We start from the raw sequence: 57,671 nt of genomic DNA, 5'->3' as shown, positions 1-57,671 counted from the left end.
TACCATTAGTTTTTACGCTGCTTTTTTCTAGTGCTTTTATCATTTATTACAACAAAGAACTTGGTAATCTCTCCATCCGTCCAGCTATTTCTCAAAATATGAATCAAGTCGAAGTAACGCTTAACACAAAGTTACCGGATGAGGCCGAGAAAGTGTCTCTTTATCACAGCAGTGAAATTCACAACATGGAATATGCCAAACGAGTTTCCTCTTTAATGAAGGATTATTTTGAATTACATCAGAAAGATAGCATATCTATTGATGGATACAACCGAGTTTGGAGTTTTGTTGACAACGCAGGGGAAGAATATACATTTAATTATGACGTGAATAGTGGTACATGGTCGCTGTCATCTACTATCGAAACAAGCACTCCTGTAGAGCCGGATGATTTAGTCAAACAAGGAGAAGAGTATGGCAGCTGGTTGTTTCAGAATGGCTTATTGCCTCAGAAAGCGATATTCAGCACACAAAATGGAGACACGGTTCGATGGGATATCGGAAAAACAGTAACAGATATCGCAAAGGGTGACAGCGATTATGATACTGGACTAATTATGATTGTCCCATCAGCAGAACCTATGATTCCGCAGAATTTATTTTATTTTATGAATAAAAATATTTATGTACGAGTGGTTGATATTATCAGTCCGGCTGAGGCATACGAAGAAATTCTCAAGGGGAACTTTTCGATCTATAACAACTTAAAAAAAGGGGACGAACTAAATGTAGACAAGTATGAACTGACTTACACCTACGATTCGAAGGGCTATTATCAGCCAGTTTATCAATTCGAAGGAGAGGTCAATGGAGTGAATTGGAATGCTTTGATCCCAGCAGTAATGAATTGATTTCAGCTTCTACGTGCCTTGATGAAGCATGGACAGCAGCTCCGGCTTCAATGAAGATATGGAATTGATAAAGGTTGTACTATCATCGTAATGACCTGTGTAAATAATGAAGGGCAAGATGCATCTGCTGCGTGTAGATGCGTCTTTTTTGTGCCAAAATGCTTCAATTTGGAGGTGGTGAGAAAAAAATATGAATTTACTTGAAAAAAAAGTATTGCATATAAGTTTAGTCGGAATTATATTAATGGTATAAGGTCTAGACCATATACAGATCGGAGTGTTTAGATGTCCAGTACGTTTTCATTTCGTTTTGAGAAAGTATCCACTAAAAAGGTTAGTGAATTCATTAGGGAACAACTGGAAGAAGCCATTATTCTAAAAGAATTAATGAGTGAAGAACAGCTTCCAGCCGAACGAGATCTGGCAGAGATTTTTAACGTAAGCCGCATTACCGTTCGTGAGGCACTCTCTTCACTGGAAGAGAAAGGCTTGATTGAGAAAAGGGTGGGTGCCAAAGGTGGAACATTTGTACTGCCTCTGACAACCAATTCGCATAAGCGCACGAGAGAGGAAATTAAACGGGATTGGTCACAGATGCTGAAGGTGTTTGAATTTCGAACTATCATCGAGCCAGAGGGAGCTTTTCTCGCTGCTGAGCGGATCACCGCAGGCGAACTGGAGCTGCTTGAGAATTACATGGAACAAAGTATAGAGCCAGACTGCACAAGGGAGTGGTTCAGGGCGCTGGATGTAAAATTTCATCTGACCATCGCCAAGGCTTCGGGGAATCCATACTGCGAGAGAGCCGTCAGACAGATCCGGACCAAAATTAATCCGGCGCTCGACTTGATGCCTTATGATGACCGGATACGTACCGTCAACCACGGTGTACATATGGAGATTCTTGAAGCATTGAAAGCCCATGATAGCATCAAGTCCAAGGAGACGATGAAAAGACATATCGAATTCTCGGCGGATGCAATCTATGCCCGTTTGGTTTCTGAATCGGACGAAAATGAAGGGAATGACAGCAAATGAATCGTTCAGAACTAATACAGCTTGCTCAGCCACTACAAGCCCAGTTAAGTGCTTGGCGCAGAGATTTACATCAGCATCCTGAAATCGGCTATGAGGAACATCGCACATCCGCTATCGTAGCCGAGCATCTGGAAAGCCTGGGACTCGAAGTTACACGCAATGTCGGAAAGACCGGGGTTACAGGCCTGCTTCGCGGAGAAACCGATGGACCAACCTTTGCCTTGCGCGCAGACATGGATGCTCTGCCCATCCAGGATCAGAAAGCGGTGGAATACCGCTCACAAGTGGAAGGCAAAGCACATCTGTGTGGACATGACGCTCACACCTCCATCCTGATGGGAACCGCCCAACTGCTTACTGGTCTTGGAAGACCGAAATCAGGCAACATCAAATTTATTTTCCAGCCAGCAGAAGAGGGACTTGCAGGGGCAAGAGCCATGATCCAGGACGGTGTTCTGGAGAATCCGAAGGTTGATGCCATCGCAGGATTACACATGACACCTGGACAGGACACGGGAACCTTGGGTGTAAGTCAAGGCGTTGCGTTTGCATCAGCTGATCCCTTGATTATCAAGGTGTTTGGCAAGGGTGGCCACGCAGCTCGTCCGCATGAGGGCATTGACGCGATTGCGGTATCCGCTCAGGTCATCACCGCCTTGCAAAATATCGTCAGTCGGATGGTCGATCCACTTGAACCGGCAGTAGTCACGATTGGCAAAATCACGGGAGGTTATATGGGAACAGCCATCGCCCCCGAAGTGGAGATGATCGGTACGGTTCGTACACTCTCACCTGCCATTCGTGAGCGGATGCCAGCTTTGATCGAGCAGGTTGTTAAAGGGGTCTGTGATTCATTCGGAGCTGGATGCGAAGTTGTCTACGGCGATGGATACCCTGTTGTCGTGAATGATCTCGGCATGGTTGACCTGCTAACAGAGACTTGTGATCAGGTTAATGCGGAGAAGGGATGGACTTATATCAAACCCTCCACAGGGGGCGAGGATTTCGCGTTTTATTGTGAACAGGTTCCGGGTGTGTTTTTCAGACTAGGATCTGGGAATGATGAGGAACGTACTCGCTATCCACTCCACCATCCCATGTTTGATCTCGATGAGACAGCGATGCCTTATGGTGTGGGCATGTTGTCTGCAGTAGCACTTGAATTTTTGGCACGGAATACATCTTCTGAGGGGGAGCAATGACAATGAAAAAAAGACAATGGACAGGCTTGTGGATCACGTTACTGGCAATCGTAATGGTTCTAAGCGCATGCGGAGGAAAAACGACAAGCACGAATGATAGTTCTGCAACAGAAGGAACGGGCAGTGGAAGCGCAAGTACAACACTGACCGTTGCTGCAGCAACAGATATTGAGAGTTTCGATCCGCACAACAATAACAACACATCCAGTGAAGCGGTTCTGGTCAACGTTTTTGATTATCTGATCAAAAATGACAGTGAACAGAAAAAAGTTGCGGGACTTGCGAAATCATGGGACCAGGTCGATGATACAACATGGAGATTTAAGTTGCGTGAAGGTGTTACCTTCCACAATGGTGATCCATTCACTTCAGCAGATGTAAAATACACGCTGGAGCGCGTAGCCAAGGACGAGACACTGAAACAAAACAGTTATTTCAAAAATATCGTAGAAGTTAAAGTGGTGGATGACTATACCGTAGACATCATCACGGATGGTCCAGATCCGTTGCTCCTGAATCGTTTGTCCAAAATGGGAGCTGGCATTCTGCCGGCAAAATATATTGCGGATAAAGGATTCGATGCTTTCCTGAAACAACCGGTAGGCACAGGCCCTTACAAGTTCAGTAAATGGACCAAAGATGATCGTGTGGAACTGGTGAAAAACGAGAACTACTTCGACGGTGAACCCAAATGGAATGAAGTGGTATTCCGCGTTATTCCTGAAGCCTCCACACGTGTATCCGAATTGCTTGCTGGTGGTGTAGATGTGGCGTCTTCCATTCCGTCCACTGACATTGCACGGATCGAAGGCGAAGCAGATAAGAAGATTGTCAAAGCGCCAATCCAACGTGTGCTTCAGTTGATCTTCCGTCAGACAGAAGGCAGCATCACAGCTGATCCGAAAGTACGTGAAGCGATTGACCTGGCTATCGACAAACAAGGGATCGTGGACAGCATTGCCGGCGGAGCAGGTATCGTAACCCGCACATCCGTAACACCAGGCAACTTCGGTGCTGATCCTTCATTGTACAAAACATCACTTTATGATCAAGAAAAAGCCAAACAGTTGCTGCAAGAAGCTGGCTATGCGGAAGGTGAAGCCGAGATGACCATCTCCGTTTCCGCACAGTACAAAGAACAGGCTGAAGTTGTTGCAGCAATGCTGGAACAAGCCGGATTCAAAATCAACTTGGATGTCCTTGAAGCAAGTGCATTCAGTGAACGTTACAGCTCCAAATCATTCAAAGAAATCTTCATGATTGGTATTGGTAACTCCTTGTTCGATGCTTCGAATAACTACAATCGTTATATGTTGGAAGAAGCAAAAGGCGAGTCGGATTACAACAATCCTGAAGTAGAAAAACTGCTTCAATCGGCATTGGTGAACATGGACCCTGCATCTCGTGAGAAAGAGTATCAGCAAGTACAACAGATCTTCTCTGAAGAACGCCCAGCCGTATATCTGTACCAAATGGAAGGTGTCTACGGAACAAATGCTAAAGTGAACTTCGCGCCGCGCAGTGACGAGATGTTCTATGCTGACGAGATTACACCTGTTGCACAGTAACATCGGGTATAACAACCGGTCATTGAAAAGATAGGCCGTGAACGGCAGGGACTGGATAACCATGTTCCTGCCGTTCTTTTTTAAAAGGGAGGTGAACAAGGAATGGGCAAATACGTACTTAAGTCATTACTGCAGATCATTCCGGTGCTGTTCATTGTTTCATTAATTGTATTCATTTTGGTTCGAGTCACCGGTGATCCGGTTGCGCTAATGTTGCCTGAAACGGCTACCGCTGAAGATCGTGCTGTCTTGACGCAGGCACTTGGTTTGGACCAGCCTTTATATACGCAATACGTGAAGTTTCTTGGCAGTGCGATTCAGGGAGACTTTGGTCAGTCTTTTCGCTACAATCAGCCTGCGCTAGCACTTGTGCTGGAGAGATTGCCTGCCAGCTTTGAACTGGCGGTAGCCGCCATGTTTTTTGCCGTACTTATGGCTGTGCCACTTGGAGTCATCTCAGCTGTCAAACGCAATACGTTTACCGATCTCATTATTTCAGGAATATCCGTTATTGGTAAGGCGATGCCAAACTTCTGGATGGGGATTATGCTTATCCTCTTGTTCTCCGTCATGCTGGGCGTATTGCCGGTATCCGGTCGCGGAGGATTGTCACATCTGATCTTGCCGGCCTTTACACTTGGTGTTGGACTGGCTGCGCAGATGACCCGACTGATTCGCTCCAGCATGCTGGAGATTCTCAACCAGGACTATATTCGAACAGCTCGCAGCAAGGGGCTTGGCCGAATGGTTGTCATTGTAAAACATGCATTTCGCAACGGATTGATTCCGGTCGTGACAATTATGAGTTTGCAGTTTACAAGTCTGATCGGGGGAACCTTGATTACGGAAACGGTATTCTCCTGGCCTGGACTGGGTCAGTTGCTGGTCGTTGCAGTCAACACACATGATATGGCGATTGTACAGGCAGCGGTGTTTGTCATTGCCGTTATCGTTGTAGTAACTAACATCTTGACGGACGTAGCATACAGGTTACTTGATCCGCGCATCAAATACGACTAGAAGGAGGTGCAATCATATGACAGGCAGCAATGAAATGCCAATTCCGGGTACAGAACAGGAACAAGACAATGGGCGTGCACCAACGGGATTTCGTTATATCTGGCAACAACTGATCATCAGCAAGACCGGAATGTTTGGTGCTGTGCTTGTGTTGTTGGTTGTGTTAATTGCCATAGGTGCACCTCTATTGACGAGTCATGATCCGGCAGCGGTGAATCCGCTCAACCGACTTAAACCACCGGCATGGCTTGAGGGTGGAACGGCCGAATATTGGCTGGGTACCGATAATCTTGGTAGAGATATGTGGAGTCGAATTGTATATGGTGCCCGAGTTTCCTTAATCGTGGGTATGGGTGCCGTGATTGTGTCAGGATTCATTGGCGCGATTCTGGGGCTGGTATCCGGATTCTACGGGAAATGGCTGGATGCAGTCATCATGCGTGTAGGTGATGCATTCATGGCGATTCCGACTATTCTGTTCATGCTTGTTGTGATGGCGATTGTTGGCCCGGGTATTACAACGCTGATCTTTGTCATCGGGGTGACGAACTGGGTTCCATTCACCCGTGTGGTAAGAAGTGAGGTTCTTAGTATCAAAGAGCGTGATTTTGTTCATGCGGCCAGATCGATTGGTGCCAAGAATGGAAGACTGATTCTGAAACACATTCTGCCGAATATCCTTTCATCCTTTATCGTCATCTGCGGTATGAATGTCGGCACAACGATTATTATGGAAGCTTCACTCAGTTTTCTGGGTCTGGGTATCAAACCACCCGATGTATCCTGGGGAGGGATGCTCAGTGATGGCAGACAATACGTTGCTACAAGCTGGTGGGTCGCTACATTCCCGGGACTAGCGATCACATTTACCGTACTCGGTGTTATTTTCCTTGGAGATTGGCTGCGTGATGTGCTTGATCCACGTACGGAGACAACCCATAAATAAACGGAGAAGGGAGCCATCATTATGAATCAAAGACCAATTATGCCGGAGGATCTGAATCACTATCGTTGGATCAGTCAGCCAGTGATCAGTCCGAAGGGACAAGTGGCTTATGTGGAACAGACCATAGATCAGGATAAAAACGAATATAACACGCAAATTCGAGGGATTTCGCTCGATGGTGATGAAGATATTGCACTTTCTGATGGAACAAAAGATTCCTCACCTGCTTGGTCGCCGGATGGCACACAGCTCACATTCATTCGCTCAGTGGATGGGGGCAAAGGATTATGGACGCTCCATTCAGATCAAAAAGAGCCGGTTATGCTGATATCTCCCGCACGTAAAATATTGAGTTATATCTGGTCGCCGAACGGGCAGTACATTGCGTTTACCAGTAAAGTGCAACCGGAGGACCAACAGAAGAAAGCAGACGTCCAACAGGAGTCTGTACCTGTACTGCGAGGTAAAGTCTTCGAGCGTACAACGCCGAAGGCGGAAGGGTCTGGCTGGTGGGATGGTCAATACAGCCAGTTGTTTGTATATGAGATCAAAAGCGGGGAGATCACGCAGGTGACTTCCGGGCTATGGAATATCAGTGCTCCAGCGTGGTCGCCAGATAGCAAGCAGCTTTCTTTCATTTCGAAGCAAGTAGAGGATGAGGAACTTGATGCAGATCTACTGTACTTTACGGATATATACAGCGTTCGATTGGGAGAGCGTGATCTCTTCAAAGTGACGGATTCCAGTCTGGCGATAAGCCAGTTCTCCTATTCGCCCGACGGGCAGCAACTGATCCTGATCGCCAGTGATCGTGAGTATGGAAGTGGGAGCCACAACAGCTTATACGCTGTCCCCGTTCATCGAGGTATACCCAGGCCAATCGCACCTCAAGTAGATATGCAGCTGGGTAACGCGGCGCTTGGTGATATGAAGTCAACAGGTGCGTCTCCTTCTCCAATCTCGGATGCCCATCATCCAGAACGTGGTGTATATGTACTCGGAACGCATAACGGGAAGGTGGACGTGTATCGCATTCAAGATGATGGGAATTATCAATCTGTGACGGGCGCTGGTGAAAAAGATGTGTATCAGTATACCTTAACACCAGATGGTTCATCGCTGGTAATCGCTGCGTTGACTGCTGAACATCCTGGCGAGTTATATCGCGTGGATATCGAAAGTGGTGAAATGTTCAGACTCACCCGGCGAAATGATGAATTTATGGCTGGATTAGCCGTAAATGCGCCAGTGCGTGTAGAGTTTAAGTCTTCCGATGGATGGCCGATTCAAGGTTGGTTAGCCACTCCGGCAATACGTGACACCAATGGGAAGTTGCCACTGATTTTGCAGATTCATGGTGGACCGCACGCGATGTATACGGGTACATACAGTCATGAGATGCAGACACTCGTTGCGCAAGGTTACGCTGTGCTGTGGATCAATCCTCGTGGAAGTATGGGATACGGTCAGGAGTTTGCCAGAGCTTGCCGTGGCGACTTTGCCGGAGGGGATTACCGGGATCTGATGGAAGCTGTTGATTATGCCCTGGCTACATACGATTTCCTTGATGCTTCACGTCTGGGTGTGGCAGGTGGCAGTTATGGCGGAGTGATGACCAACTGGATTGTAGCGCATACCCACCGTTTCAAGGCGGCTGTAACTCAGCGATGCATCTCCAACTGGTTGTCCATGTATGGAACGAGTGATATCGGAATTTCCTATGTTGAGGGAGTCATTGGGGGGAATCCGGCGGAAAACGCTGAATACCTGTGGTCTCTCTCACCACTAGCTCATGCACATCACATTGAGACGCCACTTCTGATCATGCATGGAGAGCAGGACTATCGGACACCGATTGCGCAAGCGGAGGAATTATATACTACGCTAAAACGATACGGCAAAAAGACCAAACTGATTCGTTACCCGGGTTCCAACCACAGTTTGCTGAAAAGCGGTAAACCTTCATTACGTATCGATAGCTTCGAACAGGTGAATGCCTGGTTCAATCAGTACCTCGGGAATGAGGAGGGCGAGCAATGAGTCGAACTCAGCTGTCCATTCCTGTAGGGCTTCTTGTAGAGAATGTTCTGACAAGTGGGGAATCAAAAGAAGTGATTATTGAATGTTTACAACGTCGAGACTATTCCCGGTTGTTGCCTTTGGTCAAGGAATCCGCGATGTATTTTGATGAAAGACTACAGACAGCTGCTGATATAGGAGACGATTGGGAAGAGGCGATACTTCACGGTTATGAGTTCAAGTTTTTGCATATTAACGGGTTGAAGCGATTGCTCGATTTCCGGTTTGACCGTAAGGTGGATCGGGATTACGTTCAAGATGAACTGTCACTGAAGCATATTCGTCTGACCACACAAGAGATTGAACTGCTACAATCGTTAATTGGCAGACAATGGATGGTGCAAGCAGAAGAAACAGAGGCAGCAGAAGAAGACAGAACAGAGAGTGAGTTATCCTCCCGCATTCCTGTTCGTATTCAATTGAAATTCCCATAGTATGACCAGCAGAAGCCGCGATGATCGCGGTTTTTTTGCTATGTACAGGTAGAAATGAGGACGGCTGAATTCAAAAGTTGAAACCGGACTCTGTATGATTTATATTTATATTAAATGATATTATAATCTATCAAAAAATGCAGGTATAAAGAGGAGGACATGGGATGTCCATTCAAAATGTTCTGGGGAAAATTCAAATATCGGATGATGTGATCTCCAAAATTGTCGGCAAGATCGCGAATACTACCAGTGAGATTTCCTCCATGTCGACAGGACTTGTAGAAGGCATCACCAAAAAGTGGAGCGGCAAAACTCTGCAAAATGGTATAGCTATCCGCAAGGTAGAATCAAGACTTGAGATAAACGTAAAGGTTGTCGTTTGTTATGGAACGAAAGTGCATGAAGTCTGCAGGGAATTGCAAAACAATGTGAGATTGCATGTGGAACAGCTGACTGGATTAACCATTGAAACGGTGAATGTGATCGTTGAGGGGTTATCATTCAACCAACCTGCTGCCAAGCTTTAATCCAATTTCAGCTACCTAGAGGAGTGACAGCGATGAATAAGATTTCCATAACAAAAGCCAGTCCACAATCATTAGTCGGCGGGCAACTAAATCAGATGGCACTTGAATATATGGCCTATTCGCTTGCAGGTACCAAGGATAAAGGCATTATAGAGAAAACATTTAACAAGTTATGGGGTTCAAATCAGAACCGATTCAGTCACCAGTACGCTTTTGAAGCTAAAATGGGTAAGCAAACGCTGGGCATGATCATGTGTTATCCGACTACTATAATGAACAAACTTGCTTTGCCAACGTTCTCCAAACTGTTTGAACTTCGTAAATGGAGCCTGATCAAGTATAATCTCCAACACTGGAAAGAGTTCTACTCCATGGTGACATTAAAAGAAGCGGAGAACGACGAGTACCACATCGGAACATTAGCTACCTTGCCTGAAAGCAGAGGGCTTGGTGTAGGGACACAGTTTATTCAATTTGCTGAGGAGCAAGCTGTAACACAAGGTCTGTCCAAATCTTCACTTACGGTTAAAAAGGAAAATCTACTAGCTATTAAACTCTACGAGCGTTTGGGATACCAGAGAGTAGGGGAAATCAATAAACCTTCGTTATCCCTGTACAGAATGTCCAAAAAACTGGTGTAATGTTTTCAGATACGAATAGAAAAAGCAGCTAACCGGAGAGTTTCACATATATAAGCCCACATTGGAACAGTTAAAAGTGTGAGCCGGAGGGGCGCTTTATGCGTCCCTTTTTTAGTTTTCAGATGTTTCTCATAAAAAAAGCAACTTGACTTTTGTGGGTTTTTAAGCAGGTACTTGACAGAGGTGTGGTATAGTATAAAAAGTTCTTTTAATGAAGAAGACGGAGAAATATACAATGTGGGGTGAAACCAGTGTATCAATATAAGGATCAGGAATATGAAGCAGTACATTTTGAGGGACGTGATCTGCGCTATGGAGAACTCATAAGCTGTGTTTTCAAACAGTGTACATTTATGAACGCTTCTATGGAAGAAATCGAAACGAGTAACTGTCGTTTTATCGAGTGTGACTTCAAAGGGGCTTCCATGAATGGTTCGATTCATACGGAATCAGCTTTTGAAAACTGCACCTTCGGTGGTGCGAATCTCTTTGCTTCCAAATTCAGCTCCTGCAAGATGACAGGCTCAGACTTTTCAGGTGCGCAAATGGATGGCATCACCCTAAGTCACGGCGATTGGTCCTACACCAATCTGAGACATACACGTTTGGGGAAACAGGATCTGCGAGGAATTCGTTTCTTTGAGGCTGACTTTACGGACACGGATTTCACCAAAGCGGATTTGAGAGACTGTGATCTTACCAGAGTTGTATTGAGCAGAGCCAAGCTGCAAGGGGCCGATCTTAGAGGGGCTAATCTGGAAGGAATCGATCTGAAATCATTGGATATCAAAGGCGTACGTTTGGATCGCGAACAAGCTGTTCTGTTTGTACGCTCGTATGGTGCGAAAGTAGATTGAGTTGAACATACACAGCAGTAAGCCGCCCTTGAGGCGGCTTTTTTGACGTTAAAGCTTTCCCAATTCGAAGCAAATTGGCAGGAATAAGAGATCTAAAGAAGAAGTAGTTAACATAAGTTTTAACTAAAAGGAGGTTATTATGACAGTCACATTAATTATTACTGTTGCTATTATTGTCTTTGGGCTTATAACAGGCACGATCACTACGATTATGGCATTTAGACTGCTACGTAACAATAAAGAGCAACATCACCTTCGCAAGAGCATTCTGATGGACGGAATTCCAGCAGAAGCAATAATTCATGATATTGTACAGACTTCATCCAGTATGGATGGAAGGCCTGGCGTGCGATTGGATTTGACTGTAACCCAAGTTGACGGCCGCACCTTCCCAACAATTGTAGAGACTCATATTCCAATCACACATATTCCTCACTTTCAGAAAGGAAATGTCATTAACGTAAGATACATTACGATGGGGAATGAACGAAAAGTTGAGGTACAGGATGCCTATGTTCCGTGAGGTGTGTAAGCCAGAAAACACAGTGGTTTATCGCCAGGTTTCTTTTATTGTATAAGCGAATCTAAATTCTGATTATGTTCAAATATTAAAGTGAGGGAATCCATGCCATGTTCTATGGTGAAATCCCGTCAGTTTACTTTTATATTTCACATAAAAAGGATGATATGCATGTCTTTAATCAACGTTACCAACCTGACCTTTGCCTATGAAGGCAGTTACGATAATATATTTGAAAATGTTAGTTTTCAGTTGGACTCCGATTGGAAATTGGGTTTTACCGGAAGGAACGGCAGGGGCAAAACGACATTCCTCAATCTGTTGCTCGGCAAATATGAATACAGCGGACATATCTCTGCGAATGTTAGCTTTGAATACTTTCCTTTCCAGGTAGAAAATATTGGAGCCATGACCGTTGATGTCATCGGCGAGATTCACCCTGAATATCTGCACTGGCAAGTTGTGCGCGAGCTTAACCTGTTAAAAGTGTCAGAAGATGTGTTGTATCGGCCTTTCGATACGTTATCAAACGGAGAACAAACAAAGGTAATGCTGGCTGCTTTGTTCCTGAAGGAGAATCGGTTTCTGCTCATTGATGAACCTACCAATCATCTTGATCTCCATGCAAGACAAATCGTCAGTAATTATCTTGGCAGCAAGCGTGGATTTATTTTGGTATCTCACGATCGATCCTTTCTGGATCACAGCGTGGATCACATCCTTTCCATCAATAAGAGTAACATCGAGATTCAGAAAGGCAATTTCTCCGCTTGGTGGGAAAATAAAAGAAGGCAAGATCAGTTTGAACTTGCGAGTAATGAGAAATTAATAAAGGATATATTGGGCACAAGGCTGCCAAGATGATGAAACGTTCCAAAAATATTGAACAAAGGCAGCAATCTGCGATTCAAGAGAAATCCAAACTTCTCAAAAACATCGAGAGTGCAGAACGTTTACAGATTCATCAGCTGGATTTTCACAAGCAGGAACTTGTTGAATTGGAACATGTGTCGATATCATACGGCTCCAATACGGTGTGTAAGAATGTCAGTATCACGGTTGAAAAAGGGGATCGTATTGCCCTGTACGGTAAAAATGGATCTGGCAAATCAAGCATTCTTAAACTGATCTGTGGTGAAGATATCCCTTATACAGGTCTTTTCCGTAAGGATCATCAGCTTAAAATCTCGTATGTGTCGCAGGACACGTCCGATCTCGGAGGGCATTTATCTGAGTATGCGGCCACACAGGGGGTTGATGAAAGCCTGTTTAAATCGATACTTCGAAAGTTGGATTTTTCCAGACTGCAATTGGAGAAAGATATCTCAACGTTTAGCGCAGGTCAAAAAAAGAAAGTGCTCATTGCTAAAAGTCTTAGTGAGAAAGCTCATCTGCATATTTGGGATGAACCACTCAACTTTGTAGATGTCATCTCACGTATGCAGATCGAAGACTTATTGCTGGAATACTCGCCAACCCTGCTTTTTGTAGAGCATGATCGTGAATTTTGTGCAAATATTGCAACGAGAATCATCGAACTATAAGTAACGTATGAGATAACCATGTTAAGAGCCGCCAAATGGCGGCTTTTAGTATTACTCGTGAGGAAGTATGCTATAATTTTATAATCTCATTCAATCATTTGATGGATGACTAGATCAATTGTAGACTAAACCGCCAAGAGGTGTAATACCAATGAAAAAGGAAATGAGTACAATCAAACAAACCAGGCTTCATTCCATTTTGGACGAGGCCACCAAATTGCTGATTGAAAAACCGAATGCTTCCATGAATGAAATTGCAGAATCTGCAAAAATCGGGATCGCTACGTTACATCGATACGTGGAAAGCCGCGAACAGCTTATGGTATATCTCGGATTACGCGCAATCGAGGTGGTCAGTGAGACCATGAAAGAAATCCAACTGGATGAGGAGCACTGTGAAAAGTACATACCTGAGCTGATCGAGGCGCTGATTCCATTAGGCGACAAAATTTATTTTCTGGCTCATGACACCACCATTAACTATAATCCCGAGATTGAGGGAGCAGATCTGAAACTGAGAGAACCTGTACTACACGCGGTCGGTCTGTTACAACAGAAAGGTTATTTCCGCTCCGATCTTGATAAAACCTGGATTGTCGATGTGCTGTATTCCATCATGTTCCTGACGTGGCAGCAGGTTGTAAGTGGTCATATCGCGAGAAAAGCAGCCCCTGCACTTGTGGTGGATACGTTTTATCATGGATTTAAGCAGAGGTGAAAATAGGGGTGAGACTAACTCAACAGCATCAGCTCGTTACTCAATGACCAAATGATTTCATAAAGTCGCTAATTTAGCGGCTTTTTTTGCTTGTTTACATGTATATAGACCTGTTCAAACAGCGATATTGAACTAATCTATTCTAGGTATCCGAGAATTTAGCAAAACCAACTATAAACAAAATGAACGATTACATAACATTATTTGTCTTATTAATGAAAACACGGCAAAGGGGGGGATAGAATGACTGACAGAGAAATTTTTGAATTGTACAAAGAGCAAGTTTATTACTTCTGTTATTATCTGATGAAAAATCAAGCAGATGCTGAGGACATTTGCCAAGAAGTATTTGTCAAAGTTATTTTGGCTGACAGAACTAAGGTAAGGAATATGAAATCATGGATATTGCGAATTGCTTCAAATGAGTGTCATAACGTTATGAGAAGACGGAAATCTGGATGGTTGAAAGAAGTTCGGCATTATTTGTTGTCCAAATCGCAGAGTTATAACCCTGTGGAAGAGGGTGTGTACCATAGGGAAACAAAAGAAGAACTACGAGGATTATATAGTGGGCTTCCTGACAAGATAAGGATGGTTGTTGTCCTTCGATTTATCAATGATTTGACTGTACCTGAGATCTCTAAAGTTATGAACATACCTGAAGGGACTGCAAAATCCAGATTAAACAAAGGATTAAAACTTCTCAATAAAATGGTTGAACCTCAACTAAAGGAGCTGAGTAATAATGAATCAGTATTCTAATAAGGAAAAAAATATATCCCATCCGGATTATGACTTGATGTGGACAACCATTGAAAAAGAAGCACACAAACGACGAGTCAATCTGAAATCTTCACAAAAGCCTGCTGGATATCGAGCTAAAGCAATTCCTATAAGCATCATGTTTACTTTTTTCTTACTTGTTGCTATTCCTGTATTCGCCAGTATGACGATTGATTGGGATCGAATCGGAGGCCGGGGCGTCGCAAGCGCAATAAATAATGGGATCGGTCAGCAATATGATCTTCAGTCCGCTAGTTCAGGTGTGACAATGAATTTAAGCGGTGTTGTAACAGATGGAGAAAAAATGAAAATGCTCATATCTTTGGACACATCAATCGATCTTTCTCCATATAGTGAATTTGCGACTGAGGAAAATACTATAATAGGAGAATCCGATGCGAGAGCGAACGTATATGGTTATTTGGGGCGCGATCCTGACAGTCAGAAACTCATTGGGATCTATGAAACAGCTGATACTTTAAAGGGCGGTACCAAAGAGTTTACATTCGAAGCAAAGAATCTTATTCTTTATCGGGATAGGGATATTTTTCTGAAATCTAATCAACATACTGGGAAATCAATGGTTACTGGCGTTTCACAGTTTCCGGCGATTCATATTGAATCGGTTAGACATGCAGATAATCAAACGGTCATCCGTTATAAAGTTGAGGTAGCATCATCAGATTTGGAAAGCGTCAATCCTCACTTGAGAGTTCATACCGGGGCCCAGGTTGTAGATGCTATTCCGACCATCTTGCCTAACAAAGAAAAAGGATTGTTGATTGAACAGGTATTTGATATATCGGAAGCGGATTGGGCGAATGCGAACCTTCATTTCAATTATGTTGAAGCAGCAAAACGATTGACAGGTACTTGGAAATTCGATTTTGTCGCAAATGGGAAAAAAGCAAGTGAGGCAATATATACGAAAAAACTGTATACCAATCCTGAATTCCAAGCAAAAACCGGTGTTACTTTAGATCAACTTGTGATTACTCCATTGAATCTTCAGATTTTAATTGATGAAGAAGGTTCATATACAGAAGGTATTGTTCAATATAAATCGATTCAGATGATTATAGATGATAAAACAATCACAGGGGTGCAAACCACGAAAGGGGGGCGTTCTGAAAATAATCAGCAATTGTTTGATTTTGAATCTCCTGAGTGGTATCAAAACTGGTCTGATGTTCCAATGAAACTCATCTTAAAAGATGCCATTGTTCAGAAACGAGATACAACTAAAAACTGGATTCATTTAAATGAACCCAAGAAACAAAAGCAATACACCAAACTCACTGTCGATGGACTTGAAATACAATTTTCTTATTATAGGGATGGGGAGAAATTAATTGTAGAGTCATATTCCAAAACGCCTAGTTTCAGAGGTATTAACCAAACAATGCTTCGGATCAATGGCAAAGAAGTCGTTCCTGAAATTAACCCCCAAGGGATGACACCTGCAAAAATTCATATAGATACCTACAAAGATATTCCATTTGATGGACATATTGAACTGAATCCGGGCATCTATAAATACAGCGATCCGGACAGAAATGTAGAGATTCAACTGTAGATAAAGTAATTCATAATTTGAGCTTGATGAACAATATAACACCTTCAGAGAGAATCCGTTACATGAGGAACGGAGACTCTTTGAGGGTGTTTTTTTGTGTTCACATCAGCGTTTCTCAGTGCGCAAGCTGCAAAGACTTGATTTTCTCACATATTCAAATATTAACAGCGTTCAGAATTTAAGATTTCCAGTTTACAAAAAATGATATAAATTTCTAGTAGATTCAAATCATTACCAAATAAAGACAAAATATTCAAGCAAGGGGGGCCGGACAGAAACACCAGCAATTGTGCAGTTCGAATCAGCTTATGTACTCATTCCATCAACCCAAATCAGGAGGGATTCCATGCTTTACACCATTATTGTGCCAGTCAACCAGGACTATAACATTTTGAACCTGTTCACAGATTCGTTGCTCCGGACGGTAAGTCCATCCACTCAGATTATTTTCATCAACGATGGTTCCGGCTCAGCAGTCTTTCAACATCTGGATAAACTGAAGCAAGAAGTAAGAGAAGGTGTGACCATCGAGATTCTTCAGCATGATTTTCCACTCGGTTGCGCCGTGTCGATTAATAGCGCACTGAGTCTTGCCAAGGGAGAGTACATTTTCTTCCTGGATTCTGACACCATTCTTCAACCGAACTGGCAACCGATGATGAAAGAGACACTGGATAGCGATATTACGATTGGCATGATTGGAGGGGTTCTGTTGTATCCGCAAACAGGAGGCGTGCAGCATTGCGGCATTGCTTTTGCGGACACCATCGGCCGACACCTGTTCCTGAACGCATCTCCTGATGATATCCCAAAAGAAACCTTCTCTGTTCAACTGGTGGTGTTCGCTATGTTTGGCATGAAGCGGGAGGTGTATGAGACCATCGGCAACCTCGATGAGAAGTTCTTTAACGGATACGAGGACTTTGATTATCAGATGCGGGCACGAGCTGCCGGATACGATACGGTCATCAACCCAAATATTCAAGCGTATCACTGGGAACGCAGCAGCGGTATTCACCGCAACTTCAATCGGAAGAACAATCTGGCACGCTTCTGGAAAAAGTGGGGCGGTCAAATCGAGGCTGATGTATGGCCATTCGTTTTCAGTCATCTGAAAGCACAGCTGGAAAGCCAAGAGGAATACCAGCATCTGCCGATTGTCGGGATTGACCTTGCCGAGGTTCGAAGTGATGCCGATACATTCTGGACCAAGCTGGAGGAAGCCGAATTTGCAAATGTAGCCGAAGTACGGGACTATTCAAACCGCTTTAATTCCAATGGGGCCATCTGGCTGCCACAGGTACTGGGCAAGGAACTGATTCATAGTGAGAACCGGTTACTGTTTTTGGTGGACAATTTCGCCCGTTTGCTGGAGAACCGCTACTGGATTGAGATGAGACATGCTCATCGAGCCAAGGATCTGATCATTGATCTGTATGGCAATGTGATCACGATGGATCGCATATACGATGGATGCTGGCCTGGAACCAAAGTTCGGTAATTCACTCACAACGAAAATAAACAGGGAGGTACTTAAGGTGAAAGAAAAAGAGAGCACGCTCGATCGTGCCGTAAGATTTACCCGGAATCTGGAGTGGTTGGAACAAGTCGAAAAGGTAATTCCGAGCGGATGCAGCACTTTAGCCAAAGCACCTGAACGTTTATTTCCCGGGCATACACCCGTATGTTGTGCAGAGGCTTACAAATCCCGATTTACAGATATCGACGGTAATGAATGGCTGGATTGCGAAATGGCCATGGGTACGGCGTCCTGGGGCCATGCGAGGCATGAAGTCCAATTAACCGTCATTCACCAGCTAAAAAAAGGGACAAGCTTTTCGGTTCCGGCCGACATCGAGCTTGAATGCGCCGAGTTGATTCTGGAGCGGTTCGAGGGTCGTTATCCGTCACTGCGCTTCACCAAGAGTGGGGCCGATGCAGTGAGTGGGGCCGTACGACTTGCCCGTGCCGCAAGTGGCAAAAGCAAGGTTATTGCGACGGCTTATCATGGGTGGCACGATTGGTCTGCCTACGGCTATTATGGTGGCCAGACGAAAGAACGGGGCATTCCAGTAGATATCGAGCGTTCAACAATCTGGGTCAACAAACCTACCGCGGAGCGAATTGAAGCTCAGATTACCTCATCTCCCGAGGATATCGCATGTATTGTTTTATGTCCCAACGAGTGGAAAAGGGACGCGCTCGAGGAAGTCGTAAACCTATGCCGGTCTCTGGACATCATTATCATATTTGATGAGGTCACTTCCGGTATTCGAATGGGAAAACAGGCTACAGCAGGAGAATATGACATCTGGCCTGATCTGCTCTGTATCTCCAAAGGTATGGCAAACGGTTTACCGCTCGCAGCGGTTTTGGGGCATGAGCACTTGATGTCTCTGTCGGGACAGGTCCGATTCAGTAATGCCCATTCCAGCGAAACAACAGCACTCGCGGCAGCCATTGCCTGTGAACGATTAATGAAAAATGCGAAAGTATGGCCGACCTGGCGTGAACCGGCAACCCGGATCATGGATCGTCTGGAATCTGAACTTGTGTTACTCGGATTGACGGATCAATTGGAAGTGAAGGGGACGTATGCAAGCTTCTGCATTCAATCCCTGGCTGAAGATAACTTCCAAACAGATCCTTTCCGCGAGTTCATGGTGAAGAGAATGGCTCACTTCGGCATCTTCACCAAAGGTTACTTTATTTTCTCGGATGCCCATACACGTGAAGAGTTGTTGTGGGTCGAGGAAGCGCTGCTGCAGATCCTGTCAGACTGGAAAGAGATTCAGAAGCAGGAACATCTTCATGCGATGCAACTTTCGAAAACGTTTGAAGCTTAATCCATAGATCATAATCAACAATCGACTAGGAGGAATTATTCAATGAAAGCACTCGTATATCAGGATCTCAAAAAGGTGACTTACCAGGAGATTGAGGAGCCAACCATTCAAAAGCCAAACCAGGTGAAAATTAAAATCTATGGTTCCGGCATCTGCGGGACAGATCTGAATATTGTCAAAGGCAAAGTGCCAGCAAATAAAGGAACGATCATTGGTCATGAAGGTGTAGGCACAGTGGTTGAGGTGGGCGACGACGTTCGTGGTTTCAAGATCGGTGATCGGGTATTGGTAGATCCCACGCAATCTTGCGGTACCTGCTCATACTGCCGTGAGGGTCTGTTCATCTACTGCGAGAATTTTGATGACTATCAAGTAGGGATGACGACACACGGAACCTTTGCTGAATATTTTGTCGGGGACGAAAAGTATATCTATGCCATCCCGGATTCCATGAGTTGGGAAACGGCCATGATGATCGAACCACTGGGATGTGTACTTCAGACGTTCATGAAAGCAGGGACTAAGCCAAGTGACTCCGTACTGGTCCTCGGTTCTGGTGCAATCGGTTCCCTGTGTCAGCTTGTTAGCAAACGATTGGCAAGGCTTACTGTAGGCACGGAAGTTGATCCATACCGCAAAGAGTTCGCTTCAGGGATCGCGGATCATGTGTTCTATCCTCAGGATCTGACACTGGATAAAGTATACGAGATCAATAATAACAAAAAGTTTGATATTGTAGTGGACGCGGTTGGTAACCAGCTTCATGTAGGGTTTGAGCTGATTGCCAAAGGCGGCAAGATTATTCCTATGGGATATGACGACAGCTATGAGGTGACGTTCAAATCAACAGCCGTCATTAATGATGGCATTAGTATCATTGGCGCGGTGGCTAATCACTCGATGATCAGTACGGCACTGAAATTTGCCCAAAGCATCCCGGAACTGGAACAGATGGTGACAGCCAAGGAACTGCTGAGTGATTATGAACAGGCCTTTAATGGAACGATTGGTTATGACATGCATACTGGAGAGAAGTTACCGATGAATTCGGTCAAAACAGCTCTTATCCTATAAGAGGTACTATAAGCATGTAGACATTAGCGGGTTTGCCGCTGCGAGAAGTTGGAATTCGCAGCGGTGAAAACCGCAGAAGGAAGGGATATCGATTGAAATTGCTTCAAGATTTGCCGAAGAATCCACGCTACTCCATTTTACTTGAACCGGTATGGGCCATTCCGGGCACGATCGTTCTCTTTTACGCTCCTTTATATATGAAGGAAGCCGGACTTTCGGACATAGAAATTGGTTTAATCAATTCGGTGAATCTTTATTTTGCCTTTATCTTTCAATTGTTTGCGGGTTCCATTACGAATAAGCTGGGCCGGAAACGAACAACACTGATCTTTGATCTGCTTGCCTGGAGTGTTCCCATGTTCATCTGGGCCTTCTCCCAGAACTTCTGGCTGTTCCTGATCGCTTATTTACTGAATGCAACATCCAAGTTTGTAACGGTCGCCTTTAACTGTCTGATCATAGAGGATGTGGAGGAACACAAACGATCCAAGGTATTTGCCATTCTCAACATGATTATTACAGGGGCTGGGGTACTCACGCCGATTGCCGGGGTGGTCATTGCTGATTATGGTATTGTGCCTACACTCGCCAGCATTTACTTTGTCGGGGGTATCCTGATGACCGCCATGTTCTTCATTCGTAACCGATACACGGATGAGACCGAGGTCGGCAAGGAACTTATGGGATTGCATAGTAAAACCCGCGTGCTTCAGAGCTTGGGTTCCAGTCTGCGCCTGTTTGGCAAATCGTTCTACAAACGAAGACTTTTTCCGATTATTCTGATCACGGTGTTATCCAATCTGATCTTGCAGCTGAATTTCTTCCAGGTCATTTTCTTCAAGGAACAGTTGAAGTTTGATGACCGTGTCATTTCGTTTATCCCAGTAGTGACTGCGGTAACCGTCATGCTGCTCTATCTGGTTATCATTCCGCGACTGAAACGGCGTTCGGAAGAAAAATACGTTGGTTTTTCCATCGTGCTTAGCACGGCCGGAGCCATTCTGTTTCTGTTGATCCCTGTGGGGAATATAGGGATGTTGTTTCTCACGCTAATCGTGCTCGCTGCGGGTAACTTCATTTTGCAGACGTACCGGGATTCCCTGCTGATGAACCGATTGGGTACGCATGAGAAAGCCGATATGTTCTCGGCTGTGCAGACCGTCATGACGCTTACAGCCATTCCATCCGGTTACCTGACGGGCCTGCTCTATCATCACAATCCAACACTGTTGTTCAGTGTCATTCTTGGTCTATATGTTGTACTCATGGTCATCATGTTCTTCCTGCCAGATCCGCAAAAGCACTCCCAAGTGCTGGAACCTTACAAAAATATGTAGAAAAAGGGGTTTACTGTATCTGGAGCGAATATGTAGTACAGAAAAAACTAGAACATATGAACTAAAACGTATTTAACTTGGGAGGCTGCTAACAAATGACTAACGTAATGACAACAGAAGCACGGAAGCAATGGAGCTGGATGAACGAGCCCGAAATCTGGTCCTATACGGATCAGGGAGGTGTGCTGGTTGAAGCGAAGGCGGACACCGACTTTTTCCAAGATCCAGCGGGCAAGCACATTCGTGCAACCGCACCATTTCTGTCCATGCCTGTGCCTGGCGATTTCGAAATCACAACCCAATTAACCGTTGATATGAAAAATCAATATGATTCCGGATGCCTGATGGTGATGGCGGATGATCGTAACTGGTGCAAAATTTGTTTTGAGTATGATGGAAAAGTGCCTACCATCGTGTCGGTGGTGACACGTGATGGTTCATCTGATGATTGCAATTCGGTTGAAGTCTCCGTACCTAATCCCTACCTGCGTATACGCAAAGTAGAGGACTGCATATCATTCTTTTATTCACCCGATGGGGATGAGTGGAAACTAATTCGTTATTTCGGCATGCCGATACAAGGGGAACTTCGAGCTGGATTAGTTGTTCAGTCGCCGACTGGAACGGGCTGTACGTGTCACTTTTTATCCGTGAACGTTACTCATCCGGACTTGACCGCACGTTTCTAATCCGCTCCCCTGGCCGATCACTGGAGGGAGAACAGGTTCATGGTAAAAGCATTTATCTTTGATTTTGATGGACTCATTGTTGATACAGAGACACCTTGGTATTATGCGTTTCGCGATATTTATGAAGAGCACGGAGTGGAACTTGGTCTGGAGCTATGGTCGAAAAATGTGGGGACATCCTTTGAGGAGTTTCATCCATTTCTGTATCTGGAGCAAGCGCTCCAAAAAAAGATAGATCATGATCATATCAAACTTCTCTCTGAACAGAAATACGAAGTCTATTTGGGACAGGCTGCCATTCTTCCAGGGGTGTATGAATTGCTTCAGTCTGCGAGGGAGAAGGGGATTCAGCTTGCGGTTGCTTCCAGCTCCACACGGGACTGGGTGCATGGTTACTTGCAGAAATTAGGCATTTTTGATTATTTCACAGTCGTTCATACATCCGAGGATGTGAAGCGAGTGAAACCGGACCCTGAACTGTACCTTCTTGCTCTCCAGAGTCTTGGGATCGAGGCTTCCGAAGCGATTGTGTTCGAAGACTCACCTAATGGCTTGAAGGCAGCCAATGCAGCAGGTATTCGGTGTATCATCGTACCTAACGAGGTAACGCGTGGTCTGGAATTCGCCATGCATGAACTGCGGTTATCCTCGCTGGCCGAGATTGATGTGGAGGCGCTCTAATCCAGATACTGCTTGCGTAGCTCGATAGGGGAGATCCCTTCGTATTTTTTGAACACTGACCCAAAGTAACTGGCACTGTTGAAACCAACGGCTTTGGCTATTTCATGAGCGGTCGTAGCGTTATTTTCGATGAGCATTTCCTTGGCTTTCAACAACCGATATCGCATCAGATACTCCAATGGAGTCATTTGAAATTCTTTTTTGAATATCCGATTGAGGTGCTGCTCGGTAACGTCCATCTGATCAGCTAACAAGGGGAGAGAAATATCCTGATGATAATTTTGTTTGATAAAAGTAATGAGTGCATCCAATCTTAATCGGGCATCAGAACGTTCGTAAGCACTATAGCGTTCACCTTCAATGGTTAATCTGACCAAAAGCATGTACAGTAATGCGGATACGTGCCAGATCTGATCCTTGTGCCGGGACTGCAGCGCCAACGTAATTTCACGCAACAGGATATGAAGCATTCCATCCGGCTTGAAGGCGCGCAGCTCCCCGATCTGCAAGGTATGCAAGAACCGTGGCAATAAATAGCCATTGAAAGACAGACAATCAAATCGTAATGAATCACTTAGATTGTGGTAACGGTAGGTTACTTCCGGGAACAAAATGAGAGCGGTCCCTTTTTTGATCGAAAATTCATGATTTTTTGCTGCGATTCGCCCTGTTCCTCCGATGCACTGTACAATGCTGTAATCCCGCGAATGGTCGCTCCAATTCATCAATTCATCAACGGTCAACTGGTTTTGCCCTGTAATCATGAGCGGCATATCGGTATCCAGCGGATTCCCCATACTAGGTTTCGGCATCGTCGTGTTATTCCTCTTTTCGTTAAAGGATCATGTGCGTAAGTGGCGTGGTTACAGCGTTAAAAGAAACCTAAAAAGAATTATATTACATAAATGGAATAATTTTAATTGAATGACGGGCAATATATAAAACGTTTTCATATAAATGCTTCAACAATTATTAATTGGATAAATGAGTATGAACTGTGGTCTGATCAGCCTCTATTTATGGATCTAAAAGTATGGACTGCCTTGCCAACAGAATGCGAAACGGTATACGCTATAAGGAATAAGTGATTAAAGAAAGGGATGCAAACATGAAGAAAGTCATCGTAGTCGGGTCGGGTATTCTGGGGGCATCAACAGCCTATCAATTAGCCAAGCGGGGCGCAGAGGTCATCATCGTAGATCGAAAAGATATAGGACAGGCGACGGATGCAGCTGCCGGTATCATCTGTCCATGGCTGTCACAGCGACGTAATCAGGACTGGTATCAGCTCGCCAAGGCAGGTGCGCGGTTCTATCCTGGGATCATAGCGGAGCTTGAGAGTGAAGGAGAAACGGAAACCGGTTATGCTCAAGTGGGCGCGCTTAGTATTCATACGGACGAGGATAAAATCAACAAGATGGAAGAACGGGCATATCTTCGCAAAGAGGATGCGCCGGAGATTGGCGACATTACACCTCTTGATGCCAAAGAAACCCGTGAACGTTTTCCATTGCTGGATGAACGTTATCAATCGGTACATATCAGTGGTGCTGCACGTATAGATGGAAGGGCGCTGCGCGATGCCTTGATCCGGTCTGCACAGCGGAATGGAGCGGAAGTGATCCATGGAGACGCCACGCTTCAATTCGAAGCGGATCGGGTCATTGGTGTGAGTGTTAATGATCAGAGTTTCCTGGCAGATGAAGTCGTTGTCTGTGCAGGTGCATGGGCTAACGAACTGCTGAAGCCACTCGGCATACACTCTAAAGTGCATTATCAAAAGGCACAAATTATGCATCTACATGTCACGGATGGGGAGGATACAGGCCGCTGGCCTGTGATCATGCCACCTTCTGATCAATATCTACTGGCCTTTGATCAACAGAAGATTGTGATTGGTGCCACTCATGAAAATGATGTGGAGGGTTATGATACAAGAGTCACTGCAGGAGGCATGCAGGAAGTTTTGAATAAAGGTCTGGAACTGGCACCGGGGCTAGCCAATAGCACATTCCAGGAAGTAAGAGTGGGGTTCCGTCCGTTCACACCTGGCTTTCTGCCAGTAATGGGGGCTGTCCCAGGCTGGCAAGGTCTGATTACCGCGAATGGACTTGGAGCCTCTGGACTGACCATGGGTCCTTTTATCGGGAGTCAACTGGCGAAACTAGCTCTCGGTATGGAACTGGATATCGATATTGAGCCTTATACTGTTGGCAAAGCAATGGATGAAATTGAAAGAGGTGAGTCATGACATATTCACAACGTGTATCCGATGGAGCGAACTCGTCCGATATCATATATCTGGAGCATCAGATCGGTACGACAAAAGAAAAACTGCGCATAGCTTTGGAGAAACAAGAAACATACAAACGCGAATTGTCGGAATTGAAGTCATCACTAATCAGGAATGTATCCGAAGACAATTCTGAAGAGCAAGTCTTAATGGAGAAGGCAAGCCAAACGAAGAACTTGATTGAAACCCTGTCTCAACAACTGGAGCAACTACAGGAAGCATTAGCGAAACTAGGCGATTGATCGGCTCGTATGGCTTATCTCACTGAGACATCGACAGAAATAATATACGATACGTATAAAACGAAAACCCCTTATATTAAGGGGTTTTTCTGATTTGGTTCAAATGGTTTATATCAATAAATGAACGAATGGTATAAAATGGAATCAGGTGCTGAACTGTCAATTCAGGTACCCATGTAACCAATCACGAAACTATGCTGAGAGGTGGATACCAAATGTATAAAGAAGTGATACGTGTTGAGGACATTACGGGGTTTCAGTCCAGATCTGAAGAGTTTTTCCCACTTCACTGGTTTCGAAAAATGCTGTCCGAGCATCCTGTGTACTATCACGAAGATACAGACACCTGGAATGTGTTCAGATACGATGATGTGAAGCAGGTCCTTAGTAATCATGAGTATTTTTCAGCCGAAGGAACCCGGACAACCATTGCGGTTGGAGCAAAGAACAATGAAGGCACACCTCCAGACAAATTAAACATATCAAGTATCGATCCTCCCCGTCATCAAAAAAGTCGTTCGTTGTTATCGGCTGCTTTTACACCGCGTAGTCTGAAAAACTGGGAGCCACGAATTCGCAACATTGCAGAGCAACTGGTAGCCGATATTGAGCCGAATACGACCATTGATATTGTTCAAGCGTTGGCTGCTCCGCTCCCTTCGATGGTTATGGCTGATCTGCTCGGCATCCCTCTCACAGACAGCCATCGCTTCAAGAACTGGGTAGATATTCTGTTTCAACCTACCAATCCGAAGACTGCTGAAGAGAGTGAACTGAAAAAACAAACTGCCGCTCAAGAGTATTATCAATTCCTGTATCCTATTGTGGTTCATAAACGGACTCATCCTGGTGAGGATATCATTACCGATCTGTTGAACGTGGATGTTGAGGGGGAGAAGTTCACGGAGGATGAGGTTGTTCGCACGACCATGCTTCTGCTTGGAGCCGGTATAGAGACAACGAGTCATATGGTTTCAAATATGTTCTATTCCTTCCTCTACGATGACCCGAGCTTGTATGGCCAACTCAGGCAGAACCCCGAATGGGTTCCGCTCGCAGTGGAAGAAATGCTTCGTTATCGGTTCCATAATGCCAAGCGGCATCGGACAGTAAAGCAGGATAATCAACTGCTCGGAGTGGATTTGAAAAAAGGAGATGTTGTCATCTCCTGGATGAGTGCAGCCAATATGGATGAGCAGATGTTTGAAGACCCCTTTGAGCTGAATATTCATCGTCGTAATAACAAAAGACATCTTACCTTTGGTAATGGCCCACACTTTTGTCTAGGGGCCCCGCTGGCAAGAATGGAACTCAGCATTGCCTTGACAGCATTTGTGGAGAAGATTGCTCGGATTGAACCAGTGGAGTCCTTTGATCTGGAGAATAATCTGGCCACGTCAGCTCCGGGGCAGTCGTTGACCCATCTGCCAGTGAAGATCGTTGGGTAGAAGAGAGGTTCATACGGAGGATACAAACGAAAAGCGGCAGATCAGACGTATACGTCTAGATCTGCCGCTTTGTTATGCAGGCAAGTATGAAGCTGGACACCTTAATTTGAATTCATAGAAACTTTTTGTCTTACCACCTGTTTGATTTCTTCCTCTTTCGCTTGTTTGGTGCGTTTGATAAAGAATGAAAGAACCAAGCCCACAACAGCGATACCGATGATAACAACATATGCATCATTGATACCCTGGATCATGGATTCTGTAGCAAGCTGTTTTTGACTGAGACCATTGGCTGCACCAGTCGCCATCATATCCTGTACGTGTGCTGTTGTACGGGAGGTCATGACACTTACGAGTAATGAAGTACCTACAGCGCCAGCCACTTGTCTGACGGTGTTGGAGATAGCTGTACCGTGTGCACCAAGTCTTGGTGGCAGTTGGTTAAGCCCCGCAGTCTGAATCGGCATCATGAGCAAAGCCATACCAATTCGGCGTCCGGTTGACATGAGTACCAGGTATCCATAACTGGTTGAGTCCGTTAAGTCGATGAAACCAATGGTGGTCACGATGGTGATCACCATCCCGATCACAGCGAGCCATTTCGCTCCAAATCGGTCAAACAATTTTCCGGCTACTGGCATCAGGAAGCCCATGACAAGGGCGCCCGGCAGTAGTAATAATCCGGACTCCAGCGCAGTGTAACCACGTGCGTTCTGGAGATACAGGGGAAGCAACATCATGTCAGCATACATGATCATTGTAATCGCGATACTAATGACCGTGGTCAAGGAGAACATGTTGTATTTGAATGCCCGCAGATCAAGCAGCGGAGTTTCAGAAGTGAGTTGACGCCATGTAAACAGGGCAAGAGCAACAATTCCTGCCGCAATGCAGATAAGAACTTCTGCACTTGACCATCCCAGACTTCCTGCTCTGCTGAAACCATAGAGCAATGCGCCAAATCCGATCGTGGAGAGCACCACACTGATTGTGTCGAACTTTGTGTTGACCCGTTCGGATACATTCTTCAGGTATACAAATGCAAAAGCAATGACAATAAGAGTTAATGGAATCATGCCGTAGAACATCGTTTGCCAAGAGTAGTTCTCGAGGATATAACCGGCAAGGGTAGGCCCGATTGCAGGGGCAAAAATGATGGCAAAACCAACCATACCCATCGCAGATCCTCGTTTTTCAGGGGCAAACAAGGTCAAAATAACGTGCATTAAGAGCGGCATGATAATGCCGGCACCCGCTGCCTGAATCATACGTCCTGTCAGCAATGTGCCAAAGTTATCTGCAAGAGCGGATACGATGGTACCAATCAGGAAAATAAACATGGAAGCTTGGAATAATTGCTTGGTTGAAAAGCGTTGCATGAAGTAGGCCGTGATGGGGATAAGCACCCCGTTCACCAGCATGTAACCTGTCGTTAACCATTGTGCTGTTGCGGCGGAGATGTTAAAATCACCCATCAGTTCCGGTGTAGCGACACTCATGATCGTTTGATTCAACGTTGCAAGGAAGGCTCCCAAAATCATGATAAACAGGATGGGGCCTTTCTTTACGGATAATTCTTCTTGTACTCTAGCCTGACTCAATCCTTTTCATCCTTTCAATCTACACGTGACTAAATTTACAACGTGTTGTATAGTTTACATTGTATTTATTGAATTATATACATATTCGGACAGATTACAATTTACGTTATGACGTGTTTTCGTCGTTTATTTTACAAATAAAATGAATTTGTTGTGTAAATCAAAAATAAACGACTGATCCTTTAAAATTGTAATGTTTAAAATTTGATAGGAGGGATACACGTGAAAGACGAGAAGAAATCAGCCGTGGACCCAAGAATATTGCGAACACGTCAGTTAATTCGAGGTGCATTTGTTGAATTGCTACAGGAAATGGATATTGAGAAGTTGTCAGTGAACAAAATTGCCGAACGAGCGACGATCAATCGGGTAACCTTCTACCTGCACTATCGTGATATTACGGATATGATGGAGAAGATGGCCGATGAAATGATCGAGAATATTGAACGGATCGTGGATGAATATGCCCCTCATTTTGAGAAACAAAGGACGGAAGAGGCTTGGCCTGTTCTGGTCAAGTTACTGGAACATTTTGCAGGGAACGCCTCGTTCTATCAGGTGGTTCTTGCTACAAAGCGCACACCGATTTTTACCGAACGACTGCTTAAATTGTTAAGTACGCTGGTCAAAGCCAAAATTGATCGGGTAGAGATGGAAGATGAACTCGAAGAATCCGGCATTCATAAAGAAATCGCAATATGGTACGGTTCTTCGGCTCTGATTGGAACCATCGTTGCCTGGCTGCGTAATGATATGCCGTATTCCCCTCATTTTCTGGCGAAACAATTCTCGTTGATTCGCTCGTACTCTTATAATGACCTGATATAATCATGCTACAGTTGCCCCTAACGTTAATAGAGGAGGAATAATGTGATGAAATATAGTGCAGAACGTATCTATGTGAGATTTTGGAATGTGGATGATGCTTCATTGCTTCTGGATTTACAGGTTCGCAACCGTGCGGAAATCGAGAACATATCAGCAAGTGATCGGGACGAGTCTTTCTATAGCTTGGAGGGGCAAAGGTCACTCATTGAGAGCTGGAACAAGAAGAGAGAAGAAGGAAATCGCTATTCTTTTGGTATTTTTCTACATACAACGGATGAACTCGTCGGTGAAATTTCTTTGTTCGAGATCATACTGGATTCTACCCCAAAATGGATCGTTGGTTATGTGACGGATACTCTGCATCAAGGAAAAGGATATATGAGCGAAGCCCTGCAATGTGTACTGGAATTTGCCAAACACGAAACTGAAATTACTCGAATCGAAGCTGGCGCTGTGCCCGATAATACAGGTTCCATCCGTGTCCTTCAAAAAGTAGGTTTCAAGGAGAATGGGTCACAGCCTGTGCCAATCCAGGGAACGTTGAAAGAACATACGATGTTTGCTGTGGATATACTATAAGCAAGATGTTTTACTTTACTATACGTTGAACTATATATTTAAACGTAACGGAGAGGACAGAAAAAACATATGGCTACTATACTCGTTGCAGACGACGATGCGAACATTCGTGAACTCGTCTGTCTATTTCTCAAAAACGATGGATTCACAACAGTGGAAGCTGCGGACGGTAAGGAAGCTCTCACCGTGTATGGCGAAACTCCAGTGGATCTGGTCGTCCTTGATATTATGATGCCTGTCATGGACGGTTGGGCACTGTGCAAAGAACTCCGAAGAGCCAATCCAGACCTCCCGTTACTCATGCTGACGGCGAGAGGAGAGACTTGGGAGAAGGTGAAAGGATTCGAACTGGGTACGGATGATTATTTGACCAAACCGTTTGATCCATTAGAGCTGACCGCTCGTGTCCGAGCATTACTGAAACGATACAAGATCGGCTCCACACACACAATCCAGTTTGGCAACGTCATTCTGGACCGTCAGACGTATAAGGTGATGAGAGGCACGGAGTCGCTTACGTTACCACTTAAGGAGTTCGAATTGCTGTATAAGCTTGCTGGAACACCAGGACAAGTCTATACACGTGAGCAATTAATCGACCAGATATGGGGAATTGACTACGCTGGAGATGATCGAACAATAGACGTACATATTAAGCGCCTGCGTGAACGATTCGCGACTACACCTGATTTTCGGATTGAAACGGTGCGTGGGCTAGGGTACAGACTTGAGGTCTATGAATGATCAGATCCTTATATATTCGTGTTGTTCTGACCTTTCTGGTGTCAGTCATCACAGGCACGATTATTTCATTTTTTATGTCAACCTGGATATTCGAAGATCAATTGAATGAAAATGCTCAAATTAACATACGCAACTTTGGCCAGGACGTTGTGCAGATTTATAAGACGCTGCCTGCTGATGAAGCAGAATCATTCGTTAGTAGAATGAAGCAACTTGATTCGTATCATATTCGAATTTATGATGCAACGGGCAAGTTCCAGTCTTATGGGAAGCTTAACGAACATAAATCATCCCCCGTATCGACGGATCAACTCAAGAAGGTGTTAAACGGAGGGGTTGTGCAGGACACACCTAAAGGTATCGCTACCGTTCTTTTGGGGCTACCGATCAAGACGGAAACGGGTACAAGAGCGATGTTTCTAGAAACACTCTCACCGCCCTCAGCCTCTTTTGTGGTCCAGTTTGGGTTGATTTTTGCAAGCTGTTCCTTGATTGTAGGAAGTTTGTTGATTGTGGTTGCTTCTGTATATCTGGTTAGACCGATCAAAAAACTGACCAAAGCGACCAAACGGATTGCAGCTGGAGACTTCAACGTCAAGCTGAACATTAAACAAACGACGGAGATTGGTACATTGGCCCGCAGCTTTGAAGAAATGATGCATGATCTTCAGCAGTTGGAGAAGATGCGCAGGGAATTCGTTACCAATGTTTCGCATGAGGTTCAGTCTCCGCTCACCTCGATATCCGGTTACGCTTCGGCACTGAAGCAAGTAAATCTCTCAGAACAAGAACGAAACCGTTACCTGGATATTATCATCTCTGAAGCAAAAAGAATGTCCAAAATGAGCGATAGCTTGCTCAAGCTGAGTTTGCTTGAATCGCAGTCACAGCAACTACGGCTCACCACCTTAAGCCTTGATGAACAGATCAGGCGGGTCATCGTGGCGCTTCAGCCGCAATGGTCTGGGCGCAACATTCATTTCGAGCTTGATTTGGAGAACGTGAAGGTAACGGCTGATCACGATCAGTTAAATCAGGTATGGACAAACATCATCGGAAATAGCATCAAGTTTTCCAAGGATGGCGGTATGATTAAAGTCAGTATCGAAGAGGATTTCAAAAATGTGACTGTTCGAATATCCGACACGGGTATTGGAATTCCCCTGGAAGACCAGAAGCGTATATTCGACCGCTTTTTCAAGGCAGATCGTTCCCACAGTCGTAAATACGACGGGAGTGGTATGGGACTAGCAATCGTTAAACAGATCGTATCCCTTCATCAGGGTGACATCCGAGTGGAAAGCGAACCTGGTCAAGGCACGACCTTTATGATCACGTTGCCCATCCATCCACCAGCGGATAGTTAGGCTCACAGAATAGGTAAATGAATAGAATATCCATCGGAGTATCTAGACCGAATGTTCATGCCATGTGTGACATGCAAGCTTCCTTGTATGTTACACATGGCATTTTTTTTGCTTGTTCATATTCCGTTCATATTATGGTCATAGGGAGTACATCTTTGATGATTAGGATTGCATTAGCAGCCTGCTAGGCCAATATACAGATGAGGATAGGAGCAGATGAATGTGAATCAACAAGCAGACAAAGAAGTACAGAGTAAAAGCAAAATCAAGAAAGCGTTAGGCATTTTGTTTAAAGTACTATGCGCAATCATTATAGCAATCTTACTTTTTGTAGCTATCGTATATACCGTCAATAAAATCAGCAGTTATTCGGAGCAAAAAAGAATAGAGCCGTATGGTCAACATGTATCCGTAGACGGAAAAAATATGAATGTGTTCATTCAAGGCGAAGGCGAGGAAACGATTGTGCTTCTGCCTGGTTTTGGAACAGCGGCACCAGCGCTTGATTTTAAACCTCTCATCTCCGAGTTATCTCCATATTATAAAGTTGTCGTTGTTGAGCCCTTTGGTTACGGATTGAGTGATCAGACCAAAAAGGAACGCAGCACAGCAAATATCGTCAGTGAAATTCATGAAGCGTTACAGCGTCTACATATTGATCGTTATATCCTCATGGGTCATTCCATTTCGGGGATCTATAGCCTGGATTACGTGAACAAATATGCAGATGAAATAAGTGCATATGTTGGGCTGGATAGCAGTGTTCCAGCGATAAGTGAACAGAAGATTGATTCATCAGATACACAACCGATTAAATGGTTCCGCAACTTGGGTTTCGCCCGAGTGCAACTGAAACTGAGTGCTGACCCTTATGATGGACTGCCTTATGATGAGCAAACAAAAGAACAATTGAACATTCTGATACGCAAAAATATGTATAATACCACTCAATTAAATGAGGCAGAGAGTATGTATTCCAACTTTAAAGAATCTGAACAACTAACTTTCCCTGTTAATCTTCCAGTTCTTTTCTTTGTTCAAAAGAATCATCCGGCAGCAGACAATTGGGTTCCGGAACACGAGAAGTTAATAGAGAACTCTGTGCGTGGTGAAGTGGTACTGCTGGAAGCAAATCATTATTTGTATCGTTCCCATGCCAAAGAAATTGCTGAAAAATTCAGGGGATTTATGACGCAGCAGTAGATATAAATGAATTGGCTTGTTCATATTCAGTTCATATTGACGTCACGGGGAGTACATTTTCATTGGTTAAGATTTCATTAGCAGCAAAGAAGACAATCGAACTATCAGTTCAAGACAGGAGAAGATAACACTGACGACGCAGCCTGCGGAGAAGAAAACAAAGAATAGATCAAAGGCCAAAAAAGTGAGAAACATGATACTGAAAATAGTAGGAGCAATCGTAATCGTCATTATTCTATTTCTAGGTATTGTTTATATCACCAATGTGATCAGTAGTAATTCAGAGGCCAAGAAAATAGATTCCTATGGTCAGCATGTATCTGTAGACGGGAAAAATATGAATGTACTCATTCAAGGCGAAGGCAAGGAAACGATTGTACTTCTGCCTGGTTTTGGAACAGCAGCACCAGCGCTTGATTTTAAACTGCTCATTGACGAACTATCACCATATTACAAAGTTGTGGCGGTTGAGCCATTCGGTTATGGATTAAGTGATGCTACTGAAAAAGAACGAACCACAGAGAATATCGTAAGTGAAGTTCATGAAGCTCTGCAGCAACTCGATATGCATCAGTATATGCTCATGGGTCACTCCATTGCAGGCATTTATGGCATTGATTATGTGAACAAATATCCGGATGAGGTCACGGCATTTGTCGGAATTGATAGCAGTGTTTCAACACAACCGGGTATGGATGCCAAATTACCTACTAAAACGTTCGCATTTCTTAAAAAATCAGGTCTCCAAAGATTGGTGGTCAAATTTAGTAGTGACCCCTATGCTGGACTCGCATTTGATGAACATACCGTAGAGCAGATGAACATGCTGTCGAATAAAAACTCGAACAGTTCCACGACTTTGAATGAAATGGACCATATTGCTTCCAATTTTAAAGGAGCCCAAGGATTAACCTTCCCTAAAAACCTTCCACTTCTTCTCTTTGTACAAGCGAATAATGAAGGTGTAGAAGGATGGATTCCGCTGCATGAAGGGCAGATCAAAGATTCGGTACATGGAAAAGTAATCACAATGGATGGTGAGCATTACTTGCACCATACGTTATTCAAAGAAATAGCCGAAGATGTTAGAGCATTTATGAACGAAGCGAAGTAAAAATTCTGTAAAAGTCCGTGATGAGAGAGAGGAATTCAATTGAGATTATTTGAGATACTGTTAGTTCTATCCTGTTTCGCTTTACTCGTAGACCTACTATTTATTAAAAGAAGTGCAAAGAAAACAGGCTTGGGTTTGGGTATAGGAAGTAGCGTTATATTATTAGTTCAATTGTTTGTTGAGGGATACAGATGGCAGTTGCTTGTGGTATATATCATGACGGCTCTATTTGTAATTATTGTTTTACTCAGACATTCCGAAAAGATGATGAATCTAAAAATAGGGAAGTTCTCAAAATATAGTTTATCTTCCCTGATTGTCATTCTGCTGGTTGGTTCTACTGCCTTGTCTGTATACTTACCTGTCTTTAATTTGCCGAAGCTTGATGGTCCAGAGAAGGTGGGTACTCAAACATTTCATTTAACGGACCAGAACAGAGACGAAAGCTTCACTGAAGATCAAAGCGATAAGAGGGAACTAATGGTTCAAGTTTGGTACCCTACTGAAAATAAGAATAATATCAAGCGTGACACGCTGTTTCCAAAAGATAAAGAGAGGTTCAATAAGTATATTCAGAGCTTCTCTAATTCTTTAAAACTGCCTGAATTTGTGCTCGACTATTGGAAGTATAGTCAAACCAACTCTTATGAAAATAGTGAAATATTGTCTTCTACAAGTCCTTATCCCGTGATACTGCTATCTCATGGTATGGGAACCAGTAGAGTTCTACATGCATCACAGGCCGAGAATCTGGCCAGTCATGGGTTTATCGTGGTCACCATCGATCATACGTATAGCACCTTTGCTACCCTTTTTCCAGATGGCCGTGTAACGGATTATAAAAAAAGTACGACTACACTAGATGAACGTACAAAAACAGGGGATATATGGACGAAAGATGTGGAGTTTGTAATCGATCAAATCGAAAAGCTGAATTCAGGTGAAATCGAAAGTCAATTTAAAGGGAAGATCGATTTAAATAACATAGGCGCGATGGGGCATTCTTTTGGGGGTGCAACCGCGTTTAATGCAACTTATCTAGATCAGAGAATCAAGGCCGGGGTTAATATGGATGGGTCACTATATGAAGTGGAAAATAGAGATGATATAAACAAGCCATTTATGTTCATCCGATCGGGAAGTTTTGAAGACTGGTTAGCCAATTTTGAAGTGGATAGAAATTCGGATGATGAAGTAACTAAATCTCTTTCAGATGAGCTGCACATTATGAAAAATGTTATCAATCATGGGGGAAATGTGATTTATGTAGAAGGAACCCAGCACTTCAATTTCACAGATCTTCAGTTCTATTCGGAGCTGGTTAAACTGTCCGGTATCACAGGAGATATCAATGGTAAAAGAGGATCAAACATGGTAAATCAATATGTACTCGATTTCTTTAACAAGCAACTGAAAGGAACGGGTGGAGATCTGATTCAGGGACCAAACGACTTGTATCCAGAAGTGAAGTTTATAGATCCAAAAGAGCTCTAATCCACCAACATATTAAAATCAGGAGATGATGTGAATGGGACGACAAAAGGGAAAACGCACTTCAATCGCCGTGTTAACGCTGGCATTAACGATGTTAGCTCCAATGTCTGCAATGGCTGCGCCTCCTACAAGTAGCAGTGATTTTACGTATGAACCAACCAAGAAAACGGTGATGGAGAAAGCCAAGTTACTCACCGAGAAACATGGAATCACAAGTCTGCAATATGCCCTTATCGATGGTGGCGAGATTGTGGTGTCCGGTCAGATGGGTAAAAACGATAAAAACAACAAGGTGCCTCTTACGCCGGATACGATCTATGGCATAGGATCAACGAGTAAAATGTTCCTCACAGCTTCTGTTATGAAGTTAGTTGAGGAAGGCAAGGTGGATTTGGATCTGCCTGTTGTGAACTATATACCTGATTTTCAGATGAAAGATCATCGCTACAAACAAATCACACCACGCATGCTGTTGAATCATTCTTCCGGTCTGCTGGGTAGCACGGGCAGCAATGCCACATTGTACGGGGATAATGATACGTACTCACATGATACGTTTCTGGACCAATTGGCGAGTCAAAACCTGAAGGCAGATCCCGGTGCATTCTCCGTGTATAGTAACGATGGGTTTACGTTATCCGAGATTATGGTTGAACGTGTTAGCGGCATGAGTTTTACCGCATTTATACACCAATATTTTACGGAACCTTTAGACATGAAACATACCAAAACACCACAGGATGTGGTTGACACGGCAGCAATGGCGGGAATCTATTCTCCTATGTATGAGGGTCAGCTTCCACAAGAGAATTATAATGTTATTGCTACTGGAGGCATTTATTCCACCGCTGAAGATCTTGCGAAGTTTTCACAAATCTTCACGGGAGAGGTCCAAGGCATTCTTACCGATAAGTCTGTAGAAGCCATGGCGCAAGAAGAGTACAAAAAAGGCATGTGGCCAGAGGGTGGCGATACGTCTATATCTTACGGATTAGGGTGGGATAGTGTAAATCTGTACCCATTCAGTGAATATGGTATCAAGGCAGTAACAAAAGGTGGAGATACGATATCGTATCACTCATCATTAGTCGTACTGCCGGAATATAATCTGGCTGCAGCCGTTACCTCATCAGGTGGGACAAGTGCCAAAGATCAGTTCATTGCGAGTGAATTATTACTCAGCGCACTTGAGGAAAAGGGCATCATTACAGAACGGAAGCCGGAAAAATCGTTTGGTGTTCCAGTGAAGGCAGATATACCTAAAGAAATAGCCACGAATGCAGGTATATATGGCGGCAATAATTCAGTTAAGAAGATCGAAATGAATACTGCTGGACAAATGACTGTATCCACACCCGTAGCTCCAAGTGATCCGGCTCAAATATACACATATACAGCAGATGGTACTTTTGTTAACGATGAAGGCACGGAAAAGTTGAAATTTGTTAAGGAGAAGAATGGAAGGACTTATCTGTGGTATCGATCTTATATATCCTTGCCAGGACTTGGACAATTGGCATTCTCCGAATATAAAATGGAGAAGCTGGAAGCCAATGAATTATCCCAGGATATTACGGCCTCATGGGAGCAACGTGAAGGTAAAAAATATTACCTGGTGAATGAGAAATATACATCAACGGTTTATCTCAATTCGGCAACAATCCTCCCTATCCATTTGGACAAAGAGACCCCGGGGTATATATCCAATACTAAAATTATTGGAGCAAATGAAGCAGTCACGGAGCTGCAAATCCCTGGCATGGCAGGACGGGACGCAAAGGAAATTTATTTCGCTGAAAAGAATGGAGTGGAGTACATTGAAGCCGTAGGTAGCGTATACGCCAGTGAGGAAATGGTACAGCCACTATATTCGGGTAAACAATCTCTATCAACAATTCAAGCAGACGGATATGCCAGATGGTTTTTGGTGCCAGCAACGGTAAAAGGAAAAGTCATGACGGTTAAAATGCCTGCAACTGGCGGCTTTGCCGTATATGATCAGAAGGGTATTTGTATTAATCACACCGTAGTCAGTGGTAAGAATGAGGTTGTTTTACCAGAAAACGGCCGCATTGTATTTGCAGGTGACGTGGATTCCACATTTGAAATTTCATTGAAATAGTAACAATAGATTTGGTGCAGTGAAAGATGATGATTTTCGAAGGAGTAAAAATAGTGAAAAACAAAAGAAGTCGCGAAACCGCGGCTTTTTTCTGTTGAGGAAATGGTGAATATACATACTTCGTAAGCTATTGGAAAATTTAGGTTGACACTTCATTTTGTCGCGTATACAATCGTATACATGAACACGTTGTATACATATGTATACACGTAATGGGGGTGGCACAAATGAGAGATCGTCCTATCGAAGAGATGGATGGAAGCGTACGTCAAGGTGAGCATCCGAGACGTGATATGAGTGACAATGAGCAACGTGGTGAACGTTCCAGACGTGGAAGGGGTCATGGTGAACATGAGGGAAAACGGGGCCGTGGTGCGCAGACATTCCGTCGCGGCCGAATTCTTGTATTTCTGGAACAAATGCAGAATCGGAGAACAACGCTTGTCCGACAACTTGGACAGGAGGAGTATGAACATATTCGCCCGGTGATCAGTGGGGAGTTAAAAGCTATTGATCAGGTCATCGACGAGTATATCCATCTGTTCGAGCTGCAAAATGAAGATGTAAACCCCAATAAGGATCTGGAGAGTGAGAGTGAATAAGTATGATTCGTCGTTTTTTTTCGTATTATCGTCCCTATAAAAAACTGTTTTTGATTGATTTTGGATGCGCTGTACTCGCAGGTCTTCTGGAGTTGGCTTTCCCCCTTGCCGTCAGCAAATTCATTAATGAATTGTTGCCAGGTCAGGATTGGCCTCTCATTATGCTTGCCTGTGTTGTGCTGTTATCCATCTATGCACTTAATACCGTATTGAACTATGTAGTTACATATTGGGGACATATGCTGGGCATTAACATTGAGACCAACATGCGTGAGAAGATGTTCGCTCACTTGCAGAAGCTGTCCTTCCGTTTCTTTGATAATCGTAAAACAGGTCACTTAATTGGTCATCTTACGAATGATCTGAATGATATCGGCGAGGTTGCTCACCATGGACCTGAAGATGTATTCATCGCAGTGATGACTCTGATCGGCTCGTTCTGGCTGATGGCTAACATTAATCTGGAGCTTGCGCTGCTTACCTTTATCATTATCCCAATTATGGCTTGGGTGATTATCGTATTTGGTGGTCGGATGACAAAGACGTATCGGCGACTTTTCGGAGATGTCGGCAATTTCAATGCGCGTATTGAAGACAACGTCGGCGGTATGCGTGTTGTGCAATCGTTCGCCAACGAAGAACATGAGAAAGAACTTTTTGCAGTGGACAATCAGAATTTCCGTAAAACCAAACTGCTTGCCTACAAAACGATGGCGAAAAGTATCTCGGTCAGTTATATGATGATGCGACTGGTTACGGTATTTGTCATGATCAGCGGGGCATGGTTTTATATCGATGGCAGAATCAATATGGGTGACTTTATGGCCTTCCTGCTTCTGTCTAATATCTTCTTCCGCCCAATTGAGAAAATCAATGCCGTCATAGAAAGTTATCCAAAGGGTATCGCTGGTTTCAAGCGTTATCTGGAGATCATTGATACGGAACCTGAAATTGCGGATAGCAAAAACGCCGTTGAATTCGAAAGTGTGAAGGGTGATATTCGCTTTGAGAACGTCTCGTTTGGTTATGAATCCAGTCGGCGTATTCTAAGTGATATCAGTCTGTCTGTTCGACCAGGGGAAACCGTTGCTTTTGTTGGTCCTTCGGGTGCAGGCAAGACGACGATCTGTAGCCTGCTTCCCCGATTTTATGAGGTAGAAGAGGGACGTATCACTGTGGATGGCGTCGACATTCGTAATGTTAAGCTTCAATCCTTGCGCAAGCATATCGGAATCGTTCAACAGGATGTATTTTTGTTCTCGGGTACCATTAAGGAGAATATTGCTTATGGGGATCTGAGTGCAACGGATGAACAAATCTGGGATGCCGCTCGTCGTGCCTCGTTGGAGGAATTAATTCTTACGTTGCCAGACGGTATGGATACAGTCATTGGGGAGCGTGGAGTCAAGCTATCCGGAGGACAGAAGCAACGGTTATCTATTGCTCGTATGTTCTTGAAAAATCCACCCATTCTTATTCTGGATGAGGCAACCTCCGCGCTGGATACGGAAACAGAAGCACTGATCCAACAATCACTCGCTGAATTGTCGGTGGGCAGAACAACACTTGTGATTGCACACAGACTGACAACTATCAAGAATGCAGATCGAATCATCGTAGTAAACACAGATGGCATCGCTGAGCAGGGCAACCATGAGGAATTGGTCGCCGCTGGAGGGATATACAGCCGTCTTCATCAGGTGCAATATAGTCACTCTTAATCCATGTAAATTGAACAAAAAAATGATTACACTCGTCACTTCGATGACAGAACAACCTTGCCGCGCATATGCGTGGCTTTTTTCTGTTTGGATGTTAAAAATGAAGTTTTAAATGCTATGCAAAATATAATGTTGACAACGTCCACTAACGTGACTATTATAATGTTGACAATGTCCACTAAAAAGGAGGGTTTGACATCAACTCTCAGTACATAAATCCAGATATACTGGCTGACATGCGACGTTTTAACCGTTTTTATACCAACATACTTGGTGTACTCGACAAGCATATTCTCGGAACAGGGTATTCCTTTGCAGAAGTACGGGTCATTATTGAGATTGGAATTCGGGGAGAGAGCATTGCGAACAATCTGGTAGATACACTGACCATTGATCGCAGTTATATGAGCCGAATTGTGAACAAGCTGTCCAAGGAAGGACTGCTGGTGAAAGTGGATTCTGCTGCCGACAGCCGGGTCAGTCTGATTCGTCTGACAGCCAAGGGTGAGGAACTGTATGCCCAATTGAATGATCGATCCGATCAACAGATCCTGAAGCTGATGCAAGAATTGAATGAAGAAGAGATTCAAGAGGTATACACCTCCATGATGAACATACAAGAGAAGTTGAACAAGAAGGCAGGAGAGACCACACGATGATACGATTTGAATGTGATTATAATGAAGGTGCGCATGAACGAATTTTACAAAGACTGATGGAAACCAATATGGAACAGACGAGCGGGTATGGCACGGATGAGCATTGCGAACGGGCGAGAATGCTTATTCGTCAGGCCTGCGACAATGAGCAGGCTGATGTTCATTTCTTGGTTGGCGGTACACAGACGAATACAACAGTGATTGCGTCTATTTTGCGACCGCATCAAGGTGTGATTGCTGCTATCTCTGGACATATTGCAGTTCATGAGACGGGGGCTATTGAAGCTACGGGACATAAGGTGCTCACGGTTCCAAGCGAGGACGGAAAGATCACGCCAGAGCAGGTTAGAGCAGTCTATGATGCGCACATGAATGAGTCGTCACCGGAACACTGTGTTCAACCAGGAATGGTCTACATATCCCAACCAACGGAGAATGGAACGATGTACAGCAAGGCAGAACTGCAAGCATTGCATACAGTGAGCAGAGCATGTGGTCTTCCGTTTTTCGTGGATGGAGCACGTCTTGGATATGCACTCGCTTCACGCGATTGCGATATGACACTTGCTGACCTTGCACGCTTGTGCGATGTATTTTACATCGGGGGAACCAAGATTGGCGCATTGATGGGAGAGGCGGTTGTTATCCTGAATGAAGCGCTGAAACCGGATTTTCGTTATATGATCAAACAAAAAGGTGGCCTGCTTGCCAAAGGCAGATTGCTGGGAATCCAATTCGAAACATTGTTCGAAGATGGTCTGTACCTCGATATTTCTCGCCATGCCGTAGATATGGCCTTGAGAATTCATGACTCACTCGAACAGCAGGGGGTACGCTTCCTGTACGATTCACCAACCAACCAGCAGTTTCCGATTCTGCCTGATCGTTTGCTTGAGAAATTACGCAGCGGTTATACCTTCTCCTTCTGGGAAAAGGTTGACGATACACACAGTGCGGTACGGTTCTGCACCAGCTGGGCAACTCGTCAAGAGAATGTGGATGCACTGACTCGTGATATCGCTCAATTATTGCACGGAGAGATCCACGTGCCAGAACGGGTCGAAGCATTGGTCTAATCTTGTTCAAAAATTAAGGAGAACAGCTCCGATTTCCTTTCATAAATACGAGTATTTTGAAAATTCCAAAAGATATTACGCAGAATTCTGATATTGAAAAGAGGACAATCCATTGTGGTTGTCCTTTTTTGGGTTTGCCTTTTTGTGAGATAGGGAGTGCATACTCGGTTACCTCCTCACAGATTTAACCTACTTACATTATAAAGCTTACCGTACAGAACCAAAAGAGGGCCTGAGAGGATCAGGCAATCAATTAAGACGATTGATATACCGCTTGCAGCCCATGACTCGGCATACTAAGAGTATGTTAACAGAGCCAAGCGATTAAAGTTTATCGAAAAGTTGGGTGAACAAAGTGATGAAGTGTTTATCAAACCATGTGAGGCAAATTTTGATTGATAGGCTCGAATCACAGATCAAGTATGAAGAAAATTCTGTACATCGAGAGATATACTTCACATGCTGGTTAGAGCTAGTTACCGTAGAGGTCGAGACAACATCAGTTTACAGAACAAATTCAAGGAGAGTATGAAATATGGAATATGTGGGCTAACAAAATCTCAGTTGATCCGAATTCTTAATGTTAAAGTCGCCATTCGGCGGCTTTCTTTATAGTGATCTGATGAGTGAATTGACAGTTTCTTTATATTGGGGTTATTATAGATACATTAGATCCTTAATTGAGAAGGAGATTATAATCTATGAATAACGGACATTCATCCGGTCAAGTGAACGACTCATCGAGTGGTCATTCCGCTCCTTTTGCTACGTTACAGGAAGCACCTATCTTATCCTTGCTCCAGCCATCCCAAGGTGAACGAATCCTTGATGTAGGTTGTGGCAATGGGGATCTGACAGCGAAAATCGCAGCCGCAGGAGCGCTGCCAACAGGTATAGATTTTTCAGAAGAGACGATTAGGCAAGCTAAACAGAAATACCCTGATATGAATATTCAAGTAGCAAATGCTTGTCATTATCGGTCAGAAGAACCGTTTGATGCGGTTTTCTCTCATGCCGTTCTGCATTGGATAAAGGATGCTCCAGCTGTAGTACAATCAATACAGTTAGCGCTCAAGACGGGCGGACGATTCGCGGCTGAGTTTGCTGCAAATGGTAACACGGCTATATTAATTACAGCGTTACAGGAAGAACTGGATGCCCGTGGATACAAATGGGAAGGACGGAATCCGTGGTATCACCCGACCATTGGCGAATATGCTAATCTTCTGGAGCAACACGGATTTCGAGTTAGTCTGGCCCAGCACTTTGATCAATTTACTCCGTTCAAGCCAGGTGCCAGAAAGTGGTTGACCAGCTTCGCGGAGTATTTATTCAGTGGTATCACACCTGCGGAACAGGATGTTATTATGGAAGCTGTTGAGAAAAAAGTACAGTCACAACTGATGCTGGATGGACAGTGGTATCTGGACAGAAGCCGACTGCGAGTTGTAGCTATTAAGGAATAGGGGAATACGGGATGAAAATGGACAAACCCAAGATTCAGGAGCAGTTACTCGAACTGGAAACGATTGCATTCCTGGAATCCAAAGTGGAGTACAAACACAAACTGATCGAGAACATCATGCTGGATCAACAGGAAGCGAGTAAGGTTTCCTTTGAAAATGTTGTATTTAGACATGTGACAATCTCGGAGTCTACCTTGGAACAATTTGAATTCACCGATGTCAATCTCTCTGGTGCCTTCATGCATCGAATCGAATGGCATAACTGCAAGTTTGTCGGAACGGATTTTTCCAATAGCCGATTGCAAAATGTCAGTTTCCTTCATGGTCTAGGCGACTACAGCAATTTTCGTTTTGCCGATCTGAAACAGGTCTCCTTCTCGGAATGTACCTTGATTGGTGCGGACTTTGCCTATCTGGCACTGCAAAAAATGGAGTTCAGTCAATGTAACATCGACCAAGCTTCCTTAACAGGCACCAAACTGAAGGATTTGGATCTTAGCGATTGCGAATTTGACTCCTTGGTGCTGACGATGGAAGATCTCAACGGTTGTGTGATTTCACCACATCAAGCCGCCACATTTGTAGGATTAATGGGTTTGATTATCAAATAAATGGCGTGATCACATTTATGGGGTTGCCAAGATAGTGGAAGTGTGTATAATTGGAGACACATTAGAATAAAAACAGGTTTTCTAGGGTTCCGCGATGGATGTGTCGGTCTGGTCCGAGAGAAAACCCGCAACCTGTTGGTTGTGCCACGGAGGGATAAAAGCCTGGGAGATGAACTGCTACATGCAGTTTGTTTCCCGGGCTTTTTTTGTTTTTACGCTAATGTACCCATACTAGGTGTAAAAAAATGAATTAGAGAAAGGGAGTTACAGGAATGAATAAAACGTGGATGTCGGTTGTGATTGCTGCGTTGTTTGAAGTGGGTTGGGTCATTGGATTGAAACATGCCAGCGGTCTGCTGGAATGGGGCTTTACACTGGTTGCAATTATCATTAGCTTCTCCTTGATGATTGCAGCTTCGCGGACACTGCCTGTGGGAACCGTGTATGCAGTATTTGTTGGCCTGGGTACCGCTGGCACGGTACTTGCAGAGATTGTTCTGTTTAATGCGACTGTTCAAACCGGAAAAATGGTACTCATTGGTGTACTTTTACTTGGCGTGATTGGTCTTAAAATGCTGAGCAAAGAGAAGAATAAGGAGGTGCAGCTATAATGAACTGGGTATTTCTTATCTTGGCAGGTATATTTGAGATGATCGGAGTGCTGATGATAAACAAGTTGCACAAAGACCGTAATCTCATTTCACTGGTTCTATTGGTAGCCGGGTTTGGTTTAAGCTTCCTGTTCCTGTCCCTTGCGATGGAAACTCTTCCGATGGGGACAGCATATGCCGTATGGACGGGAATCGGGGCCTCCGGTGGTGCCATTCTGGGCATGGTGTTTTATGGAGAACCTCGAAATGCCCTACGAATTCTGTTTATCGCTATGGTGCTCGGATCGGCAGTTGGTCTTAAATTGGTCAGTTAAACAAAGTGATTTTAAAAAGATAATGTACAAATTACGTTTTTAATGGTATCCTTATACGTTACGTGTGAAATAAAAGATGCGTCTTATTGATAGATGTGCGTAAATGAAGGAGACAACATGACATTTAAGGACTTAAATATTATCCCCTCTATTATGGAAGGGTTAAGCAAAGCAAACTATACTAATCCTACCCCTATACAGGAACAGGCCATACCAGCTGTATTAGCTGGCAGAGATCTGCTGGGATGTGCACAGACAGGAACAGGCAAGACGGCAGCATTTTCAGTGCCGATCATTCAATTATTAAGCGAAAGATCCAAAGGGCAAGGATCGAAGTCCGCACGACATATTCGCTCATTAATTTTGACACCAACACGAGAACTGGCTATTCAGATCGCGGATAACATCAAGGTATATAGCCGGTATACGGACATTCGTTGTACGGCAATCGTTGGCGGCGTTTCGCAAAAAGTGCAAGAGCGTGCGTTGAATCAAGGTGCAGATATTATTATCGCAACGCCTGGTAGATTGAACGATCTGATTAACCAGAAACGTATTGATCTGAAGATGGTTGAGATTCTCGTTCTGGATGAAGCAGACCGGATGCTAGACATGGGCTTCATTCATGATGTGAAAAGAATCATTGCCAAAATGCCGAACAAAAAGCAGACGCTGTTCTTCTCAGCTACGATGCCTCCTGAAATCACCAAAATGGTTAAAACCCTGCTGGTTGATCCAGTCAAAGTAGAAATCACACCGGTATCTTCAACGGTAGACCGCATTGAGCAGTCTATTTATTTGTTGGAGAACGGCAAGAAGCAACATATGTTGAACCAAATTTTGGAGGATAAATCCATCGTCACGGCATTGGTGTTCACACGCACGAAGCGCGGCGCTGACCGGGTTACACGTGATTTGGCCAAAGTGAATGTTACGGCACAGGCTATTCATGGCAACAAGTCTCAGAACGAGAGACAACGGGCACTGAACAACTTCAAGAGTGGTGCAACACGTGTATTAGTTGCGACGGATATCGCGGCAAGAGGAATTGACGTGGAGGAACTGTCACATGTCATTAACTTTAACCTGCCTAACATTCCGGAAACGTATGTTCACCGTATTGGACGTACAGGGCGGGCAGGCAAAAGCGGGATGGCCATCTCGTTCTGCGAGAAGGATGAACTTCCATTCCTGAAGGATATCGAGAAAGTAATTAAAAAGACGATTCCTGAAGTTAAAGGTCATCCGTATCCGATGACAGGTGTACCTGTGTTTGATAAAACCAGCAAAGCATCAGGCAGTAAACCTTCGTTCAACAAATCGGCTGCAGGCAAACCGGCGAAGTCCAAAGCTAACCCAGCACGCAAGCCCAAATCCGAATGGTTTGCCAAGAGTGGTAAATCAAACAGTAGTCGTTCAAACGACGGTAGACCCAATAGCAGTAGATCAAACAGCAGTAGCAGTAAATCAAACCATGGCTCATTCAGCCGCAGCAGCAAAACTAGGAATGATAGAGCCAATTAAGAGTTAAATAAATCCAGATAAAACCTTCTCCATTCATTTGGAGGAGGTTTTATTATGTGCTTTTATGTACAACGAGCTTATTTACATACGAACTTACATTCGGTATCATTATATCGTCCACTGGTGAAAGGGAGGTACTGACTTGAAGGATACGATGATTGAATACAGTTTGAACAAGAAAGGTGCGACCAAGGATTATCCATTTGGGCCTGATCCAGTCGCGATTAAGGTTGCGGGTAAGATGTTCGCTCTTATTTTTGAAAACAAAGAAAAGAAATGTCGCTTAAACTTAAAATGTGATCCAATTATTGCAGAGAACCTGAGAGAGCAGCATGAAGCAGTTCAACCGGGATATCATATGAACAAAAAGCACTGGAATACCATTACGCTGGATGGTTCCTTATCCGATGAGGATGTCTATGTCATGATCGATCACTCCTATGATATGGTTGTCCAATCCCTTCCGAAAAGGATTCGGGATTCTCTGAACGGTAAGAGATAAGAAGAAATATATGAGGTAGGTAAAAGGCTAATGGTCTGCTTCTCTAACAGAATGAATATCCTATGAAAATGAAGACATATTTGAAGTCCATTTGGTTCCATTACCTTGGAAATAAACAAGATCGAACGGCCTTGTTTAATGTGGCTTCCCTTGTTATCAATGCTGTAACAGGGATAGGCAAGTTAATCCTGGGCATATATCTGTTTTCGGGATGGTTCATTACAAATGCTGTATATTATCTGATTCTTTGTGTGGCTAAAGGCCAAGTGCTCCATAAATATACAGTTACCAAGAGAATGGACTCTCCCGAAGAAAGATACAGATTGGAGCTTACGGTATATAAGCGCGGAGGTCTGTTCCTGTGTTTACTGGGTGTGTCCTATTCGATGGTCTGCCTGCGAATGTATCTAATCGGCGATGCTTTCATATATGAGGGTATCATTGTGTATATCGTATCTACAGTTGCTTTTACCAAGTTGGTTTTTGCCGTGTATGGTACCTGGGCGAACCGTCATCTCCATAACCCGATCATATCTACATTGAAAATGATTAACTTCACCGATGCGATGGTATCCATCGTGGTGACCCAAGCGACATTACTTACCATGCAAGGCTCACCTCTTGCATTAAAAACCAGTAGCTTGTTTGGCATGGGGTGCAGCGTTTTATTTTGTTTGATGGGGGTCTGGATGATGTTTCACAAAAAAAGGGAAACAAGCACGGATCCAAACCGATCTCCTGGCACTGAATGTTAACATTGAAGCATTATTGGCAATCCACTAAAGGAGTGATATCTATGGATCAACAACAACAGTTGGCAATGGTACAACGTATGCGTCAAAATGTCGTCGGTACAGGAGCAGCTCTTCAACCCAGTTCCACGTATGCTGTCACAGTAAAAGAAGTCATGATTCCTACAACTAAAGGTGATACACGTGTACTTGTGTATACACCGGATAGGGATCATTCCGCTCATCTGCCGGTCTTCTTTAATATGCATGGGGGTGGTTTCATCTTGGGACAAGCAGAGATGGATGATCCATGGTGTCGCCTGATCGCTGACCGTGCTGATTGTGTGGTCGTTAATATCGATTACCGTCTTGCACCAGAGCACAAGTTCCCAACGGCGGTTCATGAATGTTACGACGTTGTACAGTGGGTCCACGCCAATCCGCAATCCTTCTCGGTTAACCCGTCTCTATTCGCTATTGGGGGACATAGCGCTGGTGGTAATCTTGCTGCAGCAGTGTGTTTACTGAATCAGCAACGTGGTAGCGAGCTGCCGATTGTTCTGCAAATTATGGATTATGCCGTGTTGGATGTGGCTACAGATCCGGCCGAAAAACCGAGTTTTGAAGAAGCCATTCCAGCCGATATCGCCAGAACGTTCAATGCCATGTACCTTGAAACGCCAGAAGATGCGCATGACCCGTTGGCTTCACCTGTGCTTGCAACATCAGTAGAGGGACTTCCAGAAGCATTGATTATTACCGCGGAGAAAGATTCACTGGCCCAAGAAGCAAGAACATATGCAGCAAGGCTGGAAGCAAGCGGTGTGAAGATGACACTTAAGGAGTACGAGGGAGCCGCTCATGGATTTACGCATTCTGGGGATCTCCAGATGGCTGAGGATGCCTGGTACCGAATGAGTGACAAGATCAGAGAAGCATTTTCCAAATAACGTGTATCAGAATGACACTTAGAAGGAATCTGGTTACCTTGAAGTCGCCTAATGGCGGCTTTTTTCGTTCATTGGTGTGATTGCTTCAATGGCTTGGTGAAACCAAGCTTCTGAGCTTGCGGATGTGTTAATAAACTAGATTAGGAGCCTTATTGAGATTATAACGATATCGTTAAGGGTAAGAGTTGTTAAATTAGAGGAAATAATGACCAATACCAGGAGGTTTATTATGAACCAATATAACAGTCCATCCGATATCGCGATTCTTGGCATGGGAACGGCTCTACCTGCTCACCCCGTAGCGCAGTCAGATATTGCAGAATTAATCGCTTCTTCTCTTCAGGATCGGCCAGATTTGGCCCGTTTTGCCAGACGAATATTCAAGTCCTGTGGTGTTGAAACACGATATACCGTGGAACCGAGCTATCTGGGTTCACTGGAAGAATGCCGTTATCTGCCCTCAGGTGAGCGATCTGACATCCCGACAACCGAAGAACGAATGAATACATACAAGCGAGAGGCGCTTCCGCTCGGGATTGAGGCGGCAGAGAAAGCCCTGGAGGATTCAGGCGTATCTCCAAAGAGCATCACACATATCATCACGGTCAGCTGCACCGGTCAATATCTGCCGGGTCTTGATGTTATGCTCATCCGTCATTTGGGTTTGTCTGCCCGAGTTAATCGACTGCCGCTGATCTTTCAGGGTTGTGCCGCAGGGTTGAAAGCCATCCAGATGGCACGAGATGTCGTGCAGGGAGCTCCCGGATCACAGGTCCTTGTGGTCTGTGTAGAGTTGTGCACCATTCATTTTCAGCCCGTAAAAGATCGGGAAGCGCTGTTTGCAGCTTCATTCTTCGGAGACGCTTCTTCTTCTTGTGTAGTGGGCACACCAGAATCTCAGCACAAGAATTATTTGAGTCTGGGAACGGGTTATTCTGTGCTTCTTCCGGATTCGACTGAAGATATGACCTGGGAGGTGGGGGATCTGGGGTATGACCTGTATCTATCCCCACGTATTCCGAAGCTGTTAGGTGTTCACCTGGAAGAGGAACTGCGTCTCTTATTGCAAAGTGAACAGCTTCCTGAACTGTGGGCCATTCATCCGGGAGGACCTGGGATTGTGGACTCTGTGCAGAATGTAATGAAACTGCGAGACGAGCAAACGAAGTATAGCAGGGATGTCCTCAGAACGTTTGGTAACTTATCTTCCAATACCATTCTGTTTGTACTGAATGCGATGCGTGAGGACATGAAGGTACAGGGTCAATCCTCTACAGATGGTGTAGCCATGGCATTTGGACCGGGACTCACCGCAGAGTTGATGAAATTCACTTATGTACCCTCATTATCTTCAGTGATGGAGGAGCACGATCATGTCCTTTTTTAGAACATTATCCATTCGAGCCAAGGAAGATGAGTTGATGGATGACTTCTCTCTGGGAGGGGAGGAGCTGCGTGAAGCGCTTAGACATCTGAGACGTCTTAACAAAATATTTGCAGCACCTGGCCCAATTCTGGCTGGTGTCGAGAAGTTATGGAACTCAGTCGGTAAGCCGAATAAGCTGACCCTGCTGGATGTGGGGGCAGGTTCAGGAGATGTGAACCAGAAACTACTGCAATGGGCGGACCGTCAGGGCGTTCAGCTGGAGATTACGCTGGTTGATCTGACGGAAGAAGCGTGTGAGGAAGCGAGACAACTATTCCGTCACGAACCCCGAGTCCGGGTACAACGTGCCGATCTTACACAACTGCCGGATGCTTCAGCAGATATCGTGACAGGTTCCCAGTTTGTACATCATTTTGACGGAGATCAGCTGGTCGATATGGTTTCTCATATGCTGCGAGCATCCAGATACGGTGTCGTCATTAATGATATTCACCGCCACCCCGTATCCTATAAGGCGGTCTGGATTACTACACGGATGATCTCGCGCAATCGTTATATTCGTCATGATGGGCCTCTTTCCGTAGCCAAAGGTTTTACAGGGAGGGATTGGAAGGAACTTAAACAACGTCTCAATCATGATACGATGACCTATGAATGGAAGCCCTTATTCCGTTACTCTGTTGTTATTCCCACGAAAGGCAGGTGATCTTACGTGTCGAAATCGATAGATGTGTTTGTCATCGGAGCCGGAATTGCCGGCAGTACATGTGCAATGCAACTGGCAGGAAAAGGCCATCGGACGCTTTTGCTGGATCGCCAGGAGTTCCCGCGGCACAAAACCTGCGGTGAGTTTATGTCACCCGAAACCAAGGAGATGTTAGAAGTTCTGGACATTCACCTTCTGGACCAGTCGAAGAAACCCAGCACCATGGATCATGCCAAAATCGTTATGCCACAAGGCGGAGTGATTGAAGCACCGCTGCCGGGATTCGCATATGGCATAAGTCGATATGAGCTGGACCAGAATTTGCATCAGAAGGCGCTGGAGGCCGGAGCCCAGATTGTGACCAAAGCGACCATAACGAGCATCGAGCAGCTTGAGGATGCCAGTTATGAGGTTCAGGTGAAACAGGGAGATGAGCGGATCAGCTACAGAGCCAAAGCCGTTATCGGGGCACATGGGACCAAAAAGCCGCGCGGGATGGCTTCCGCACCTGATCTGCGGGACCAAACCGTATACGTTGGCGTTAAGTCCCACTTCAGCGGGATAGAGATTCCCGCACGCGTAGAGTTATATTTTTGCGAGGGTGGTTACGTGGGCATTTCTCCGATTGAGGATGGTATTGTGAATGTCGCCGCATTGTTGACACTGGATACCGTCCAGGGAAGTGGCAAGTCTGTAAACGATATTTTACAGGCGGCATCCCTGACAAACGTGAGTTTGGCGGCCCGTTTAGCCGAGGGAAAACCTGTAGATGGAACGCAAGTGTCGATTGCGCCCTTGCATCTGTCCAACGTTCCTGAGCCGTGGTCCCAATATCCGCATATTGGGGATGCCATGCTGATGATACCACCCTTATGTGGAGACGGAATGTCCATTGCTCTTCGCTCCTCACTCCTGTGTGCAAGGTGGACTGACAAGTACCTGCAAGGTGACATTGAACATGCCGATTGGCAGAGTAATTACACGCTGGAAGCAAGCCGTGAATTCACCCAATTGCTCAGACGCGCAAGAAGAATTCAAAAGCTGGCTTTTGCCAAAACCAATAAATTCTATCCTGGTCTGGCCCGGATGATCCCTGGTCTAGCCGCTTATGTAGTGAAGGCCACACGGTTATCCGAGATGAACACAGCGCGCTAATAGGCTGAAATTTTGCTCAATACTTATGCGAAAGAGGTTGCTGACGGCGGCCTCTTTTTTGGCGTACAAACATTAATTTTGTGGAGACAGTTTGGAAATTCGGGAAATGCTCGTATAATAGAATCTAATGTAATGATAGAGAGTTAATTCAGATGAAATGTCGGGAGGCACTATTTAAGATGAACTATTCATTTTCCAATCGTATCGCAGCACTGCAACCATCCATTATTCGTGAGATTCTGAAGGCTTCTTCTGGACAAAATGTGATTCCATTCTCCGCAGGAAATCCTGCTCCGGAAACCTTTCCTATTGAGGCGATTCGCACATTCACTCAATCCATTCTGGAGCATGACCCGGTCACAGCTCTGCAATATGGGATTACGGAAGGATATGTTCCCCTCAGGGAAGCATTGACTCAACATTTGAAGACAGGTTTTGATACCGGTAAACCATCCGATCAATTGTTCATTGTATCTGGAGCGCAGCAGGGGATTGAACTGGCCTGTAAAGTATTCTGTAATGAAGGGGACACGATCATCTGTGAGAGCCCGAGCTTTATCGGTTCCCTGAACTCCTTCCGGGCATCCGGTGCAAAGCTTGCCGGTGTTCCGATGGAAATGGACGGTATGGATATCGAGAAGCTGGAACAGGCGCTGCAAACGGAGCCTAATGTGAAACTGATCTACGTGATCCCAAGTTTTCAGAATCCGACGGGTGTAACAACGAGTCTTGCAAAACGTAAGGCCATATACGAGCTGGCTAAGAAGTATGGCGTGATGATTTTGGAAGATAACCCGTACGGAGAACTTCGATTCAATGGAGATGATGTGCCAACCATCAAGTCTATGGATGATGAGGGTCTGGTCATCTATGTTGGATCATTCTCCAAAATTCTGTCGGCGGGACTGCGCGTTGGTTTTGTACAAGCGCCACATGAAGTCGTAGAGAAGATGGTTGTTGCCAAACAGGGAGAAGACGTACATACAGCCATGCTTCCACAGATTCTGGCGTACAAGTTCATGACAGAGTATGATTACGCGGGGCACATTAACTGTATTCGTGAGGTATATCGGAGAAAAGCAACATTGATGATGGACAAGCTGCAAGAGCATATGGGTGAGTCCATTACCTATACCCAACCGGATGGTGGGCTGTTCCTCTGGTGTGATCTGCCAGCACATGTGCCAATGCTTGATTATGCCAAGACAGCGGCAGCTCAAGGGGTTGCGGTTGTACCGGGAAATGCATTCCTGGTGAACGAGCAAGACCCTTGTAATGCCATCAGACTTAATTTCTCAACTCCGTCAGACGAACAGATTGTCAAGGGTGTAGAGATTTTGGGGCAGGTATTGAAAGGGTATAACGCTTAAAAATGCTTCAATGTGATATATTTACGAAAAGCCGCCGATTGGCGGCTTTTTTGGGCTTTTTCTCGTCCTTAATTATCAATTAAAGCACTTAATTCTGCCTGAAATACCTTTTGATTCTTCTGATTGAAAGTACTCAGCAGTACTGTAACAATCCCATTTCCTTTTCGTCTGGGAGTCAGTCCAATGACTTCTGCAATGACATGAAGTTCATCATCCGGAAAGACCGGTTTCAGGAATTGAATGTTATTCATTCCGGTGCCCGCCACGACATGCTCTCCATAGACCCCAACCTCAATCCATAATTTAAAGGAGATATTCATCGTTTGCATGCCAGAAGCAATTAAACTGCCGAATCGGCCTTGCTTGGCCTTTTCCTCATCCAAATGCATGTACTGTGGATCAAAGATTGTGGCAAACTCAATAATATCACGCTTGGATAATGCCAAGGATGTGGTTTCGTAGCGCTGACCTATTACATATTCACTAAATCTCATGAAGCACCTCGGTTTCTTTAATATGTTTTTTCGTAGTTGATGTTCTGCTAAGAGACATGACCGAACTGACGTGTTAAAATGCTAGTGAACTATCCCATGTGTATTGCTGTGTTACTGCCATGAAGGACTAAACAGATGAAACTGTCTTTGAGGAGTATATATGATGACAACGATTAAAGATGTAGCCAAGATGGCTGGTGTAGCCAGTTCGACCGTATCTTGCGTACTCAACGATAAAGGGAATGTAAGTGAGCCAACAAGACTCCGAGTACTTGAGGCAGCGAGTCAACTCAATTACGTTAGGCATGGTCCTGCATCGGAATTAAAACGAAATAGTACACAAACCATTGGTGTTATTGTCCATGACATGTCCAGTCCGTATTTCTCGGATTTGGTGAACGGAATAGAAACCGTTGTCATGAGTCATGGATACGATATGATCGTATGTAGTTCGTTAGGTGGAGAGAAATCTACAGCCCATCGTTACATTCGTGAAAGAAGAGTTGACGGAGCTATTGTTATCGCTCAGAATATTCAAGATCAATTGCTGATTGAAGCATCTGAAGCAGGGTTTCCGATTGTTGTCATGGATCGGGATCTGGATGCTCAACATATTGTAAAGGTTTTGATGAGTGATACGCAAGGCGGTTACTTGGCTACCCGTTATCTGATCGATAAAGGGCATCGGACAATAGCTTATATTAGTGGCCCGTCACAATCGGAATGTAATCTCCATCGTTATCAAGGTTATTTGAAAGCCTTGAAGGAGGCAGGCATTGAAGAGAACCCCGAATGGAAAATTGGCGGACAATACATGAAGCAAGATGGCTACAATGCAGCCAAGAAACTGCTTGAAGGAGAGTTGCCATCCGCTGTATTTTTTGCCAATGATGAAATGGCCATCGGCGGCTTGGAAGCCTTCAGGGAGCATAATATCTCAATACCTGAGCAGTTATCCGTAATTGGCTTTGACAATATACCTGCATCTCAGTACATGAATCCACCTTTAACCACATTTCGTCAGCCGAAGAGGGATGCAGGCCAGCTTGCAGGTCATGTTCTCTTCCAACTGCTGAACGGAGAGATCGTAGAGACGTTATATACACTGGACATCCAATGCGTGGAACGTGATTCTGTTCGGCTCCTCAACCTGAGTTGAGGAGTTTTTTTCCATTCTATAGAAATTTTAAATACTTAAAAAGAAAGGAGAGTAGACATTTATGCATAATATAAAGACGAGGAGTTATTTGCGTTGGAAATAAATGGAGGTTGATACGATGGGCGTACCCACTTTTTTGGAGACAGGCCACATGCAAGAAGGTTTTCCCATTCGGGTAATTCATACAGGAAATCAGTTCAATTATGCTGCACACTGGCATGATGAGGTTGAGCTGGTTCTCGTCAATGGAAAAAGCGCCAGAATTGGTGTGAACGACCACGTGTGTGAGTTGGAAAAAGGGGATGTGCTGCTGATCAAACCAGGGGATGTGCACTGCTTTTTGCCGGGGACCGAACATTTGACCATTATCTTGTTCCGACTCGAATTGTTAACCGGGAGTTTCACGACCGAAGCCGAAATTCAGGATCTCGGGCAACTGTTCAACAAAACAACAGTTATTCCCTCGAATACGGGAAGTCAGAACAATCTGACTCAATATATAGATGACATCATTACCGAGAAGAAAAATCAGAAGCCGGGATACCGATGGTTAATGGTATCCAGGTTGTATGATCTCATCATACTTTTATTGCGTACAAAAGTACCGGTTCCCACCGATGAATCATCATCTTCAGGATGGGCTTGTACCTCCTCCAAAAAATTTGAATTCCTTGAATCGGTCTGTGAATACCTGGAGGAGCACTATGCTGAGCCCATTAAGCTGGAACAGGTGGCGGAACATATTAAATTTAGCAAGTTCCATGTCTGCAAGCTGTTCAAAGAGATCAAGGGCGTAACACTGATGGAATACTTGAATCATTTTCGAATTATCAAGTCAGAGTGGGCCTTATTGTTCCGTCAGGATACAATTCTGGAGATTGCGATCGGACATGGATTTAACAATGTTAACTCCTATAATCGTCTTTTCAAAAAATATAATGACTGCACACCCTCCGAATTTCGTAAGAAACATCGTACGAATATCACAAAATATGGAGGGTAATGCACAATATTTGTGGAGAAAGCCCTCTCCAAAATCAATATACTCTAATAAATTGTAAGCGTTTCCTTTTTGAAGGAGGGGGCCTATGAAGAAGTGGTTTAAGCCAACTATTGTATTTGTATGTGCAGCGATGTTGTTAGCTGGTTGTCAGTTCAGTCCATCGAATCAAACCAAGCAACAGGAGATTACTGTGTGGAGTTTTACGGATGAAGCAGGGTACGCCATCGAGAAATTCGAACAGAAATATCCTGACATCAAAGTGAACTTTGTCAACATCCCCGGTAATTTCTATATCACCAAGCTGAAATCTGCACTACAGACAACCTCGAAGGCTCCAGATGTATTTATGATTGAAAATGCTAATATTCGAGAACTGATTGACGTTCCATATCTGGAGAATCTATCAGCTTCGCCGTATAACGCCAATGAACTTATTCAGGAACAATATGCTTTTGTTCAGGCCAATGAACAGGACAGTGAGGGAAATGTCAGAGCGATAGGTTATCAGGGAACACCAGGGGGCATCTACTATCGTCGGGATTTGGCCAAGAAATATCTGGGCACCGATGATCCTGAGCAGGTGGGTTCACAGATCGATACATGGGAGAAGATCTTCCAGATTGGAGAGAAGGTACAGCAACTTAGCGGGAATAAAGTACATGCATTGGCGAATTGGAATGCTATATCGAATTCGTATGATGGTATACCTTGGGTGAAGGACGGCAAACTTGTCATCGATCCAACGTACTTGGAAGTGCTCGATCTTGTACGTGAAGCACGTGAGCGAAATGTACTTGCCGAGTATGAAGATGGAAGTGCCGGTTACGCTGCATCCATGCAAAAAGGAGAGGTCATGTTCTATCCCGGGGCAACCTGGGGTTTGCAATATACGTTCAAGGCGAACGCTCCGGATACCGAAGGCATGTGGGGCTTAGCCCAGGGACCGTCAGCCTTTAGTTCAGGTGGAACCTATATCGCGATGTACAGTAAAAGTGAGAAAAAGGATTTAGCCTGGAAGTTTATTGAGTTCTATAATTTTGACCACGATTTTCTATCCGAGTTAGCGAAAGAACAGGATTATTTCACCAGCAACATGGTTGTGAATGATGAACTTGCCCCGTCTCTCTCATCGTCTTATTTGGGAGGACAGAAGCATTTCGAGTTTTTCTCGGAGGCTGCAAAACGGGTACCTGTATACGAACGCACCAAATATGATGCCACGATTAACAATGATATCTACAAGATTGTACTCCAGTTATATCTCAATAAGGACATTCAGACCAAGGAAGAAGTCGTAAAGCGAATCAAACGTGATGTCACCTTGAGATTTCCGGAGCTGGAAGTGGATTAGCTTATAAGCGAGCGAATGAATATACACATCCGATGATAACTGGGGGGATAGAACATGTTTGCCAAAACGATTCGCAAGGACCATTACGGCTACTACTTCATTGCTCCGTTTTTTATTATTTTCACCACTTTTGGGCTGTATCCCATTTTATATTCCCTCTACATCAGTTTCACCAACTTTGATGGGATCACAACACCTGATTTTGTAGGGATCGGTAACTACGTTGCCGTACTACAAGACCCGTTGTTCTACAAAACCTTGTTTAATACGTTATTCATCTGGGGCGTATCTGTAGTTCCACAGCTCACAATCT

At 44.5% G+C, this 57,671-nt stretch carries 55 protein-coding genes, 1 pseudogene and 1 riboswitch (2 of these 57 cut by a window edge); of the genes and pseudogenes, 53 read left to right on the top strand and 3 right to left on the bottom strand.

Annotated elements, in window-relative coordinates; translation table 11 throughout:
- The 22 genes and pseudogenes from AC6CIF_RS19410 to AC6CIF_RS19305 form a co-directional block, all read left to right on the top strand.
- Positions 1–851, top strand: partial view of a VanZ family protein gene (locus tag AC6CIF_RS19410; protein ID WP_498201208.1) — the 3' portion only. 577 nt of this gene lie to the left of the window's left edge; the window shows 851 of its 1,428 coding nt (coding positions 578–1,428); the start codon falls outside the window, past its left edge; its stop codon occupies positions 849–851.
- 285 nt (positions 852–1,136) lie between these two features.
- Complete coding sequence (locus AC6CIF_RS19405; RefSeq protein ID WP_498201207.1) at positions 1,137–1,889, top strand: FadR/GntR family transcriptional regulator; 753 nt, start codon at positions 1,137–1,139, stop codon at positions 1,887–1,889.
- Complete coding sequence (locus AC6CIF_RS19400) at positions 1,886–3,091, top strand: M20 metallopeptidase family protein (RefSeq protein WP_498201206.1); 1,206 nt, start codon at positions 1,886–1,888, stop codon at positions 3,089–3,091. The genes AC6CIF_RS19405 and AC6CIF_RS19400 overlap by 4 nt, the downstream gene beginning before the upstream one ends.
- A gap of 2 nt (positions 3,092–3,093) precedes the next feature.
- Positions 3,094–4,659 (top strand): ABC transporter substrate-binding protein, encoded by a 1,566-nt coding sequence (locus AC6CIF_RS19395; RefSeq protein ID WP_498201205.1) that lies wholly within the window; start codon positions 3,094–3,096, stop codon positions 4,657–4,659.
- 102 nt (positions 4,660–4,761) lie between these two features.
- Positions 4,762–5,679 carry an ABC transporter permease gene (locus AC6CIF_RS19390; RefSeq protein WP_498201204.1) on the top strand — a complete coding sequence of 306 codons (918 nt, stop codon included), beginning with the start codon at positions 4,762–4,764 and terminating at the stop codon, positions 5,677–5,679.
- A 16-nt stretch (positions 5,680–5,695) separates the two neighbouring features.
- Positions 5,696–6,625, top strand: a complete 930-nt coding sequence (locus tag AC6CIF_RS19385) for an ABC transporter permease (protein WP_498201202.1) — start codon at positions 5,696–5,698, stop codon at positions 6,623–6,625.
- Between the two features lie 21 nt (positions 6,626–6,646).
- Positions 6,647–8,665, top strand: a complete 2,019-nt coding sequence (locus tag AC6CIF_RS19380) for an alpha/beta hydrolase family protein (protein ID WP_498201201.1) — start codon at positions 6,647–6,649, stop codon at positions 8,663–8,665.
- Positions 8,662–9,138, top strand: a complete 477-nt coding sequence (locus tag AC6CIF_RS19375; protein ID WP_498201199.1) for a hypothetical protein — start codon at positions 8,662–8,664, stop codon at positions 9,136–9,138. The genes AC6CIF_RS19380 and AC6CIF_RS19375 overlap by 4 nt, the downstream gene beginning before the upstream one ends.
- Before the next feature lie 164 nt (positions 9,139–9,302).
- Positions 9,303–9,665, top strand: a complete 363-nt coding sequence (locus AC6CIF_RS19370) for an Asp23/Gls24 family envelope stress response protein (RefSeq protein ID WP_498201197.1) — start codon at positions 9,303–9,305, stop codon at positions 9,663–9,665.
- A gap of 32 nt (positions 9,666–9,697) precedes the next feature.
- Positions 9,698–10,306: a GNAT family N-acetyltransferase gene (locus AC6CIF_RS19365; RefSeq protein WP_498201195.1), complete on the top strand. Its 609-nt coding sequence runs from the start codon at positions 9,698–9,700 to the stop codon at positions 10,304–10,306.
- Between the two features lie 251 nt (positions 10,307–10,557).
- The gene (locus tag AC6CIF_RS19360; RefSeq protein WP_036608249.1) at positions 10,558–11,163 is read left to right on the top strand and encodes a pentapeptide repeat-containing protein; all 606 of its coding nucleotides are present in this window, start codon (positions 10,558–10,560) and stop codon (positions 11,161–11,163) included.
- Between the two features lie 139 nt (positions 11,164–11,302).
- Positions 11,303–11,686, top strand: coding sequence for a hypothetical protein (locus AC6CIF_RS19355; RefSeq protein ID WP_498201193.1), 384 nt, complete (start codon positions 11,303–11,305; stop codon positions 11,684–11,686).
- Positions 11,687–11,854: 168 nt separating this feature from the next.
- Positions 11,855–13,227, top strand: a pseudogene (locus AC6CIF_RS19350) (ATP-binding cassette domain-containing protein).
- Positions 13,228–13,378: 151 nt separating this feature from the next.
- Complete coding sequence (locus tag AC6CIF_RS19345) at positions 13,379–13,945, top strand: TetR/AcrR family transcriptional regulator (protein ID WP_498201192.1); 567 nt, start codon at positions 13,379–13,381, stop codon at positions 13,943–13,945.
- A gap of 243 nt (positions 13,946–14,188) precedes the next feature.
- Positions 14,189–14,707: an RNA polymerase sigma factor gene (locus AC6CIF_RS19340; protein ID WP_427465883.1), complete on the top strand. Its 519-nt coding sequence runs from the start codon at positions 14,189–14,191 to the stop codon at positions 14,705–14,707.
- On the top strand, positions 14,691–16,304 hold the full coding sequence (locus AC6CIF_RS19335) for a DUF4179 domain-containing protein (RefSeq protein ID WP_498201190.1): 1,614 nt from the start codon (positions 14,691–14,693) through the stop codon (positions 16,302–16,304). The genes AC6CIF_RS19340 and AC6CIF_RS19335 overlap by 17 nt, the downstream gene beginning before the upstream one ends.
- A gap of 346 nt (positions 16,305–16,650) precedes the next feature.
- Positions 16,651–17,805, top strand: a complete 1,155-nt coding sequence (locus tag AC6CIF_RS19330) for a glycosyltransferase family 2 protein (RefSeq protein WP_017688647.1) — start codon at positions 16,651–16,653, stop codon at positions 17,803–17,805.
- Positions 17,806–17,842: 37 nt separating this feature from the next.
- Positions 17,843–19,150 carry an aminotransferase class III-fold pyridoxal phosphate-dependent enzyme gene (locus tag AC6CIF_RS19325; RefSeq protein WP_498201188.1) on the top strand — a complete coding sequence of 436 codons (1,308 nt, stop codon included), beginning with the start codon at positions 17,843–17,845 and terminating at the stop codon, positions 19,148–19,150.
- A 42-nt stretch (positions 19,151–19,192) separates the two neighbouring features.
- Entirely contained in the window at positions 19,193–20,224 is a 1,032-nt protein-coding gene (locus AC6CIF_RS19320; protein WP_498201186.1) for a zinc-dependent alcohol dehydrogenase, read from the top strand.
- 92 nt (positions 20,225–20,316) lie between these two features.
- On the top strand, positions 20,317–21,561 hold the full coding sequence (locus AC6CIF_RS19315; RefSeq protein ID WP_051449724.1) for an MFS transporter: 1,245 nt from the start codon (positions 20,317–20,319) through the stop codon (positions 21,559–21,561).
- Positions 21,562–21,656: 95 nt separating this feature from the next.
- Complete coding sequence (locus AC6CIF_RS19310; RefSeq protein ID WP_498201184.1) at positions 21,657–22,250, top strand: DUF1349 domain-containing protein; 594 nt, start codon at positions 21,657–21,659, stop codon at positions 22,248–22,250.
- A gap of 39 nt (positions 22,251–22,289) precedes the next feature.
- Entirely contained in the window at positions 22,290–22,931 is a 642-nt protein-coding gene (locus AC6CIF_RS19305; protein WP_047842847.1) for an HAD family hydrolase, read from the top strand.
- On the opposite strand, the gene AC6CIF_RS19300 is transcribed toward AC6CIF_RS19305, so the two are convergent.
- Positions 22,928–23,743, bottom strand: coding sequence for an AraC family transcriptional regulator (locus AC6CIF_RS19300; protein ID WP_498201181.1), 816 nt, complete (start codon positions 23,741–23,743; stop codon positions 22,928–22,930). The two genes, AC6CIF_RS19305 and AC6CIF_RS19300, sit on opposite strands and share 4 nt — an antisense overlap.
- A 296-nt stretch (positions 23,744–24,039) precedes the next feature.
- Between AC6CIF_RS19300 and AC6CIF_RS19295 the strand changes: the two genes are divergently transcribed.
- The 3 genes from AC6CIF_RS19295 (at position 24,040) to AC6CIF_RS19285 (ending at position 26,914) form a co-directional block, all read left to right on the top strand.
- The gene (locus AC6CIF_RS19295; protein WP_498201180.1) at positions 24,040–25,182 is read left to right on the top strand and encodes an NAD(P)/FAD-dependent oxidoreductase; all 1,143 of its coding nucleotides are present in this window, start codon (positions 24,040–24,042) and stop codon (positions 25,180–25,182) included.
- A complete protein-coding gene (locus AC6CIF_RS19290) occupies positions 25,179–25,466 on the top strand; it encodes a hypothetical protein (protein WP_498201178.1) in 288 nt (95 codons plus the stop codon). The genes AC6CIF_RS19295 and AC6CIF_RS19290 overlap by 4 nt, the downstream gene beginning before the upstream one ends.
- Before the next feature lie 215 nt (positions 25,467–25,681).
- Entirely contained in the window at positions 25,682–26,914 is a 1,233-nt protein-coding gene (locus AC6CIF_RS19285; protein ID WP_498201176.1) for a cytochrome P450, read from the top strand.
- Positions 26,915–27,015: 101 nt separating this feature from the next.
- Here AC6CIF_RS19285 and AC6CIF_RS19280 read toward each other — a convergent pair whose 3' ends face one another.
- Positions 27,016–28,455, bottom strand: a complete 1,440-nt coding sequence (locus tag AC6CIF_RS19280) for a DHA2 family efflux MFS transporter permease subunit (RefSeq protein WP_498201260.1) — start codon at positions 28,453–28,455, stop codon at positions 27,016–27,018.
- 282 nt (positions 28,456–28,737) lie between these two features.
- Here AC6CIF_RS19280 and AC6CIF_RS19275 point away from each other — a divergent pair, with 282 nt between their 5' ends.
- The 24 genes from AC6CIF_RS19275 (at position 28,738) to AC6CIF_RS19160 (ending at position 53,351) form a co-directional block, all read left to right on the top strand.
- Positions 28,738–29,343 carry a TetR/AcrR family transcriptional regulator gene (locus AC6CIF_RS19275; protein ID WP_498201174.1) on the top strand — a complete coding sequence of 202 codons (606 nt, stop codon included), beginning with the start codon at positions 28,738–28,740 and terminating at the stop codon, positions 29,341–29,343.
- A 45-nt stretch (positions 29,344–29,388) separates the two neighbouring features.
- Entirely contained in the window at positions 29,389–29,922 is a 534-nt protein-coding gene (locus tag AC6CIF_RS19270; RefSeq protein WP_498201172.1) for a GNAT family N-acetyltransferase, read from the top strand.
- Between the two features lie 69 nt (positions 29,923–29,991).
- Positions 29,992–30,666, top strand: a complete 675-nt coding sequence (locus tag AC6CIF_RS19265; protein ID WP_076211879.1) for a response regulator transcription factor — start codon at positions 29,992–29,994, stop codon at positions 30,664–30,666.
- Entirely contained in the window at positions 30,663–32,033 is a 1,371-nt protein-coding gene (locus AC6CIF_RS19260; RefSeq protein ID WP_498201170.1) for a sensor histidine kinase, read from the top strand. The genes AC6CIF_RS19265 and AC6CIF_RS19260 overlap by 4 nt, the downstream gene beginning before the upstream one ends.
- A 216-nt stretch (positions 32,034–32,249) precedes the next feature.
- Positions 32,250–33,236 carry an alpha/beta hydrolase gene (locus AC6CIF_RS19255; RefSeq protein ID WP_498201168.1) on the top strand — a complete coding sequence of 329 codons (987 nt, stop codon included), beginning with the start codon at positions 32,250–32,252 and terminating at the stop codon, positions 33,234–33,236.
- Positions 33,237–33,429: 193 nt separating this feature from the next.
- Positions 33,430–34,350 carry an alpha/beta fold hydrolase gene (locus AC6CIF_RS19250; RefSeq protein ID WP_498201166.1) on the top strand — a complete coding sequence of 307 codons (921 nt, stop codon included), beginning with the start codon at positions 33,430–33,432 and terminating at the stop codon, positions 34,348–34,350.
- 39 nt (positions 34,351–34,389) lie between these two features.
- Positions 34,390–35,844 (top strand): alpha/beta hydrolase family protein, encoded by a 1,455-nt coding sequence (locus tag AC6CIF_RS19245; protein ID WP_498201164.1) that lies wholly within the window; start codon positions 34,390–34,392, stop codon positions 35,842–35,844.
- Between the two features lie 34 nt (positions 35,845–35,878).
- Positions 35,879–37,966, top strand: a complete 2,088-nt coding sequence (locus AC6CIF_RS19240; protein ID WP_498201162.1) for a serine hydrolase domain-containing protein — start codon at positions 35,879–35,881, stop codon at positions 37,964–37,966.
- A 227-nt stretch (positions 37,967–38,193) separates the two neighbouring features.
- Complete coding sequence (locus tag AC6CIF_RS19235; RefSeq protein WP_498201161.1) at positions 38,194–38,568, top strand: hypothetical protein; 375 nt, start codon at positions 38,194–38,196, stop codon at positions 38,566–38,568.
- A 2-nt stretch (positions 38,569–38,570) separates the two neighbouring features.
- Positions 38,571–40,289 (top strand): ABC transporter ATP-binding protein, encoded by a 1,719-nt coding sequence (locus tag AC6CIF_RS19230; RefSeq protein WP_036670808.1) that lies wholly within the window; start codon positions 38,571–38,573, stop codon positions 40,287–40,289.
- Positions 40,290–40,525: 236 nt separating this feature from the next.
- Entirely contained in the window at positions 40,526–40,948 is a 423-nt protein-coding gene (locus tag AC6CIF_RS19225) for a MarR family winged helix-turn-helix transcriptional regulator (protein WP_036670809.1), read from the top strand.
- A complete protein-coding gene (locus tag AC6CIF_RS19220) occupies positions 40,945–42,024 on the top strand; it encodes a threonine aldolase family protein (protein WP_498201158.1) in 1,080 nt (359 codons plus the stop codon). The genes AC6CIF_RS19225 and AC6CIF_RS19220 overlap by 4 nt, the downstream gene beginning before the upstream one ends.
- 701 nt (positions 42,025–42,725) lie before the next feature.
- Complete coding sequence (locus AC6CIF_RS19215; RefSeq protein WP_498201156.1) at positions 42,726–43,490, top strand: methyltransferase domain-containing protein; 765 nt, start codon at positions 42,726–42,728, stop codon at positions 43,488–43,490.
- An 11-nt stretch (positions 43,491–43,501) separates the two neighbouring features.
- Positions 43,502–44,101, top strand: a complete 600-nt coding sequence (locus AC6CIF_RS19210; protein ID WP_498201154.1) for a pentapeptide repeat-containing protein — start codon at positions 43,502–43,504, stop codon at positions 44,099–44,101.
- A 70-nt stretch (positions 44,102–44,171) separates the two neighbouring features.
- A riboswitch (guanidine-I (ykkC/yxkD leader) is annotated at positions 44,172–44,272 on the top strand.
- Between the two features lie 101 nt (positions 44,273–44,373).
- Positions 44,374–44,712, top strand: coding sequence for a DMT family transporter (locus AC6CIF_RS19205; RefSeq protein WP_036608190.1), 339 nt, complete (start codon positions 44,374–44,376; stop codon positions 44,710–44,712).
- Positions 44,712–45,026, top strand: a complete 315-nt coding sequence (locus tag AC6CIF_RS19200) for a DMT family transporter (protein WP_017688611.1) — start codon at positions 44,712–44,714, stop codon at positions 45,024–45,026. The genes AC6CIF_RS19205 and AC6CIF_RS19200 overlap by 1 nt, the downstream gene beginning before the upstream one ends.
- Positions 45,027–45,143: 117 nt before the next feature.
- Positions 45,144–46,550 carry a DEAD/DEAH box helicase gene (locus tag AC6CIF_RS19195; protein ID WP_341007324.1) on the top strand — a complete coding sequence of 469 codons (1,407 nt, stop codon included), beginning with the start codon at positions 45,144–45,146 and terminating at the stop codon, positions 46,548–46,550.
- A 142-nt stretch (positions 46,551–46,692) separates the two neighbouring features.
- The gene (locus AC6CIF_RS19190) at positions 46,693–47,052 is read left to right on the top strand and encodes an MmcQ/YjbR family DNA-binding protein (protein WP_076211911.1); all 360 of its coding nucleotides are present in this window, start codon (positions 46,693–46,695) and stop codon (positions 47,050–47,052) included.
- A gap of 62 nt (positions 47,053–47,114) precedes the next feature.
- Positions 47,115–47,807: a hypothetical protein gene (locus AC6CIF_RS19185; protein WP_076211913.1), complete on the top strand. Its 693-nt coding sequence runs from the start codon at positions 47,115–47,117 to the stop codon at positions 47,805–47,807.
- Positions 47,808–47,848: 41 nt separating this feature from the next.
- Positions 47,849–48,733 (top strand): alpha/beta hydrolase, encoded by an 885-nt coding sequence (locus AC6CIF_RS19180; RefSeq protein WP_498201151.1) that lies wholly within the window; start codon positions 47,849–47,851, stop codon positions 48,731–48,733.
- 229 nt (positions 48,734–48,962) lie between these two features.
- Positions 48,963–50,120 carry a type III polyketide synthase gene (locus tag AC6CIF_RS19175; RefSeq protein WP_498201150.1) on the top strand — a complete coding sequence of 386 codons (1,158 nt, stop codon included), beginning with the start codon at positions 48,963–48,965 and terminating at the stop codon, positions 50,118–50,120.
- Positions 50,107–50,826, top strand: a complete 720-nt coding sequence (locus AC6CIF_RS19170; protein ID WP_498201148.1) for a methyltransferase domain-containing protein — start codon at positions 50,107–50,109, stop codon at positions 50,824–50,826. Before AC6CIF_RS19175 ends, AC6CIF_RS19170 begins: the two co-directional genes overlap by 14 nt.
- Before the next feature lie 6 nt (positions 50,827–50,832).
- Positions 50,833–51,981, top strand: coding sequence for an NAD(P)/FAD-dependent oxidoreductase (locus AC6CIF_RS19165; protein WP_498201146.1), 1,149 nt, complete (start codon positions 50,833–50,835; stop codon positions 51,979–51,981).
- Between the two features lie 179 nt (positions 51,982–52,160).
- Positions 52,161–53,351 carry an aminotransferase-like domain-containing protein gene (locus AC6CIF_RS19160; protein ID WP_498201144.1) on the top strand — a complete coding sequence of 397 codons (1,191 nt, stop codon included), beginning with the start codon at positions 52,161–52,163 and terminating at the stop codon, positions 53,349–53,351.
- 68 nt (positions 53,352–53,419) lie between these two features.
- On the opposite strand, the gene AC6CIF_RS19155 is transcribed toward AC6CIF_RS19160, so the two are convergent.
- Positions 53,420–53,845, bottom strand: a complete 426-nt coding sequence (locus AC6CIF_RS19155) for a MaoC family dehydratase (RefSeq protein ID WP_076211924.1) — start codon at positions 53,843–53,845, stop codon at positions 53,420–53,422.
- Positions 53,846–54,008: 163 nt separating this feature from the next.
- On the opposite strand from AC6CIF_RS19155, the gene AC6CIF_RS19150 reads away from it, so the two are divergent.
- The 4 genes from AC6CIF_RS19150 to AC6CIF_RS19135 all read left to right on the top strand — a co-directional run.
- Positions 54,009–55,004, top strand: coding sequence for a LacI family DNA-binding transcriptional regulator (locus tag AC6CIF_RS19150; protein WP_076211926.1), 996 nt, complete (start codon positions 54,009–54,011; stop codon positions 55,002–55,004).
- Between the two features lie 118 nt (positions 55,005–55,122).
- Positions 55,123–56,007 carry an AraC family transcriptional regulator gene (locus AC6CIF_RS19145; protein WP_076211928.1) on the top strand — a complete coding sequence of 295 codons (885 nt, stop codon included), beginning with the start codon at positions 55,123–55,125 and terminating at the stop codon, positions 56,005–56,007.
- Between the two features lie 85 nt (positions 56,008–56,092).
- On the top strand, positions 56,093–57,358 hold the full coding sequence (locus AC6CIF_RS19140; protein WP_076211930.1) for an ABC transporter substrate-binding protein: 1,266 nt from the start codon (positions 56,093–56,095) through the stop codon (positions 57,356–57,358).
- Between the two features lie 54 nt (positions 57,359–57,412).
- A protein-coding gene (locus tag AC6CIF_RS19135) for a carbohydrate ABC transporter permease (RefSeq protein ID WP_036608160.1) crosses the window boundary here: on the top strand, positions 57,413–57,671 show its beginning. 632 nt of this gene lie beyond the right edge of the window; the window shows 259 of its 891 coding nt (coding positions 1–259); its start codon is at positions 57,413–57,415; the stop codon falls past the right edge of the window.

It is taken from the genome of Paenibacillus sp. GQ49, from assembly GCF_059759055.1.
This window is presented reverse-complemented; position numbering and strand designations above follow the sequence as displayed.

Bases quoted from the DNA above. Each gene is read 5' to 3' on its own strand.
- AC6CIF_RS19405 (WP_498201207.1), top strand. From the start codon at position 1,137: ATGTCCAGTACGTTTTCATTTCGTTTTGAGAAAGTATCCACTAAAAAG.
- AC6CIF_RS19400 (WP_498201206.1), top strand. From the start codon at position 1,886: ATGAATCGTTCAGAACTAATACAGCTTGCTCAGCCACTACAAGCCCAG.
- AC6CIF_RS19395 (WP_498201205.1), top strand. From the start codon at position 3,094: ATGAAAAAAAGACAATGGACAGGCTTGTGGATCACGTTACTGGCAATC.
- AC6CIF_RS19390 (WP_498201204.1), top strand. From the start codon at position 4,762: ATGGGCAAATACGTACTTAAGTCATTACTGCAGATCATTCCGGTGCTG.
- AC6CIF_RS19385 (WP_498201202.1), top strand. From the start codon at position 5,696: ATGACAGGCAGCAATGAAATGCCAATTCCGGGTACAGAACAGGAACAA.
- AC6CIF_RS19380 (WP_498201201.1), top strand. From the start codon at position 6,647: ATGAATCAAAGACCAATTATGCCGGAGGATCTGAATCACTATCGTTGG.
- AC6CIF_RS19375 (WP_498201199.1), top strand. From the start codon at position 8,662: ATGAGTCGAACTCAGCTGTCCATTCCTGTAGGGCTTCTTGTAGAGAAT.
- AC6CIF_RS19370 (WP_498201197.1), top strand. From the start codon at position 9,303: ATGTCCATTCAAAATGTTCTGGGGAAAATTCAAATATCGGATGATGTG.
- AC6CIF_RS19365 (WP_498201195.1), top strand. From the start codon at position 9,698: ATGAATAAGATTTCCATAACAAAAGCCAGTCCACAATCATTAGTCGGC.
- AC6CIF_RS19355 (WP_498201193.1), top strand. From the start codon at position 11,303: ATGACAGTCACATTAATTATTACTGTTGCTATTATTGTCTTTGGGCTT.
- AC6CIF_RS19345 (WP_498201192.1), top strand. From the start codon at position 13,379: ATGAAAAAGGAAATGAGTACAATCAAACAAACCAGGCTTCATTCCATT.
- AC6CIF_RS19340 (WP_427465883.1), top strand. From the start codon at position 14,189: ATGACTGACAGAGAAATTTTTGAATTGTACAAAGAGCAAGTTTATTAC.
- AC6CIF_RS19335 (WP_498201190.1), top strand. From the start codon at position 14,691: ATGAATCAGTATTCTAATAAGGAAAAAAATATATCCCATCCGGATTAT.
- AC6CIF_RS19330 (WP_017688647.1), top strand. From the start codon at position 16,651: ATGCTTTACACCATTATTGTGCCAGTCAACCAGGACTATAACATTTTG.
- AC6CIF_RS19320 (WP_498201186.1), top strand. From the start codon at position 19,193: ATGAAAGCACTCGTATATCAGGATCTCAAAAAGGTGACTTACCAGGAG.
- AC6CIF_RS19310 (WP_498201184.1), top strand. From the start codon at position 21,657: ATGACTAACGTAATGACAACAGAAGCACGGAAGCAATGGAGCTGGATG.
- AC6CIF_RS19305 (WP_047842847.1), top strand. From the start codon at position 22,290: ATGGTAAAAGCATTTATCTTTGATTTTGATGGACTCATTGTTGATACA.
- AC6CIF_RS19300 (WP_498201181.1), bottom strand. From the start codon at position 23,743: ATGCCGAAACCTAGTATGGGGAATCCGCTGGATACCGATATGCCGCTC.
- AC6CIF_RS19295 (WP_498201180.1), top strand. From the start codon at position 24,040: ATGAAGAAAGTCATCGTAGTCGGGTCGGGTATTCTGGGGGCATCAACA.
- AC6CIF_RS19290 (WP_498201178.1), top strand. From the start codon at position 25,179: ATGACATATTCACAACGTGTATCCGATGGAGCGAACTCGTCCGATATC.
- AC6CIF_RS19285 (WP_498201176.1), top strand. From the start codon at position 25,682: ATGTATAAAGAAGTGATACGTGTTGAGGACATTACGGGGTTTCAGTCC.
- AC6CIF_RS19280 (WP_498201260.1), bottom strand. From the start codon at position 28,455: ATGATTTTGGGAGCCTTCCTTGCAACGTTGAATCAAACGATCATGAGT.
- AC6CIF_RS19270 (WP_498201172.1), top strand. From the start codon at position 29,389: ATGAAATATAGTGCAGAACGTATCTATGTGAGATTTTGGAATGTGGAT.
- AC6CIF_RS19265 (WP_076211879.1), top strand. From the start codon at position 29,992: ATGGCTACTATACTCGTTGCAGACGACGATGCGAACATTCGTGAACTC.
- AC6CIF_RS19260 (WP_498201170.1), top strand. From the start codon at position 30,663: ATGATCAGATCCTTATATATTCGTGTTGTTCTGACCTTTCTGGTGTCA.
- AC6CIF_RS19255 (WP_498201168.1), top strand. From the start codon at position 32,250: ATGAATGTGAATCAACAAGCAGACAAAGAAGTACAGAGTAAAAGCAAA.
- AC6CIF_RS19250 (WP_498201166.1), top strand. From the start codon at position 33,430: ATGATACTGAAAATAGTAGGAGCAATCGTAATCGTCATTATTCTATTT.
- AC6CIF_RS19240 (WP_498201162.1), top strand. From the start codon at position 35,879: ATGGGACGACAAAAGGGAAAACGCACTTCAATCGCCGTGTTAACGCTG.
- AC6CIF_RS19235 (WP_498201161.1), top strand. From the start codon at position 38,194: ATGAGAGATCGTCCTATCGAAGAGATGGATGGAAGCGTACGTCAAGGT.
- AC6CIF_RS19230 (WP_036670808.1), top strand. From the start codon at position 38,571: ATGATTCGTCGTTTTTTTTCGTATTATCGTCCCTATAAAAAACTGTTT.
- AC6CIF_RS19225 (WP_036670809.1), top strand. From the start codon at position 40,526: ATGCGACGTTTTAACCGTTTTTATACCAACATACTTGGTGTACTCGAC.
- AC6CIF_RS19220 (WP_498201158.1), top strand. From the start codon at position 40,945: ATGATACGATTTGAATGTGATTATAATGAAGGTGCGCATGAACGAATT.
- AC6CIF_RS19215 (WP_498201156.1), top strand. From the start codon at position 42,726: ATGAATAACGGACATTCATCCGGTCAAGTGAACGACTCATCGAGTGGT.
- AC6CIF_RS19210 (WP_498201154.1), top strand. From the start codon at position 43,502: ATGAAAATGGACAAACCCAAGATTCAGGAGCAGTTACTCGAACTGGAA.
- AC6CIF_RS19205 (WP_036608190.1), top strand. From the start codon at position 44,374: ATGAATAAAACGTGGATGTCGGTTGTGATTGCTGCGTTGTTTGAAGTG.
- AC6CIF_RS19200 (WP_017688611.1), top strand. From the start codon at position 44,712: ATGAACTGGGTATTTCTTATCTTGGCAGGTATATTTGAGATGATCGGA.
- AC6CIF_RS19195 (WP_341007324.1), top strand. From the start codon at position 45,144: ATGACATTTAAGGACTTAAATATTATCCCCTCTATTATGGAAGGGTTA.
- AC6CIF_RS19185 (WP_076211913.1), top strand. From the start codon at position 47,115: ATGAAAATGAAGACATATTTGAAGTCCATTTGGTTCCATTACCTTGGA.
- AC6CIF_RS19180 (WP_498201151.1), top strand. From the start codon at position 47,849: ATGGATCAACAACAACAGTTGGCAATGGTACAACGTATGCGTCAAAAT.
- AC6CIF_RS19175 (WP_498201150.1), top strand. From the start codon at position 48,963: ATGAACCAATATAACAGTCCATCCGATATCGCGATTCTTGGCATGGGA.
- AC6CIF_RS19170 (WP_498201148.1), top strand. From the start codon at position 50,107: ATGTCCTTTTTTAGAACATTATCCATTCGAGCCAAGGAAGATGAGTTG.
- AC6CIF_RS19160 (WP_498201144.1), top strand. From the start codon at position 52,161: ATGAACTATTCATTTTCCAATCGTATCGCAGCACTGCAACCATCCATT.
- AC6CIF_RS19155 (WP_076211924.1), bottom strand. From the start codon at position 53,845: ATGAGATTTAGTGAATATGTAATAGGTCAGCGCTACGAAACCACATCC.
- AC6CIF_RS19150 (WP_076211926.1), top strand. From the start codon at position 54,009: ATGACAACGATTAAAGATGTAGCCAAGATGGCTGGTGTAGCCAGTTCG.
- AC6CIF_RS19145 (WP_076211928.1), top strand. From the start codon at position 55,123: ATGGGCGTACCCACTTTTTTGGAGACAGGCCACATGCAAGAAGGTTTT.
- AC6CIF_RS19140 (WP_076211930.1), top strand. From the start codon at position 56,093: ATGAAGAAGTGGTTTAAGCCAACTATTGTATTTGTATGTGCAGCGATG.